Origin of the sequence: Streptomyces sp. SJL17-4, from assembly GCF_036826855.1 — a bacterium.
Taxonomy (GTDB): Bacteria; Actinomycetota; Actinomycetes; order Streptomycetales; family Streptomycetaceae; genus Streptomyces.
This window is the reverse complement of the sequence record NZ_CP104578.1, coordinates 519,044-576,714: the sequence shown is the minus strand read 5'-3', so window position 1 is coordinate 576,714 and position 57,671 is coordinate 519,044. Positions and strand designations below refer to the sequence as shown.

Annotated in this window: 35 protein-coding genes (2 of these 35 running past the window's edge); 13 read left to right on the top strand and 22 right to left on the bottom strand. The window is 72.8% G+C overall.

Going from position 1 to position 57,671, the window contains the following annotated elements; genetic code table 11:
- The 5 genes from N5875_RS02330 to N5875_RS02310 all read right to left on the bottom strand — a co-directional run.
- On the bottom strand, window positions 1-3,302 hold the 5' portion of the coding sequence (locus N5875_RS02330) for a DEAD/DEAH box helicase (RefSeq protein ID WP_338491528.1). 1,087 nt of this gene lie to the left of the window's left edge; only the first 3,302 of its 4,389 coding nucleotides appear in the window; the start codon lies at window positions 3,300-3,302; its stop codon lies beyond the left edge, outside the window.
- Between the two features lie 199 nt (window positions 3,303-3,501).
- Window positions 3,502-4,602, bottom strand: coding sequence for an iron chelate uptake ABC transporter family permease subunit (locus tag N5875_RS02325; protein ID WP_338491527.1), 1,101 nt, complete (start codon window positions 4,600-4,602; stop codon window positions 3,502-3,504).
- Entirely contained in the window at window positions 4,599-5,567 is a 969-nt protein-coding gene (locus N5875_RS02320; protein ID WP_318210535.1) for an iron ABC transporter permease, read from the bottom strand. The genes N5875_RS02325 and N5875_RS02320 overlap by 4 nt, the downstream gene beginning before the upstream one ends.
- 81 nt (window positions 5,568-5,648) lie before the next feature.
- On the bottom strand, window positions 5,649-6,701 hold the full coding sequence (locus tag N5875_RS02315; protein ID WP_318210534.1) for an iron-siderophore ABC transporter substrate-binding protein: 1,053 nt from the start codon (window positions 6,699-6,701) through the stop codon (window positions 5,649-5,651).
- A gap of 225 nt (window positions 6,702-6,926) precedes the next feature.
- On the bottom strand, window positions 6,927-7,517 hold the full coding sequence (locus tag N5875_RS02310; RefSeq protein ID WP_318210533.1) for a TetR/AcrR family transcriptional regulator: 591 nt from the start codon (window positions 7,515-7,517) through the stop codon (window positions 6,927-6,929).
- A gap of 74 nt (window positions 7,518-7,591) precedes the next feature.
- Here N5875_RS02310 and N5875_RS02305 point away from each other — a divergent pair, with 74 nt between their 5' ends.
- On the top strand, window positions 7,592-9,427 hold the full coding sequence (locus N5875_RS02305; RefSeq protein WP_338491524.1) for an ABC transporter ATP-binding protein: 1,836 nt from the start codon (window positions 7,592-7,594) through the stop codon (window positions 9,425-9,427).
- On the opposite strand, the gene N5875_RS02300 is transcribed toward N5875_RS02305, so the two are convergent.
- The gene (locus tag N5875_RS02300; protein ID WP_338491523.1) at window positions 9,367-10,137 is read right to left on the bottom strand and encodes a MarR family winged helix-turn-helix transcriptional regulator; all 771 of its coding nucleotides are present in this window, start codon (window positions 10,135-10,137) and stop codon (window positions 9,367-9,369) included. The genes N5875_RS02305 and N5875_RS02300 overlap by 61 nt on opposite strands.
- A gap of 151 nt (window positions 10,138-10,288) precedes the next feature.
- Complete coding sequence (locus N5875_RS02295) at window positions 10,289-11,236, bottom strand: methionyl-tRNA formyltransferase (RefSeq protein WP_338491521.1); 948 nt, start codon at window positions 11,234-11,236, stop codon at window positions 10,289-10,291.
- Window positions 11,237-11,478: 242 nt separating this feature from the next.
- Between N5875_RS02295 and N5875_RS02290 the strand changes: the two genes are divergently transcribed.
- The 4 genes from N5875_RS02290 (at window position 11,479) to N5875_RS02275 (ending at window position 28,791) form a co-directional block, all read left to right on the top strand.
- A complete protein-coding gene (locus N5875_RS02290; RefSeq protein WP_338491519.1) occupies window positions 11,479-12,873 on the top strand; it encodes a lysine N(6)-hydroxylase/L-ornithine N(5)-oxygenase family protein in 1,395 nt (464 codons plus the stop codon).
- A gap of 107 nt (window positions 12,874-12,980) precedes the next feature.
- Window positions 12,981-14,039, top strand: a complete 1,059-nt coding sequence (locus N5875_RS02285) for an iron-siderophore ABC transporter substrate-binding protein (RefSeq protein ID WP_318210528.1) — start codon at window positions 12,981-12,983, stop codon at window positions 14,037-14,039.
- A 134-nt stretch (window positions 14,040-14,173) separates the two neighbouring features.
- Complete coding sequence (locus tag N5875_RS02280) at window positions 14,174-28,582, top strand: amino acid adenylation domain-containing protein (protein ID WP_338491518.1); 14,409 nt, start codon at window positions 14,174-14,176, stop codon at window positions 28,580-28,582.
- Entirely contained in the window at window positions 28,579-28,791 is a 213-nt protein-coding gene (locus N5875_RS02275) for an MbtH family protein (RefSeq protein WP_318210526.1), read from the top strand. The genes N5875_RS02280 and N5875_RS02275 overlap by 4 nt, the downstream gene beginning before the upstream one ends.
- A 99-nt stretch (window positions 28,792-28,890) precedes the next feature.
- On the opposite strand, the gene N5875_RS02270 is transcribed toward N5875_RS02275, so the two are convergent.
- Both N5875_RS02270 and N5875_RS02265 read right to left on the bottom strand, forming a co-directional pair.
- Entirely contained in the window at window positions 28,891-30,741 is a 1,851-nt protein-coding gene (locus N5875_RS02270; protein ID WP_318210525.1) for an ABC transporter ATP-binding protein, read from the bottom strand.
- 56 nt (window positions 30,742-30,797) lie between these two features.
- Window positions 30,798-32,507, bottom strand: coding sequence for an ABC transporter ATP-binding protein (locus N5875_RS02265; protein WP_318210524.1), 1,710 nt, complete (start codon window positions 32,505-32,507; stop codon window positions 30,798-30,800).
- Between the two features lie 228 nt (window positions 32,508-32,735).
- Here N5875_RS02265 and N5875_RS02260 point away from each other — a divergent pair, with 228 nt between their 5' ends.
- Genes N5875_RS02260 through N5875_RS02245 form a run of 4 tightly spaced genes read left to right on the top strand, consistent with a single transcriptional unit; the run spans window position 32,736 to window position 37,426 of the window.
- A complete protein-coding gene (locus tag N5875_RS02260) occupies window positions 32,736-33,845 on the top strand; it encodes an iron chelate uptake ABC transporter family permease subunit (RefSeq protein ID WP_338491517.1) in 1,110 nt (369 codons plus the stop codon).
- The gene (locus N5875_RS02255; RefSeq protein ID WP_318210522.1) at window positions 33,842-34,972 is read left to right on the top strand and encodes an iron chelate uptake ABC transporter family permease subunit; all 1,131 of its coding nucleotides are present in this window, start codon (window positions 33,842-33,844) and stop codon (window positions 34,970-34,972) included. The genes N5875_RS02260 and N5875_RS02255 overlap by 4 nt, the downstream gene beginning before the upstream one ends.
- Window positions 34,969-35,835 carry an ABC transporter ATP-binding protein gene (locus N5875_RS02250; protein ID WP_318210521.1) on the top strand — a complete coding sequence of 289 codons (867 nt, stop codon included), beginning with the start codon at window positions 34,969-34,971 and terminating at the stop codon, window positions 35,833-35,835. Before N5875_RS02255 ends, N5875_RS02250 begins: the two co-directional genes overlap by 4 nt.
- 19 nt (window positions 35,836-35,854) lie before the next feature.
- Window positions 35,855-37,426 carry an amidohydrolase gene (locus N5875_RS02245; protein ID WP_318210520.1) on the top strand — a complete coding sequence of 524 codons (1,572 nt, stop codon included), beginning with the start codon at window positions 35,855-35,857 and terminating at the stop codon, window positions 37,424-37,426.
- Window positions 37,427-37,533: 107 nt separating this feature from the next.
- Here N5875_RS02245 and N5875_RS02240 read toward each other — a convergent pair whose 3' ends face one another.
- From N5875_RS02240 to N5875_RS02220, 5 genes are all read right to left on the bottom strand, one after another.
- Window positions 37,534-38,712, bottom strand: coding sequence for an acetylornithine transaminase (locus tag N5875_RS02240; RefSeq protein WP_318210519.1), 1,179 nt, complete (start codon window positions 38,710-38,712; stop codon window positions 37,534-37,536).
- Entirely contained in the window at window positions 38,709-39,656 is a 948-nt protein-coding gene (argB, locus tag N5875_RS02235; RefSeq protein ID WP_338491516.1) for an acetylglutamate kinase, read from the bottom strand. The genes N5875_RS02240 and argB overlap by 4 nt, the downstream gene beginning before the upstream one ends.
- Window positions 39,657-39,673: 17 nt before the next feature.
- Window positions 39,674-40,825 carry a bifunctional glutamate N-acetyltransferase/amino-acid acetyltransferase ArgJ gene (argJ, locus tag N5875_RS02230; protein WP_318210517.1) on the bottom strand — a complete coding sequence of 384 codons (1,152 nt, stop codon included), beginning with the start codon at window positions 40,823-40,825 and terminating at the stop codon, window positions 39,674-39,676.
- Window positions 40,822-41,862 (bottom strand): N-acetyl-gamma-glutamyl-phosphate reductase, encoded by a 1,041-nt coding sequence (argC, locus tag N5875_RS02225; protein WP_338491514.1) that lies wholly within the window; start codon window positions 41,860-41,862, stop codon window positions 40,822-40,824. The genes argJ and argC overlap by 4 nt, the downstream gene beginning before the upstream one ends.
- Before the next feature lie 225 nt (window positions 41,863-42,087).
- Window positions 42,088-42,864 carry a hypothetical protein gene (locus N5875_RS02220; RefSeq protein ID WP_338491513.1) on the bottom strand — a complete coding sequence of 259 codons (777 nt, stop codon included), beginning with the start codon at window positions 42,862-42,864 and terminating at the stop codon, window positions 42,088-42,090.
- A gap of 205 nt (window positions 42,865-43,069) precedes the next feature.
- Here N5875_RS02220 and N5875_RS02215 point away from each other — a divergent pair, with 205 nt between their 5' ends.
- On the top strand, window positions 43,070-43,885 hold the full coding sequence (locus tag N5875_RS02215) for an FAD-dependent monooxygenase (protein WP_318210514.1): 816 nt from the start codon (window positions 43,070-43,072) through the stop codon (window positions 43,883-43,885).
- Here N5875_RS02215 and N5875_RS02210 read toward each other — a convergent pair.
- Window positions 43,818-45,389, bottom strand: a complete 1,572-nt coding sequence (locus N5875_RS02210; protein WP_338491511.1) for a pectate lyase — start codon at window positions 45,387-45,389, stop codon at window positions 43,818-43,820. The two genes, N5875_RS02215 and N5875_RS02210, sit on opposite strands and share 68 nt — an antisense overlap.
- A gap of 479 nt (window positions 45,390-45,868) precedes the next feature.
- Here N5875_RS02210 and N5875_RS02205 point away from each other — a divergent pair, with 479 nt between their 5' ends.
- A complete protein-coding gene (locus N5875_RS02205) occupies window positions 45,869-46,243 on the top strand; it encodes a VOC family protein (RefSeq protein WP_318210512.1) in 375 nt (124 codons plus the stop codon).
- A 72-nt stretch (window positions 46,244-46,315) separates the two neighbouring features.
- Here N5875_RS02205 and N5875_RS02200 read toward each other — a convergent pair whose 3' ends face one another.
- From N5875_RS02200 to N5875_RS02190, 3 genes are all read right to left on the bottom strand, one after another.
- Complete coding sequence (locus N5875_RS02200; RefSeq protein WP_338491509.1) at window positions 46,316-47,689, bottom strand: amidohydrolase family protein; 1,374 nt, start codon at window positions 47,687-47,689, stop codon at window positions 46,316-46,318.
- 211 nt (window positions 47,690-47,900) lie between these two features.
- Window positions 47,901-49,196 carry an amidohydrolase family protein gene (locus tag N5875_RS02195; RefSeq protein WP_338491507.1) on the bottom strand — a complete coding sequence of 432 codons (1,296 nt, stop codon included), beginning with the start codon at window positions 49,194-49,196 and terminating at the stop codon, window positions 47,901-47,903.
- 192 nt (window positions 49,197-49,388) lie between these two features.
- A complete protein-coding gene (locus N5875_RS02190; protein ID WP_318210602.1) occupies window positions 49,389-50,018 on the bottom strand; it encodes a GntR family transcriptional regulator in 630 nt (209 codons plus the stop codon).
- Window positions 50,019-50,379: 361 nt separating this feature from the next.
- On the opposite strand from N5875_RS02190, the gene N5875_RS02185 reads away from it, so the two are divergent.
- On the top strand, window positions 50,380-52,047 hold the full coding sequence (locus tag N5875_RS02185) for a BCCT family transporter (protein WP_318210601.1): 1,668 nt from the start codon (window positions 50,380-50,382) through the stop codon (window positions 52,045-52,047).
- A gap of 15 nt (window positions 52,048-52,062) precedes the next feature.
- On the opposite strand, the gene N5875_RS02180 is transcribed toward N5875_RS02185, so the two are convergent.
- The 3 genes from N5875_RS02180 to N5875_RS02170 form a co-directional block, all read right to left on the bottom strand.
- Entirely contained in the window at window positions 52,063-53,355 is a 1,293-nt protein-coding gene (locus N5875_RS02180) for a sugar ABC transporter permease (RefSeq protein ID WP_318210509.1), read from the bottom strand.
- Window positions 53,352-54,137, bottom strand: coding sequence for an ATP-binding cassette domain-containing protein (locus tag N5875_RS02175; protein ID WP_318210508.1), 786 nt, complete (start codon window positions 54,135-54,137; stop codon window positions 53,352-53,354). The genes N5875_RS02180 and N5875_RS02175 overlap by 4 nt, the downstream gene beginning before the upstream one ends.
- Before the next feature lie 210 nt (window positions 54,138-54,347).
- Window positions 54,348-55,439, bottom strand: a complete 1,092-nt coding sequence (locus N5875_RS02170) for a substrate-binding domain-containing protein (protein WP_318210507.1) — start codon at window positions 55,437-55,439, stop codon at window positions 54,348-54,350.
- Window positions 55,440-55,640: 201 nt separating this feature from the next.
- Between N5875_RS02170 and N5875_RS02165 the strand changes: the two genes are divergently transcribed.
- On the top strand, window positions 55,641-56,408 hold the full coding sequence (locus N5875_RS02165) for an ankyrin repeat domain-containing protein (RefSeq protein ID WP_338491503.1): 768 nt from the start codon (window positions 55,641-55,643) through the stop codon (window positions 56,406-56,408).
- 79 nt (window positions 56,409-56,487) lie between these two features.
- On the opposite strand, the gene N5875_RS02160 is transcribed toward N5875_RS02165, so the two are convergent.
- On the bottom strand, window positions 56,488-57,671 hold the 3' end of the coding sequence (locus N5875_RS02160) for a bifunctional nitrate reductase/sulfite reductase flavoprotein subunit alpha (RefSeq protein ID WP_338491502.1). It continues 3,070 nt past the right edge of the window; the window shows 1,184 of its 4,254 coding nt (coding positions 3,071-4,254); its start codon lies beyond the right edge, outside the window; it ends in the stop codon at window positions 56,488-56,490.

Here is a 57,671-nt window from a genome sequence, read left to right as displayed (position 1 = left end):
AGTTCGTCGTCGCGGCGCAGGACGCCGTACGTGGTCAGGACGACGGTCCGCTCCCCGGCGACGTCCAGATTGCGCCGGACGCCGTGGTGGACCGTCACGTCGAGCTGCGGGGCGAACCGGCGGAACTCCCGCTCCCAGTTGGTCACGAGCGAGGACGGGCACACCACCAGGACCGGGCCGCGGTGCCCGTTCTCGTACCGGTGCAGGGTGTACGCGATGGCCGTCAGGGTCTTGCCGAGTCCCATGTCGTCGGCGAGGACCGCGCCGAACCCGATGCCGCCGGTGTGCGCGAGCCAGGCCAGCGCCCGCTCCTGGTAGGCACGGAGGGTGGCGGCGAGCCCGGCGGGCGCGGGCACCGGGGGCGCGTGCTCGCCGCGACGCAGGATGTCGACGACGGCGGCGAGGCTCCCGCCCGCCCGGCACGGTACCGTCCGGCCGTCGACGCTCACGGTGCCGGTGAGGGCCGCGGTGAGCGCGTCGATACCGGCGAGCGGGCCGATCTCCCGGCGGCGTACGCGCGCCACCGTGAGGGGATCGAGCAGCACCCACCGGTCCCGGACCCGGACGAGGGGCCGGGCGGCCTCCGCGAGCGCGTCCATCTCGGCCTCGCTCAGTACGTCGCCACCGAGGGCGAACTGCCAGCGGAAGTCGAGCAGCGCCTGGAGGCTGAAGCGGGGCGCGCCGCCGGTGGGGTGGGAGCCGAGGGCGTCGCCCGCGGTCACGACGTTCTCCGACCCGACCACCGTGTGGGCGGAGAGCGGATCGCGCAGTCCGGGTGGCCGGCGCAGCACGAGACCCTCGGCCGCCAGATCCGCCTCCGCGTCGAGGAGCCGCGCGATCCCCGTGGCGTCCGCCACAAGCCGTTCGGGTGACGTGAGCAGCCCGGCGAGGAGCCCGCACCGCCGGGCCGCGCGCTCGATCCGGAGGCGTACGCGCTCCCACAGGTGGTACGGCTCGACCCCTGCCACCGGCTCCCGCGCCGTCCGGAGCCGAGCCGCGGGGACCTCCTTGTCCGGCTCGCCGGGGTCGACGGCGACGAGCAGGCGACCGGTCAGCCGCCCGGCGGCGGCCTCCTCCTCGGACGGTTCGGCGAACTCGACGACGAGACCGGGCGGCGGCGCGGCGTACAGCCGGTCCTCGACGGCGTCCAGCCAGGGCCGGACGAGCCCGGCCTCCGCCTCGGGGAGCGGCCGGCCGGCCGGTGCGAGGAACGGGCCGGTGCCGAAGAGGACCGCCGCCGGGGGGCGCAGCATCGTGTCGGCCAGAGCATCGAGGAACGCGGGCAGGGCGTCGCGCGCGGCCGGGAAGCGTCCCCCGTCGGCGTCGGCGTCGGCGTCGGCGTCGGCGTCGGCGGTGGCGGCGGGGGAGTCGGCATGGGCGGCGGCGTGGGCCTGGGGCGACATGCGGCGGGCGAGCTCCTCCACGGCCCGTGCGAGGGCGCCCGGCAGCGGGCCCACCCGCCACCGGTCCGTCCCGTCCGGCGTGAGCGCCGGACGGACCAGCCCGGCGGCGACCGCCCGGAGCCCGAGCCGAGTCGCCTGCTCCCACTCCACCGCCGTCGGATGCCATCCGGCCTCCCGGTCCCGGCGCAGCAGTACGGGAACGGCCTGGGCGAGCGGAACCCGCCACCCGATCACGGGCACGGGGGCGGTCGACGGGGGAACCACGAGCGAACGGCGCGCCGCCGAGAGTGGCGCCGGAAGGGCGACGTCCGGCATGGGTGCCCCGTCGGCCCGGTGGAGCAGCAGCGCGGCGGGAGTTCCGGCAGCGGGCAGGAAGGCGACGGCACACCCGGCCGCGAGGGCTTCCGTGATGACGGCACCGACCGCGATCCGTAAGGCGGGGGCCGGGGCGGGGGCGGGGGCCGGGGCCGGGGCAGAGGCCTGAGCCGGGGCCGAACCAGGCTCCGGGGCCGCGCCGGACACCGGATCCCCGCTCCGCCCCGGATCCCCGCTCCGACCCGGAACGGGCGGCCGGCCCTCCGCGTTCCGCGGACCCGGCACGGACGGTCGCTCCGCCCCCCGCGCCGGGGGAGTGGGCGTGGCGTCGTGTGCGACCAGTTCCTCCATCAGCGCCGACGCGGCCGCGCGGCGCGCGTCCGCACGCGTCTTCGCCCGGCGGGTGACGGACACCTCCGCCCCCGTACGGACGAGGGTGCAGGTGTATGTGCAGGCGGCGCTCTTCGGCGCGGCCGTGAACGTGGACTCCGGCTTGGAGATGACCTCCAACTGGGTGTACTTGTTCAGGTACTTCACCGGGTCCTGGCCCGCCGGCACCGGCTGGATCCGCACCGAACGGGACGTGCCGCCGCCGTCGGAGGCCCGTTCCTCCTCCGGTTCCGGAAGCCCGGTGAGCTCCGCCAGGAGGGCGACCGCGCCGAGGTGGACGGCCTGCCGCCGATCGCGTGCGGTGCGTTCGGCGCCGTCGATGGTGCGGCCGTCGCGGGCGTCCCGGCTCCAGTGGCAGGAGAACCCTCCGTCGGACGCGACGACCGTGTGCCGGAGTTCGGCACCCTCCTCGTCCGCGTGCCAGCGCAGCAGCGTGGCCGCCGAGTTCTGCATCCGCGCCGCGAGCCGCAGGGCACGTACGCGCGACTCCCGCCACCCCGGTCCCCGCGCGGCGAACAGCAGCAGATGGATGTCACGGTGCCGCAGCCGCGCCGAGCCCGCCCTGCGGTCGACCTCGGCCGCCAGCTCCTCGCCCGGCTCGTCCGCCGTCGTCGCGCGGGTGTGGACGAGTGACTCGAAGGCCTCCGTCCCCATGCCCGGCAGCGTCAGCCGCTCGTCGCTGCCTTCCCCCGTCGTCTCCCCGACCCCGGCGAGCCGGCGCAGCATCGCCTCGGCGGCGGACCGACGGGCGAGGGCCGCGGTCCGGGCGCTGCGTGCCGGGCCCGTCACCTGGGCGTCGGCCGGGCCGAGTCGTACCGCCGCCGTGTGCAGGACATATCCGTCGGGAAGGTGCTCGGCGGACTCGTCGTACGTCAGCGGTGGCCAGAACTCGAGCTGCGCGTGCGCGGTGAGGATCTGCTGCGGGACCTCCGGGGTGTCGCGCAGCCCCTCGACCGCGAGGCGGCGGGCGGTCAGCCACGCCGGGTCGTCGTCGGTGACCAGGAGGAGCATCCGCAGGTCTCGCCGGGTGAGTTGCCGCGACCGCGCCAGGCGCTCGGCCTCGGCCACGATGAGGGGGTCCGACCGGCCCTCCACGACAGCCCGTTTGGCCCGCTCGTGCCACGCGGGTAGCACCCCGGCCTCTGCGGGCGCCGGCTGCCGGACGTCCTCGGCCGGCTGAGAACGACCAACCACGAGGGGATCCTCCGTACACATAACGTGATGAGACGTGCGCGTTCAGTATACGGAGATGTGGGGTCCGTGATCTTCCAACGGTCATCGGACCGACCGCAGTTGTCCGGGAACGCGGAACCGCCCCGGACGCCGGGGGCGTACGGGGCGGTCGGTGAGCGCTCCGCGAGGGCGCTGGAACCGGTGGCGTGGTCCCTGTCGGTCAGGCGGCGGGACGCCTCCACTCGCGCAGCAGCAGATAGCCCAGGTACCCGCCGCCGACGGCCATCGTGTACAGGCCGACGGGCAGGTTGTCGAAGAGCGGCAACTGCTGCGCGGTCAGGTCGGCAAGCACCAGCAACAGGGCTCCGAGCAGGGTCGACATGACCAGGTGCGGGCCGCCGCTGCGGCTGACCCGCTTGGCGATCTGCGGCGCGGTCAGGGAGATGAAGGCGATCGGTCCCGCCACGCTGACGGCTCCGGCGGAGAGGACGATCGACAGCGCGACGGCCCAGGTCGCGGTCCGGCCCGGTCGGGCCCCGAGGCCGGTGGAGAGGTCGTCGCCCATCTCACCGATGCTCAGGGGCCGGGCGAGGAGCGCCGCGAACGGCAGGGAGACGAGCAGCACCGTCCAGATGGTCGCCGCGTCGTCCCAGGAGCGGGCGGAGAGGCTGCCGTTGATGTAGGCGGTCAGGGCGCTGGCCTTGTCGCGCTCGACGGCGTACACCACGTACTGGGTCAGCGCGGTCGCCATCGCGGCCACGCCGATACCGGCCACCACGAGCCGTCCCGGGCTGCGGAACCCGGTGCCGGTGGCGAGGAACACGACCGTCATCGCGAGGATCGCGCCGAGCAGGGAGCCGACGGCCACCGGCATGACGTCGGGCAGGAACAGGGCGGCGGCCGCCGCTCCCGCTCCGGCTCCGGCGCCGAGCCCGATGACGTCGGGACTGCCCAGCGGGTTGCGGGTGACGGACTGGAACAGGGCCCCGGAGAGACCGAAGGCCGCGCCGGTCGCGATGGCCACCACGAGCCGGGGGCCGCGCAGCCGGTTCAGGACGAAGGCGTTCTTGCCGGTGGCGTCGCCCGCGAGGGCCGACGGCAGATCGGGCAGGTCGATGCCGAGCCTGCCCATCGACAGCGTGGCCACGGCGGCGGCGCAGAGCAGCAGCAGCGAGACCACGGCGGCGATCACGGTGGTGCGGCGCACGGGTACGGCGACCCAGGGGCCGATCCGCAGCACACCGCGGCCGGCGGGCCGCGCCGCGCGGGGCTTGCTCACCTCCGCGCTGTCCGGAGCGTCGGTCCGGTCGGCGGTCTTCATCCCGCTCCCCTCATACGGCGAACGGCGAAGAGCAGGGCGGGAGCGCCGACGAAGGCGGTGACGACCCCGACCATGAGTTCCTGCGGGCGCAGCACGATCCGGCCGAGGACATCGGCGAAGAGCAGCAGCGTCGGCCCCGCGAGGGAGGTGAAGAGGATCTGCGCCCGGAAGTCGGCGCCCACCAGCGCCCGGACGACGTGCGGGACGGCGAGGCCGACGAAGGCGATGGGCCCGACGGCCGCCGTCGCGGCGGCGGCGAGCAGCGTCGCCGCGAGCAGTCCGCCGCCCTTGACGCGGGCGGGGCTGATGCCGAGGGAGGCGGCCTTGTCGTCGCCCATGGCCATGGCGTTGAGTCCCGGCGCCAGCAGCAGGGCCAGCAGGAAGCCGGCCGCGGCGAACGGCAGGACCGCCCAGAAGGCGTCGAAGCCGCGTCCACCGAGCGCGCCCACCACCCAGTAGCGGTACGTGTCGAAGACCTGCGGCTTGGACAGGGCGACGGCCTGGATGAAGGCGGCGAGGACGGCGGAGAGCACCGCGCCGGCGAGCACCAGCCGGACCGGCCCACCGCCGCCGCCGGCGGTGCCGACGACATGGACGACGACACCGGTCAGGAGGGCGCCGACGAGGGCCCACCAGATCGTCTCCCGCTGCCCGGAGGCACCGAGGAAGGCGGTCGCGGCGACGATGCTCGCGGACGCGCCCGCGTTGATGCCGAGAAGTCCCGGCTCGGCGAGCGGATTGCGCGTGATGCCCTGCATCAGGGTGCCGGCGACGGCGAGGCAGAGACCCGCGAGCACACCGAGGACGGTGCGGGGGTAGCGGCTCTCGATGACGGTACGGGTGTACTCGTCGCCGCCTCCGGTGATGACCCGCAGGACGTCACCGGCGGACGTCGGCCTGCTGCCGAACATCACGCTGGCGAGCAGCGCCAGAGCGAGCAGGACCAGGCACAGGACGGCGGCCATGACATGCCGGCCAAGGCCCCGCCGTACAACGGCGGGGCCTTGGCCGGTCCGGGAAAGAGTGGTCACGCTGAGGACCCGTTGTTACTTCCCGGCCTTGGCGACGGCCTTGTCGATCATCGGGAGGTAGCGCTCGATGCTGTACGGCACCGTCAGCGGGTTGATCATCGAGGAGGCGGTGACGAAGGGGGTGTCGTGGCTGTACACGAGCGCGTTCTTCTTCACGGCGGGGATGGCCGCGTACAGCGGCTGGCCCTCGACGGCCTTGCGGGACTTCTCGTCCATGTAGAAGGTGAAGGCGATGTCGCTCTTCGCCAGCTTGTTGGCGTTCTCCAGGCCGATGAGGGCGGAGTCGGTGCCCTCGGTCTCCTTGAAGGTGTTCACGATCGGGTCGACCTTGAGACCGAGCTTGGAGACCATCGCCACGCGCTGCTCCTCGGGCTTGAAGATGCCGAGGGTGCCGGGGCCGGTGTTGTAGATGTACGAGAACGTGACGTTCTTGTAGTTGGGGCGGGAGGCGGCCGCGTCGGCGAGCTGCTTGTCGATCTTCGACTCCAGCTCCTTGGCCTTCTCCGGCTGACCGAGCGCCTTGGCGATGATCTCGATCTGCTGGTCCCAGTTCGTGCTCCACGCCTTCTCGGGGTAGGCGACGGTGGGCGCGATGTCCTTGAGGATGTCGTACTGCTTCTGCGTCAGACCGGACCACGGGGCGAGGATGACGTCGGGCTCGAGCTCGGTGATGGCCTCGATGTCGAGCTCCTCGCCACCCTTGAACTGCTTGGGCAGCGTGGCGCCGGACTTCGTCACGGCCTCGTGGATCCAGGGGAGGTAGCCGCTCTTGTCGCTGCCCCAGGCGTACTCCTCGATACCGACCGGGACGTTGCCGAGGGCGATGGCGGTCTCCGCCGAGCCCTGACCGAGGGTCACCACGCGCTTCGGCTTGTCCTTGATGACGGCGTCACCGAGGGCGCTCTTGATGGTCACGGGGAAGGCGCCCGCCGGGGCCTTGCTCGCCGGCCCTGCCGCGTCGTCTTTCTTGTCGTCCGAGCCGCACCCGGTCACCAGCAGGCCGAGCGAGACCGCGGCGGCACCCGCCACGAGAGCGCGACGGCGAAGGGGGGTGAACACAGAAGGCATGGTGGATCCTTGTCTCCGGGCAGGGCGATGTACGAGGCCCGACTGACGGCCCCACGGACGGATGTCTGCGGGGCAGCGGCAACTCGGTGCTTGTTAGGTGAGCCTAACCTATTCCTGCTTGGGGTCGAGCGCCAGGGGGTTCGATCTCGATGTGATCAACACGGCACCCGGCCGGAGCCCGTAGGGCGCGACGTCGGAGTCCCATGCGGTGCGACGCCGGAGTCCCTACGGTGCGACGGCCTTGCGGAGGGTTCGCAGGCACAGGGAGAGGGCCGTGTGCTTGGGGGTGCCCTGGTCGCGCGCCTGGATCCAGGCGGCGTACAGCAGGGCCCACATGACGTCCTGGAGCCAGCCGGCGTCGACCTCGGGGTCGAGTGTTCCGTCCTCCTGTCCGCGCCGGACGAGAGTCAGCAGGGCCTGGTCGGACGCGGTCTCCTCCTCGATGCCGGACCAGGTCACGAACTGCGGTACGTCGTACAGCAGGAGCAGCCCGTCGCCGAGTTCGAAGAACTCCAGGCAGAGCCGCTCCATCGCCTCGGGCGCCGACCCGTCGTCGAGCCGCGCCCGGTCGGCCGCGGCGGCGACCCGTTCGCGGATGTCCGCGCCGATCGCGGCGAGCAGGTCGGAGCGCTCGGGGAAGTACCGGTGGACGGTGGTCCGCCCCACCCCGGCCGCCTCGGCGACATCGCCGAGCGAGGCGCCGTGGTCGGCGGTGAGCACGGAGACGGCGGCGTCGAGGATCGCGCGCCGAGTGCGGGCGCGCGTGGCGCTCTCGCGGGTGGCCGCGCCGTGCGCGGGAGTGTCGTCGGACCCCATGCGCCCACGGTATCGCCTCATGCCGTTTGGGAAATCCTTTGACCTTTCTGGAACAGAGATGTTCCATTGTGGATATGGTCACCTCCGCCACGCCACGCCTCGGCATCCTGTGGTCCTTCGCCCGCCCGCACCGGCGCACCCTGATCCAGGGCCTCGGCCTCGCCCTGGTCGCCGCCGCCCTGGGCCTCGCCTCGCCCATGGTCACCAAGCACGTGCTCGACGCCCTGGGCAGCTCGTCCTCCCTCACCGGACCCGTGGCGGCGCTCCTCGTGCTGCTCGTCGTCGGCAGCGCGGTGTCCTACCGGCAGTGGATTCTGCTCGGGGCGCTGGGGGAGCGGGTGGTCCTCGACGCCCGCGAGTCGATGGTGCGGCGCTTCCTGCGCGCCACCGTGCCCGGCATCACCCGCAGCCCCACCGGCGAACTCGTCACCCGCGTCACCTCCGACACCGTGCTGCTCCGCGAGGCCACCGCCGCCTCCTTCGTCGGCCTGGTCAACGGGGCGGTCAAACTGGTGGGCAGCCTCGTCCTCATGGCCTTCCTCGACCCGGTGCTGCTGGCCACCACGGTGGCCGCCGTCGTCCTCGTCGGCGCGGCCTTCGCGCTCCTCATGCCCGGCATCGCCCAGTCGCAGCAGCAGGCCCAGGAGTACGTCGGACGGCTCGGCGGTGTCCTCGAAGGCACACTGCGAGCGATCCGTACCGTCAAGGTCAACCGCGCCGAGGAGCGCATGACCGAGCGGATCCTCGCCGACGCGCGCGCGTCGGCCGAGCACGGGATCCGGGCCGTCCGCCGCGAGGCGCTGGCCTGGACGACCGCCTGGTCCGGCGTCAACCTGGCCATCATCGCGATCCTCGCCGTCGGCGCCTGGCGCGTCGGCGAGGGCCGGCTCGAGGTGTCCGGCCTGATCGCCTTCCTCCTCTACGCCTTCGCCCTCATGGACCCGATCACCGAACTCAGCCAGAACGTGACCACCCTGCAGTCCGGCATCGCCGCCGCCGAACGCATCCGGCAGGCAGACGCCCTGCCGTCCGAGGAGGAGGGGACGGCACCGTCCGCGGGCGCATCCGCCCTTGACCCCGAGAAGCTCAGGGACCCGGAGAAGCTCAGGGACCCCGAGAGGCTCAGGGACCCCCGGGAACACCCCGAACCGCGCGACGACGTGCCCGTCCTGGAGCTGCGGAACGTCACCGCCGCCTACGGACCGGACACCGAGGCGGCCGTACGGGACATCGACCTCGTCATACCCCGGCGCGGCCACACGGCCGTCGTCGGTCCGTCGGGTGCGGGCAAGACGACCTTGTTCTCCCTGGTGCTGCGGTTCCTGGAGCCCACCGGCGGCGAACTGCTCCTCGACGGACGGCCGTACCGCGACCACGCCCACGCCGACATCCGGGCCCGCCTCGCCTACGTCGAGCAGGACACCCCGGTCGTCCCCGGTACGATCCGCGACAACCTGCTGCTCGCCCGGCCCGACGCCACCCCGGAGGAACTGCGGCGCGTCCTCCACGAAGTACGGCTCGTGGAGAAGGTCGACGCCCTGGACGAGGGTCTGGACACGCCCCTCGCCACCGCGAACGTGTCGGGGGGTGAGCGACAGCGCATCGCGCTGGCCCGGGCCCTCCTGGCCACCCCCGACGTCCTGCTCCTCGACGAGGCCACCGCTCAGCTCGACGGCCTGACGGAGGCGGCCGTGCAGGAGTGCGTCCGCTCCCGTGCGGACACCGGCGCCGTGGTGACCATCGCCCACCGCCTGTCGACGGTGATCGACGCGGACACCATCGTCGTCATGGAGGCCGGCCGGGTCAGGGCCCGGGGGCGGCACGAGGAACTGATGGCCTCGGACACCCTCTACCGCGAACTGGTGGAGTCCCTGCGCATCTCCGTGCCCACCGGCGCCGGCGCGAACTGAGGGCTCGCGCCGGGCGGAGCGGGTTCGAGATGACTGTGCACCCGGCGCAGCAGAGAACCGAGTTGTGCGCGTTCGCTTGCGTCGAGGGGGGCCAGGATCTCGTCGTCCGTGGACGCGATCTCGGCGCTGAGGTCCGCGAGGTACGACCTGCCGTCCGTGGTGAGCCGCACCACGACACGGCGCCGGTCCGTCTGGTCCCGGTCGCAGTCCACCAGCCCGATGCGGTCGAGGTCGTTGACGATCTTCACCAGGTCGCTGGCGTTCATGTCGAGTCGTGACGCGAGGGCCGTCTTCATCTGGGGTCCCAGGTCGGCGAGCAGCGTCATCACGGTGAGGTGCCACAGACGGAGTCCACGGCCCTCCAGCTTGTCCGTGAGCCGCCGGCGTGCGGCCTTGCCGAGCGCGTACATGAGGTACGCGTTGAGGTTCAGCACGCTGGGAGGCGTCATGCTCATGGAGGGCGCGGCCGTGACGACGGCGGTACGTTCCCCGGTGCCGGTGTCCGTGCTCGCGCCCGCGCCCGCGCCCGCGCCCGCGCCCGCGCCCGCGCCCGCGCCCGCGCCCGCACCCGCGCCCGCACCCGCGCCCACCGCCTCGGCGAGGGAGCTGAAGACCTTCGCCCAGTCGGTCGGCATGTTCGCTATGCCGACGATGGCGAAGGTCGCGCCGGAGGTGTCGCACGCCATGCCGTTGACGATCGGCTGTTCCATCGTCGTGCCTCACTGTCCGTTCGGGCCGTGGGGCTTCAACTGCCGCACCACACAGTTGGGTTGGGTTAACCTACCCAATGCTCGCAGTGGGGCCGTCACGCGGCTCGCGCGCGCCCGGCGGCCCCCTTCGACGTGTTCCGGTCGCATGCGCTCAGGGTCGGGCGGTGAGGTAGCCGCCCATGGACGTGAAGTACTCGGTCGCGGGCAGCTCGCGGCCGTCCTCCGTCCGTACGCGGGTGATGGCCAGGCCGTGGTTGCGGCCCGTGCGGGCGTCGGCGCCGGCGACGATCACGACACCCTCGCCCTCGCGGTAGAAGATGCGGCCGGGGGTGCCGCCGTACCGTCCCTCGGAGACGAACGCGGAGAGGACCTCGAGTCGCTTGCCCCGGTGGAAGGTGAAGGCGCTCGGGTAGGGCGCGGACTGGGCGCGGACGAGCCGCTCCAGGGCGTCGGCCGGCCAGTTCCAGTCGATCCGGATGTCCTCCTCGGCCCGCTTGTGGAAGAAGCTGGCCTGGGAGCGGTCCTGCTTCGTGAACTCGGCCTGTCCGGAGGCGATCTGGTCGAGCGCGCCGATCGTGACCGGGGCGATGAGGTCGACCGTCTTGTGGAAGAGGTCGGTCGTCGTGTCCTTCGGCCCGACGGGGACCGCGTGCTGCTGGACGATGTCGCCGGCGTCGAGCACCTCGTCCATCATGTGGGCGGTGACGCCGACTTCGGGCTCGCCGTTGATGAGGGCCCAGATGAGCGGCGAGAAGCCGGCGTACTTGGGCAGCAGCGAGTCGTGGATGTTCAGCGTGCCGTGGCGAGGCAGGTTGTAGATGTGCGGCGGGATCCACGTACGCCAGTTGTTGGCGACGATGATGTCCGGGTCCGCCTCCTTGAGGCGCGCGAACAGCTCGTCGTCGTCGGGCCTGTTGCGGATCACGACCGGGACGCCGTGCTCCTCCGCCAGGTCGGCGACCGAGTCGCTCCAGATCTTCTCGTAGGCGTGCTCGCTCTTGGGGTGCGTCACGACGAGCACCACGTCGTGTTCGGAGTCCAGGAGCGCTTGGAGGGTGCGATGGCCCCAGGTCTGATAACCGAACATGACGACCCGCATCGGGTTCCTCCTCGGAAAGAGCGATTGACCGTCAGCAAGTAAAGCAAGGCTTACCTAACAGTGCAACTGGCTTGATTTATTCGGTCGTTGAGATCGACCGGCCGCGCATTGCCCGTTTTGACCCATCGACAGCTTCGCTAGATCAGGTTAGCTTTACCTAAGTTCTGCTCGGCCGCCGGTGCCACCGGTGCGCCCGATGCCCCCTGTTCCCCTCAGCCTTCTTCCCGCACGATGGGAGTGACATGTCGCAGGTTCCTCCTGGTGACGCACCTCTGGTCCACGACCTCATCGGTATCGGCTTCGGGCCGTCCAATGTGGCCATGGCGATAGCGCTCAGCGAGCACAACGCACGCGTCGGAAGGCAGGAAGCGGTCACCGCCCACTTCTTCGAGCGCCAGCCACGTTTCGGCTGGCACCGCGGCATGCTGATCGACGACGCGACCATGCAGGTGTCCTTCCTCAAGGACCTGGTGACGCTGCGCAATCCGACCAGCGAATACAGCTTCCTCTGCTACCTGCAGAGCAAGGGCCGGCTGATCGACTTCGTCAACCACAAGAACCTCTTCCCGCTGCGCGTCGAGTTCCACGACTACTTCGAGTGGGCCGCGTCCAAGGTCGACGACATGGTGTCGTACGGCCACGAGATCGTCTCCGTGGAACCGGTCGAGCGTGACGGCGTCGTCGAGTACCTCGACGTGACCGCCCGCTCGGGCTCGGAGCTCGTCGTGCACCGCGCCCGAAACCTCGTCCTCGGTACGGGACTTCGTCCGCGCATGCCGGAAGGCGTCGAGCGCAGCGACCGTGTCTGGCACAACTCCGACCTGCTCGCCAAGGTGGAGAGCCTGGAAGGCACCGACCCCCGGCGCATCGTCGTCGTCGGCGCCGGACAGAGTGCCGCCGAGAACGTGGCCTATCTGCACCGTCGTTTCCCCGAGGCCGAGATCTGCGCCGTCTTCTCCCGCTACGGCTACAGCCCCGCCGACGACAGCGCCTTCGCCAACCGGATCTTCGACCCCGACGCCGTCGACGAGTACTTCACGGCTCCCGACGACATCAAGCGCAAGCTGATGGACTACCACGGGAACACCAACTACTCCGTGGTGGACATCGACCTCATCGACGACCTCTACCGCCAGGCGTACCAGGAGAAGGTCCTCGGCACCGAGCGGCTGCGCTTCATCAACATCTCCCGGCTCACCGGCGTCGAGGACGGCCCGGACAAGGTCCGCGCCTTCGTCACCTCCCTCGTCACGGGCGAGGAGACGGTCCTCGACGCCGACGTCGTCGTCTACGCCACCGGATACAGCCCCGCCGAACCCCTCGGCCTCCTCGGCCCGGTCGCCGACCGCTGCCACCGCGACGACCAGGGACGGGTCCGCGTCGAGCGGGACTACCGGCTCGCCACCGATCCCGAACTGAGCTGCGGCATCTACCTCCAGGGCGGCACGGAGCACACCCACGGCATCACGTCGTCGCTGCTCTCCAACACCGCGATCAGGGTCGGCGAGATCCTCGCCTCGGTCCTCGACCGGAACCCGGCCACCGCGGTCACCTCGCTCGACGCCTCCGTCGACGCCCCCGTCCCCACCGCCGACGAGGCCCGGCCCATGGCCGACGGCGTCGGCACGGCGCGCTAGCGCCACCCCCGCTCCACCCCCCACGCAACAAAGGCCACACCCCGCCGGGCGGCACCTTCGCACCCGAGGGGCGTGGCACGCACTGTGAATCCCCGAAAGGAACGTCCGTGTCCGCTGGTGCACGTCCCGCTCTGGCCCGGTTCGCCAGATCCGCCCCCCGTGTGGCTGTCCTCGCGGTGGCGGCCCTCGCCCTCGCCGCCTGCGGCGGAGGGACCGAGAAGACCGAGTCGCCGTCCGCCACCACCTCCGCCTCGGCCGACGGGGGCGGCAAGCCCGCCGCGTTCCCCGTCACGGTGGCGCACAAGTACGGCTCCACGACGATCGACAAGGAGCCGAAGACGATCGTCACCCTCGGTCTCTCCGACCAGGACGCCGTCCTCGCCCTCGGCGTCAAGCCGGCCGGCGCCGTCGACTGGTTCAAGGAGAAGCCGTACGGCAAGTGGCCCTGGACCAAGGACAAGTGGGGTTCGACCCAGCCGGAGATCGTCGGTGAGCGCGACGAGTACAACATCGAGAAGATCGCGGCGCTCAAGCCGGACCTGGTCATCGCCCAGTACTCGGGGATGAAGAAGGAGCAGTACGACACGCTCTCCAAGTTCACCAAGGTCGTCGCCCAGCCCAAGGACCACCCGGACTACGGCGCTCCCTGGCAGACGATGACCCAGCAGATCGGCAAGGCGCTCGGCAAGGACGCCGAAGCCACCAAGCTGATCTCGGACATCGACGCCCGGTTCAAGGCCGTCCGCGCCAAGCACCCCGAGTGGGCCACCAAGACGCTCGCCGTCGCCGACAGCTTCGAGGCCGGCAAGTACTCGGCGTTCACGAAGACCGACCCCAAGTCGATCTTCTTCCAGGAGCTGGGCTTCAAGCTCAAGCCGGAGATCGACACCCTGGCCAAGCCGGGCTTCAACGTCGCCGACCTCAGCGCGGAGAAGCTGAACGTCCTCGATGTCGACCGGCTCGTCTGGGTCACCTCCAGCACCGAGGCCAACGACCGCATCAAGGCCGAGCCGCTCTACAAGAAGCTCAAGGTCAACCAGGAGAAGCGCGACCTGTTCGTGCCGTACCAGGGCCCGGACATCGGTGCCGCGTTCTCCTTCAACACCGTGCTGTCGATCCCGTACGCCATCGAAGAGATCGAGCCGCTCCTCACGGCCGTCAAGTGATGCCCACCGGCTGACGCGCCACCGAGCCACCAGCTGACCCGACCGACGGCGTGGCGGAACCTCTCGCCACGCCGTCGGCGGCTTCCGTCGCCACCCGCCTGCCACGCACCTCCAGGGAAAGGCCACTTCGTACGATGTTTGACGTCGAGTCGTCGGACCGGAACACCCCCTCCGGCCTCCCCGTCACCGGCGGGCAATCCGGCATCTGGCTGGCCCAGCAGATCGAACCGGACAGCTCCGCCTACAACATCGTGTTCGCGCTGCACCTCCGCGGCGCCATCGACCTCGACCGCCTCACCGTCGGCGTCCGCCAGGCCGTCGAAGAGGCCGAGTGCCTGCACGTACGGGTCACACCCGGCGACGACGGGCCGCGCCAGACGCCCCGTACCCTCACCCTCCCCGTCGACGTCACGGTCGTGGACCTGCGCGATGCCGCCGACCCCGACGAGGCCGCCGCCGCGTGGATGGCCGCCGACCGCGACCGCCCCGTCAACCTCGCGCTCGACCCGCTGTTCGCCCACGCCCTGCTGCGGCTCGCCGACGACCGCGTCCTGTGGTGCCAGCGCTACCACCACATCGTGATGGACGGGATGGGCGTCGCGCTCATCACCCGGCGGGCCGGCGAGCTGTACACCGCGGGGGCCGAGGCGTCCGAGCCCCGTGACTGGTCGCTCTCCCGGCTCGTCGCCGCCGACCGCGCGTACCGCGCCTCCGAGCGGCACGCCGCCGACCGCGCCTGGTGGCTGGAACGGATGGCCGGGCGGACCGAGCCCGTACGGCTCGTCGACCGGGCCGCCACCCCCATGACCCGACGGCTGCGGCGGACCGCCGCGCTGTCCCCCGAAACCGTCGAACGGCTGGACGCCGCCGCCCGGACCGCGGGCGTGCGTCCGTCCCGGCTCCTGCTCGCGGCCGTCGCCGCCTATCTGCACCGCGCCGGCGGCGAACAGGACCTCGTCCTCGGACTGCCGGTCGCCGCCCGCGAGGCCGAGGTCTCCGCGACCGTCCCCGGCATGGTGTCCAACATCGTCCCGCTGCGCCTCGCCGTGCACCCCGGCACCACCGGCGCCGCCCTCGTCGCCCAGGTGCGCGAGGCCGTCGCCGACGCCGTCGCCCACGGGCGCTACCGCGCCGAGGACCTGGCCAGGGAACTCGGCCTCGTCGACGGCGTCCCGGAACTCGTCGGGCCGACCGTCAACATCCTGCCCCGCTCGGAGGACCTGCGCTTCGCCGACCACCGGGCAGAGCTCCGCCCGGAATGGCTCGGCCCGGTCAGCGACCTGGCGTTCAGCTTCGCCGAGGGCACGGACGGCCGCGGACACACCGTCCACCTCGACGTGGACGCCGACGTCTGCGACGCGGCCACCCTCGCCGACCACGAGCGCCGCTTCCTCGCCCTCCTCGACGCCCTCACCGGTGACCTGGACCGCCCCGTCGGCCGTATCGAACTCACCTCCGACGCCGAACGCTCCCGTCTCCTCGACGATTTCGGCGTCGCGCCCCGCGAGGCGCCCGAACTGTCCTGGCCCGCCGCGTTCGAGCGACAGGTCCGCCGCAGCCCCGAGGCCGTCGCGCTCGTCTGCGAGGACCGGGAGCTCACGTACGCCGCACTCGACGACGCCGCCGACCGGCTCGCCCGTCTCCTCCGCTCCCGGGGCGTCGGCGCCGAGGACGTGGTGGGCGTGGCCCTGCCCCGCTCACCGGAGCTCGTGGTGGCCCTGCTCGCCGTGATGAAGGCCGGCGCCGCCTATCTGCCGCTGGACGCGGACCACCCGCAGGACCGCATCGCCTACATGCTGTCCGACGCCGGGGCCCGCACCGTCGTCACCGTCCGCGACCTCGCGGGCGACCTCCCGGAGACAGCGGGAATCAGTCATCTGCTGCTCGACGACCCGGCCACCGAGGCCGCCCTCGCCGCCGCCACCGACCCCGCACCGGGACCGGTGGTCGCCCTCGGCCAGGCCGCGTACGTCATCTACACCTCCGGCTCGACGGGCCGCCCCAAGGGAGTCGTCGTTTCGCACGACGGCGTCGGCAGCCTCATCGCCACCGCCACCGACCGGATCGGCGTCACCGCCGAGAGCCGGGTCGTCCAGTTCGCCTCCGTCGGCTTCGACGTGACGGTCTGGGACCTGATCATGTCCCTCTGCGTCGGCGGCCGGATCATCCTCGTCCCCGCCGAGCGCCGGGTCGCGGGCCCCGCGCTCACCGAGTACATCGCGCGCCACCGCGCCACCCACATGATCCTGCCGCCCTCGCTCGTCTCCGCGCTGCCGCAGGAGTGCGAACTCCCGCAGGGCGCCGTCCTCGTCGTCGGCACCGAGGCGGTCCCCAGCGAACTGATCGCCCGCTGGGACGGCCGGCTCCGGGTCGTCGTCGCGTACGGACTCACCGAGGCGACCGTCAACTCCACGCTCTGGCTCGCCGACCCCGACCGCCCGGGACCCGCGCCCATCGGCCGCCCCGACCCCAACACGCGCGCGTACGTCCTCGACACGGCGCTCCGGCCCGTCCCCGTCGGCGCGGAGGGCGAGCTGTACGTCTCCGGGCGCGGCCTCGCACGCGGCTACCTGGGCCGCCACGCGCTGACCTCCGAGCGGTTCGTCGCCGACCCGTACGGGCCTCCCGGCACCCGCATGTACCGCACGGGCGACCGGGTCCGCTGGGGCGCCGACGGCAACCTGGAGTTCCTCGGCCGCGCCGACGGCCAGATCAAGATCCGCGGCCACCGCGTGGAGCCGGGCGAGATCGAGAGCGCCTTCATGGCCTGCGAGGGCATCGCCCAGGCCGCCGTCCTGGCCCGCGAGGACCACCGTGGGGTGAAGCGGCTGGTCGCGTACCTGGTCCCGGAGGGCGCGACGGCCGACACGGGGACGGAGGCCGGGACCGCCGAAGCGGAGACCGAAGTCGCGACCACCGAGGCCGGGACCACCGAAGCCGCGACCGGCGTGGCCGGCACCGTCGCCGGCACGGACCCCGGCTCCGGCTCCGCAGTGGCCGCCGCACGCGCCCGCGTGACCGACGCCCTGCCCGAGCACATGGTGCCGACCGCCGTCGTCGTCCTCGACGGCCCGCTGCCGCTCACCCCCAACGGCAAGCTCGACGCCAAGGCCCTGCCCGAGCCCCGCTGGACCTCCCTGACCGGCACCGACACCCCCAGCACCCCCGCTGAGACCGCGCTCGCCGCACTGTTCGCCGACGTCCTCGGCCTGCCGTCCGTCGGCGTCCACGACAGCTTCTTCGAACTCGGCGGCGACAGCATCGTCGCCATCCAGCTGGTGAACCGCGCCCGCGAGGCCGGGCTCGCGATCACCCCGCGCGACGTGTTCCGGAGTCGGACCGTGGCCGCCCTCGCCCGGACCGCCGGCGAGACAGCCCCCGCCCCGGCCCGGCCGCGGGTGGAGCTCGACCCGGACGCGCTGCCGGTCTCCCCACTCCAGGAAGGTTTCTTCTTCCACGCCGAGTTCGACCACCAGACCGCCGACCTCTACTTCGTCCAGGAACTCCTCGACCTCGCCGGGACCGTCGACCCCGACCGCCTCCGCCGCGCGCTCCAGCTGCTCCTCGACCGGCACCCGCTGCTGCGCGCCTCGTTCCGGCAGCTCCCCGGCGGCGAGGTCGTCCAGCGGCTCGCCGACCACGTGACCCTCCCCTGGCGCGAGGCCGACACCGCCGAGACCGGCCTGGACGACATCCTCCGCGCCGACCGCGCCGAGCGGTTCGCCCTCGACCGCCCCCCGCTCCTGCGCGCCACCCTCATCAAGGACGGCCGGCACCACCGGCTCCTCCTGACCCTCCACCACATCGTCGCCGACGGCTGGTCGGTCGCCGTCCTGCTGCGGGAACTGACCGACGCCTACCGGGGCGCCGCACTGCCGGAACCCGTGGCCCCGGAGCCGTACCTCTCCTGGCTCGCCGGCCGTGACCGCGACACCGCACGCGACGCATGGCGACAGGCCCTCGCCGGCCTCGACGGCCCGACACGGCTCCCCGCGCTCACCACCCCGGGTGACGACACGGCCGAAGCGCCCGCCCGCCCCGAGCACGTCGACACCCGCCTGCCGAACGACCTCAGCGACGCGCTGACCACGTACGCCAGGACCCACGGCCTCACCCTGAGCAGCGTCTTCCACGGCGTGTGGGGGCTGCTGCTCGGCGCGCTCACCGGCGGCCGGGACGTCGTCTTCGGCACCACCGTCTCCGGGCGGACCACCGAGGTCGCGGGCCTGGACTCCGCCGTCGGCCTCTTCATCAACACCGTCCCCGCCCGGGTGACCCTCCGCCCCGAGGAGACGCTGACCGAGCTGCTCCGCCGCGTCCAGGACGAGCACGCGGCCCTCCTCGACCACCAGCACCTCGGGCTCGCCGACATCCAGCGGATCGCGGGCGGCGGCGAACTCTTCGACACCCTCGTGGTGTTCGAGAACTACCCGGGCGGAGACGGACAGGACGCGGGGGAGGCGCTGGTCACCGGCGCCGAGGTGCTCGACGCCGTCCACTACCCGCTCGCGCTCGTCGTCGAGCCCGCCGCCGAAGGCCTGCTGCTGCGGTTCAAGCACCACGCCGCCCGGCTCGACCAGGTGGCCGTGGCCGTCCTCGCCAACCGGTTCACCGCCCTGCTGCGGACCGTGGTCGCCGAGCCCGACCGGCTCGTCGCCCGGACCGACCTGCTGTCCGACCGCGAGCGCGCGCACCTCACCGAGCTCAACGCCACCGCCCACCCCGTCCCCGAAGCGACGCTCACCTCGCTCTTCGCCGACCGGGTGGCCCGTACCCCGCACGCCCCGGCCGTCGTCTTCGACGACACCACCCTCAGCTACGCCGAACTCGACCGGCGGGCCGAGGCCCTGGCGCGGCGACTGCGGGAACGCGGCGCGGGACCCGAGGAGTACGTGGCCGTCGCCGTCCCGCGCTCGGCCGAGCTGATGGTCGCACTGCTCGGCGTCCTCAAGGCGGGCGCCGCCTATCTGCCCGTCGATCTCGACTACCCCGCCGACCGGGTGGCGTTCATGCTCACCGACTCGGGCGCGCGGCTCGTCGTGACGACGGCCGAGGCGGCGGGGCGGCTGCCCGCCGTGGCGGACCTCGAACAGGTCGTCGTGGGCGAGGAGGCCCCGGAGAGCACCGCACCCGGCACTCCGGTACGGGCCGCCGGCCCCGACCACCCCGCCTACCTCATCTACACCTCTGGCTCCACCGGCCGCCCCAAGGGCGTCGCCGTCACCCACCGCGCCATCGTCAACCGGCTCGCCTGGATGCAGGGCGCGTACGGGCTCACCGCCGACGACCGGGTCCTCCAGAAGACCCCGTCCAGTTTCGACGTGTCGGTGTGGGAGTTCTTCTGGGCGCTGACCGAGGGCGCGACCGTCGTCCTCGCCCGCCCGGACGGCCACCGCGACCCGGCGTACCTGGCCCGTCTCATCGCCGAACGAGGCATCACCACCACGCACTTCGTACCGTCGATGCTGGCCGCGTTCGTCCAGGCCATGGAGTCGACCCCGGACGCCCCCGACTGGGCGGCGAGCTTGCGCCGGGTGTTCTGCAGCGGCGAGGCCCTCGGCGGAGCCGACGCCCGCCGCTGGTGGGAGCTGACCTCACGCTCCGGGCGCACCCCCGTACCCCTGCACAACCTGTACGGCCCCACCGAGGCGGCCGTCGACGTCACCTTCTTCCCGTACGAGGGAGGCGCCGAGCCGGCGGTTCCGATCGGCCGGCCCGTCTGGAACACCCGGCTGCACGTCCTGGACCCGTTCCTGCGCCCGGTGCCCGACGGGGTGCCCGGGGAGCTGTACCTCGCCGGCGTCCAGCTGGCCCGCGCCTACCACGACCGCCCCGCCCTCACCGCCGAACGGTTCGTCGCCGACCCGTCCGGGGCGCCGGGGGAGCGGATGTACCGCACCGGCGACCTGGTGCGCCGCCGCGCCGACGGCGCCGTCGAGTACCTCGGCCGCACCGACCGCCAGGTCAAGATCCGCGGCAACCGCGTCGAACTCGGCGAGATCGAGACCGCCCTCGCCGCGCTGACCGGCGTGGCCCGCGCGGCCGTGATCGTCCGCGACGGCGCCCTCCTCGGCTACGCCGTCCCCGCCCCCGGCGCCACTCCCACCTCCGAGGCCCTCCACACGGCCCTCACCGAGGCGCTGCCCGCCGCCATGGTGCCGAGCGCCGTCGTCGTCCTCGCCGAACTGCCGCTGACGCCCAGCGGCAAGCTCGACCAGAACGCCCTGCCCGCACCCGAGATCGCGCCCCGGGCCGCCGGCCGCGCGCCGCGCGACGACCGCGAGCGCGCCCTCTGCGAGATCTTCGAGGCGGTCCTCGGCGTCCCCGGAACCGGCGTCGACGACGACTTCTTCGTCCTCGGCGGCGACAGCCTCAGCTCCATCGCCGTCGCCACGCGCGCGCGTGAGAAGGGCCTGACCCTCAGCCCCCGCGATGTGTTCGAGCACCGCACCCCCGCCGCCCTCGCCGCGGCCGCCGCCACCCACGGGGACGCCGAGGCGCCCCCGACCACCGACTCCACCGAGGTACCCGTGCACTCCGACGGCGTGACCGTCTCCGCGTCCGACGCCGGGCAGGCAGCCGCCGCGCTCCAGGCCGTCCTCGCCCTCCAGCAGCAGTCCGGCGCCGCCGTCGACCCCGCACTGCGGGCCCTCCTCGACCAGCTGACCGCCGCCGCGCCGCCGATGGCGCCCCCGGCCCCGGAGCCCCCGGCCCCCGCGCCGCTCGGCGGACCGGAGCTCACCCCGGACGAGACCGCCCGCGTCCACGCCGCCGCAGGGCTGCCCGTCGCGGACATCTGGCCGCTCTCCCCGCTCCAGGAGGGCATGTACTTCCACGCCACCTACGACGCGGGCGACGCGCTCGACGTCTACCAGTCCCAGGAGACCCTGGACCTCGACCGCCGGATCGACGCCGACCGGCTGCGCGCCGCCTGCCGCACCCTCCTCGACCGCAACACCGGCCTCCGCGCCGGATTCACCAGCGACGGCCTGCCCGGCCCCGTCCAGTTCATCGTGGACGGCGCCGAGATCCCGCTCGTCGAAGCGGACCTCTCCGGGCTGCCCGCCGAGGAACAGCGCACCCGCACCGAGGAACTCCTCGCCGCCGACCGCAGGCAGCGCTTCGACCTCTCCGCCGCGCCCCTCTGCCGACTGCTCCTCATCCGCCTCGGCGACGGCCGGGACAAGCTCGTCGTCACCCATCACCTCATCCTCTGGGACGGCTGGTCCGCCTGGCTGTTCCTGGAAGAGCTGTTCACGCTGTACGAGCGCGCCGGTGACCCCACGGGCCTCCCGCTGCCCGGCTCGTACCGCGACCACCTCGCCTGGCTGGACGCCCAGGACACCTCGGTCGCCCTCGACGCCTGGCGCGGGGCCCTCGCCGGTTTCGACGAGCCGACGCTGCTCGCCCCGTCCGGACGTGACACCGGCCCGGTCATCCCGGTGGACTTCGACGCGCTCCTCACCCAGGAGGCCGGTGACCGGCTCCGTACCGTCGCCCGCAGGCACGGACTCACCCTGAACACCGTCCTCAACGCGGCCTGGGCCCTGGTGCTCTCGGCCATGACGGGCCGCGCCGACGTCGCCTTCGGCACGGCCGTCGCCGGACGGCCGGCGGACGTCCCGAACGTGGCCGGCATCATCGGCATGTTCCTCAACACGGTCCCCGCCCGGGTCGCCTTCACCCCGGACGAGCCCCTGCTCGCCCTGCTGCGCCGCATGCAGTCCGAGCGCGCCGCCGTCATGCCGTACGAGTACGTGGGCCTGGGCACCCTCCAGCAGGAGTCCGGTCACCGCCGCCTCTTCGACACCCTCTTCGTGCTCCGCTCGGCCGACGGCGAGGACCGCGCCGCCGCCCTCCGCGAACGCCACGGCATCACCGACGTGTCGAACGTGGACGGTACCCACTTCCCGCTCACCCTGATCGTCACCCCGGGCGCCCGCCTGAAGGTCACCCTGGCCGCCCGCCCCGACCTCTTCGACGCGGACGCCGCCGGCACGATCCTCGCCCGGTTCACCACCGTCCTCGACCGTCTCGGCGAGGCCCTCGCGGGGCCCACCGCCGAAGCCGCGCGCACCGTCGGCGTGGACCTGCTGCTCCCGGAGGAGAGCGCGGCGCTGGCCATCGCCCGGGAGTCGGGCCGCGAGCCGGTGCCGGACGAGACCGTCGCCGACATGCTCACCGCCCAGGTCGCCCGGACCCCGGACGCCGTCGCGCTGGTCTTCGGCGAGCGCGCCCTCACGTACGCCGAACTCGACGCGCAGGTCAACCGGCTCGCCCGGCTGCTGCTCGCCCGAGGCGCCGGCCCCGAGAAGGTCGTGGCGCTCGCGCTGCCCCGGTCCATCGAGATGGTCGCCGCGCTCTTCGCCGTCCTGCGGACCGGCGCCGCGTACCTGCCGCTCGACCTCGACCACCCCGCCGACCGGCTGCGGCTGATGGCCGAGGACACCGGACCCCTCTGCCTGCTGTCCACCACCGCCGTCGCCCCGACGCTGCGGCGCGAGGACGGCCCCGTCGCCCTCGAAGTCCTCCTCGACGACGAGGCCGTGCTCGCCGAGCTCGCCGCGCTGTCCGGGGACGGGATCACCGACGCCGAGCGGCCCGCGTTCGCCCACGGGGTGCCCGGCCGCCTGGAGTTCCCGGCGTACGTCATCTACACCTCCGGTTCCACCGGCCGCCCCAAGGGCGTCGTCACCCCCTACCGGGGCCTGACGAACATGCAGCTCAACCACCAGAAGGAGATCTTCGACCCGGCCATCGCCTCCGCCGGCGGCCGACGCCTCCGCATCGCGCACACCGTGTCCTTCGCCTTCGACATGTCGTGGGAGGAGCTGCTCTGGCTCGTCGAGGGCCATGAGGTGCACGTCTGCGACGAGGAACTCCGACGCGACGCCGAAGCACTGGTCGCCTACTGCGACGAGCACCGCGTCGACGTCGTCAACGTGACGCCCACCTACGCCCAGCTCCTCATCGAGGAGGGCCTCCTCGACCGGGACGAGGCCGCGGGCACGCACCGCCCGGCGCTCGTCCTGCTCGGCGGCGAGGCCGTCTCCGACACCGTCTGGACGCAGCTGCGGCGCACCGAGGGCACGTACGGGTACAACCTCTACGGCCCCACCGAGTACACGATCAACACCCTCGGCGGCTCCACCACCGAGAGCGCCACCCCGACCGTCGGCAGGCCCATCCGCAACACCCGCGCCCATGTCCTCGACACGATGCTGCGGCCCGTCCCCCCGGGCTGCCCCGGCGAGCTGTACATCGCCGGCACCGGCCTCGCCCGCGGCTACCACGACCGGGCCGCGCTGAACGCCGAGCGGTTCGTGGCCGACCCCTACGGGGAGCCCGGCGAGCGCATGTACCGCACGGGCGACCTCGTCCGGCAGCGCCCCGACGGCCTGCTCGACTTCCTCGGCCGCACCGACGACCAGGTCAAGATCCGCGGCTACCGCATCGAACTCGGCGAGATCTCCTCGGCCCTGTCCGCCCACCCCGAGGTCGCCCACGCGGCCGTCGTCGTCCACGAGACCGCCGGCACCAAGCGCCTCGTCGGCTACTTCGTACGCGAGGACTCCACGTCCGGTGAGGACGCGGACCTCGTCCAGCGGCTCCGCGACCACCTCAAGTCCCGCCTCCCCGACTACATGGTGCCCACGGCCCTGGTCCCCGTCGCCACCCTGCCGCTGACCGTCAACGGCAAGCTCGACGTCAAGGCCCTGCCCGCGCCCGACCTCACCGGCACGGGCACCAGCCGCGCACCCCGCACCCCGCGGGAGGAGACCCTGTGCGGGCTCTTCGCGGAGGTGCTCGGCATGCCGGCCGGCAGCGTCGGCATCGACAGCGACTTCTTCGACCTCGGCGGACACTCGCTCCTCGCCACCAGGCTCGTCAGCCGGGCCCGTACCGCCCTCGACGCCGAGCTGGCGATCCGAGACCTGTTCGAGGCGCCGACCGTCGCCGAACTCGTCGAGCGCGCAGCCGCCTCGCGGGGTGCCGCCCGCCCGGCGCTCGTCGCGGCCGAGCGCCCCGACGAACTGCCGCTCTCGCACGCCCAGCAGCGCCTGTGGGTCATCCAGCAGATCGAGTGCACCTCCGCCGCGTACAACTTCCCGCTGGTCATGCGGCTGCGCGGCACCTTCGACCGTACGGCGTGGAGCGCAGCCCTCGCCGACGTGACCGACCGGCACGAGGCTCTGCGGACGCTCTTCGCCGAGCGCGAGAGCGACGGCCAGGCGTACCAGCGGATCCTGCCCGCCGGTGCGGCCACCCCGGCCGTCGAGCACCTGCGCGCCACCGAGGACGAGCTCCCCGGCCTCGTCGACGCGGCCGTCCGGCGGCCCTTCGACCTCGCCTCCGAACTCCCCATCCGCGCCACGGTCGTGGAGATGGCGCCCGACGAGCACGTCGTCGTCCTGCTGCTCCACCACATCACCACCGACGAGTGGTCCGACCGCCCCTTCCTGCGGGACCTGACCACCGCCTACACCGCCCGCCTCGCGGGCGCCGCGCCCGACTGGGAGCCGCTGCCCGTCCAGTACGCCGACTACGCCCTCTGGCAGCAGAAGCTCCTGGGCGACCCGGCCGACCCCGACAGCCTCGCCGCCCGGCAGCTGGAGCACTGGCGCACGGCCCTGGCCGGCGCCCCCGAGGAACTGGAACTCCCCACCGACCGGCCGCGGCCCGCCCGCCCGGCCTTCACCGGCGCCGAACTCGACATCACCTTCGACCGCACCGTCCACGAGGGCCTGCGGCGACTCGCCCGCGACACCGGCGCCAGCATGTTCATGGTCGCGCACGCGGCCGTGGCCGCCCTGCTCCACCGCCTCGGCGCCGGGACGGACATCCCGCTCGGCGCGCCCATCGCGGGCCGCGGCGACGAGGCCCTGGACGAGCTCGTCGGCTTCTTCGTCAACACCCTGGTGCTCCGCACCGACCTCGGCGGAGACCCGTCCTTCACCGAACTCCTCGGCCGTGTCCGGGAGACCGACCTCGCCGCGTTCTCCCATGCCGACGTGCCCTTCGAGTCGGTCGTGGAGAAGCTCAACCCGACCCGCTCCCTCGCCCGGAACCCGCTGTTCCAGGTGATGGTCGGCTACCACGCCCGTACGGACGAGGCCCTGCGGCTGCCCGGACTCGAAGCCGGCCATCTGCCGCACCGGATCGGCACCGCCAAGTTCGACCTCGTGTTCAGCTTCACCGAGCACACCTCGGCCGACGGCGCCGGCGACTCCCTCGGCTGCCGCCTGGAGTTCGCCACCGAGCTCTTCGACCAGGAGACCGCCGAGCGCATCGGCGACCGCCTCGGCAGGCTGGTCGCGACCCTGGTCGCCGCCCCCGACCGGCCGCTGTCCGAGGCCGGGATCCTCACCGACGAGGAGCACCGCCTCGTCCTGGAGGGCTTCAACGGGCTGCCCCGCGAGGTCGACGAGAAGACCCTCCCGGCGCTCTTCGCCCGGTGGGTGGCCGAGCGTCCCGACGCCGTCGCCGTCGTCGAGCGCTCCCGCTCGGTGACGTACGCCCAGCTAGACGCCCGCGCCAACCGGCTCGCCCGGCTGCTCGCCGCCCGCGGTGTCGGTGCCGAGAGCGTCGTCGGCGTGGCCGTGCCGCGCTCGGTCGACATGATCGCCACGGTCGTCGCCGCCCTGAAGCTCGGGGCCGCGTTCCTGCCGCTGGACCTCGTCCACCCCGGCGACCGCCTCAGCTACATGATCGAGAACTCCGGCGCCGCCGTCGTGGTCGGCACCGAGCCCGTCGCCGGGAAGATCCCCGACGTCGACGGCGTCCCGGTGCTGCTGCTCGACGCCCCGGACGTCGCCGCCGAGCTCGACGCCCTGCCCTGGACCCCGCCGGCCGGCGGCCCGGCGGGCCTCGACCAGGCCGCGTACGTGATCTACACCTCCGGTTCGACCGGCCGCCCCAAGGGCGTCGTCGTCCCGCACGAGGGCATCGCCAGCCTGGTCGCCACGGCGGTCGACCGGATGGGTCTGGAACACGACAGCCGGGTCCTCCAGTTCGCCTCCATCGGCTTCGACGTCTTCGCCTTCGAACTGGCCATGGCCCTCTGTAACGGCGGACGGCTCGTCCTCATCACCGACGAGGCCCGGGTCGCCGGACCCGCCCTCACCGACTTCCTCGAAGACCAGCGGATCACCCATATGATCCTGCCGCCCTCGCTGGTGTCGGCCCTGCCGCCCGGCTGCCGACTGCCCGAGGGGTCGACCGTCCTGGTCGGCACCGAGACCGTGCCGCCGGACCTCTTCGAACGCTTCGGCGCCACCGCGAACCTGATCTGCGCGTACGGGCTCACCGAGGCGACCGTCAACTCCACCCTGTGGCCCGCCCGCGAGCACGGCGGCCGCGCCACCGGCCGGGTGCCCATCGGCCGCCCGGACCCCAACACCCGCTGCTACGTCCTCGACGAGCACCTCCGGCCCGTCCCGCCGGGCGTGATCGGCGAGCTGTACGTGGCAGGGCGCGGCCTCGCCCGGGGCTACCTCGGGCAGGCCGGGCTCAGCTCGGAACGGTTCGTCGCCGACCCGTACGGCGCCCCCGGCAGCCGGATGTACCGCACCGGCGACCGGGCCCGCTGGCGCGCCGACGGCAACCTGGACTTCCTCGGCCGGGTCGACACCCAGGTCAAGATCCGCGGCTTCCGCATCGAACTGGGCGAGATCGAGGCCGCCCTCGCCGGGCACCCCTCGGTCGCCCAGGCCGCCGTCCTGCCCGACCGCGACGGCGACATCGTCCGCCTCGTCGGCTACGCCGTACCCGAGCCCGGCGCGGACCTCGCCCTCGACCCCCAGGAACTGCGCGCCCACGTCGCCGCCGTCCTGCCCGAGTACATGGTCCCCGCCCTCGTCGTCCCGCTCGACGGCCCGCTGCCGCTCACCCCGAACGGCAAGCTCGACCAGAAGGCGCTGCCCGCGCCGGACTGGTCGGCGATGACCGGAGACGCCGTCCCCGCGACCGAGACGCAGGCGCGCATCGCCGACCTGTTCTGCGAGATCCTCAAGCTCGACGGCGTCGGCGTGCACGACAGCTTCTTCGCGCTCGGCGGTCACTCCATGGCCTCCATGCGGCTCCTGGGCCGCATCCGTGCCGAGTTCGGCGTCGAGCTGAGCATCCGCGACGTCTTCGACGCCCTCACCGTCGCCGGCATCGCGGGCAAGCTGGAGGGCGCGAGCGCGGCACGTCCCGCCCTGCGCCCGGCCGCGCCCGGGACCGCCGACGGCACGGAGCCGCCGGTGGCACCCGTACAGCGGTGGCAGTGGCAGGCGTACCGGCGCGATCCCGGCTTCGACCACGCACTCGTGCTGCGCTCGCCCGGCGGCCTGGACGCCGACGCACTCGCCTCGGCGCTCGCCGACGTGACCGCCCGCCACGAACCGCTCCGCACCGCCTTCGCCGACCACGAAGGAACCCTGGTCCGCCGGGCCGTCGAGGCGCCGGACCTGGCCGTCGAGCAGTGCGCGGACCTCGACGCACGGCTCGCCGAACTGGCCGCCTCCGCACCGGACCTGGAGCGGGAGGCCCCGCTGCGAGCCCGGCTGCTCACCGACACCGACGGAGCCCAGGCGGTGCTGCTGACCCTGCACTACCTGGCCGTCGACGAGTGGTCGGTGGTCCCGCTGTTCCGCGACCTCACCACCGCGTACGGGGCGCGGACGGCCGGGCGGTCACCCGACTGGGCGCCACTTCCCGTGAGTTACGGCGACTACGCCCGCTGGGCCCGCGAGGTCCTCGGAGACCCGGCCGACCCCGACAGCCGCGCCGGCCGCCAACTGGCGTACTGGCGGCGGACGCTCGCCGACGCACCCCGGGAACTGGGACTGCCCACGGAGGCACGGACCTCCGTCCCCGCCCAACGGGGGAGCCGGGCCGCCGGAGTCGTCGAGTTCATGCTCGACGAGCGGCTGCACGCGGATGTGGACCGGCTCGCGCAGGCCACCGGCACCAGCATGTTCATGGTGCTGCACGCGGCCCTCGCCGCCCTGCTCACCAGCCACGGGGCGGGCACCGACCTGCCCATCGGCACGATGGTCGCCGGGCGCGGCGACGACCAGCTCGCCGACCTCGTGGGCTGCTTCTTCAACACGGTCGTGCTGCGCACCGACACGGCGGGCGACCCGACGTTCGCCGAACTCCTGACCCGGGTACGGGAGACCACGCTGAGCGCCCTCGACCGGCAGGACGTCCCCTTCGACGAGGTCGTCCGCACGGCCGGTCTGCGGCCGGAGGGCCCCCAGGTGATGGTGATCCACCACGAGCAGGCCGACCTGGAACGACTGGAGGGCGGCGTCGGTGACCTGGTCGCCGTGCCGACCGGATCCACCCGCGCGGAGCTGACCCTCAGCTTCTACGAGCCCCGCGGCGAAGGGCCCGTGCACTGCGGCCTGATCCACGCGACGGACCGGCTCGGCGCCGAGAAGACGCGTCGGCTCGCCGAGGAACTGCGGGCCCTGCTGCGCGCCGTGACGGACGACTCCGAACAGCCCCTGTCCCAGCTGTTCGGTGTGACACACAAGAGGAGTGAGAACGCATGAGCACCAACCCGTTCGAGGACCCGCAGGGCCGCTTCCTGGTTCTGGTCAACGACGAGAACCAGCACTCGCTGTGGCCCTCCTTCGCCGAGGTCCCCGCCGGGTGGCGGACCGTCTTCGGCGAGGACACCCGTGAGGAATGCCTGGCCTACGTGGAGACCCACTGGACCGACCTGCGCCCGGCGAGCCTCATCGCCGCCCTCCAGGACTGACCAGGGGTCACGACGAGAAGGGGCGGTACGACGCATCGTCGTACCGCCCCTTTCCCCGTGGTCGCGAGGCCGCCGGCCCGCGCGCCCCGGGGGGAGACCTCAGCGGCCCGGCGCGACCGGGACCTCCGCCGAGGCGCCGCCGGTGTCCGCGTCCTTCGCCGGGTGCGGCACCTTCTCCCCGGGCTTCCGGCGGCTGTCGGACCACGCGGCCCACAGATCCGCGTACCGGCCACCGGCCGCCACGAGTTCCTCATGGGTGCCGGTCTCGACGACACGTCCCTGGTCGAGCACGACCACCCGGTCGGCGGCCGCGGCCTGCGGCAGCCGGTGCGCGACGAGCAGTCCCGTACGGCCCTCCAGGGCCCGCGCCGCCGCGTCCTCCAGGACCCGCGCGCCGGCACTGCCCGCGTCCGCGGTGGCCTCGTCGAGGATCGCGATCGGCGGATCCGCCAGCACCAGCCGCGCCAGGGCGAGATGCTGGGCCTGCGTGACCGTCAGCCGGTGCCCGCCCTCGCCGACGACGGTCTCCAGGCCCTCGGGCAGGCCCCGCGCCCACTCCAGCGCCCCGACCCGGTCCAGCGCCGCGTGCAGCTCCTCCTCGGACGCCTCGGGCCGGGCCAGGCGCAGGTCGTCGGCGAGGGTCCCGGCGAAGACGTGCACCTCCTGGCTGATGAGGGCCACCGCCCGCCGGACCCCGGCCGGGCCCAGCTCCCGGGCGTCGACCCCGCCGAGCGCGATCGAGCCCTCGGTGGGGCTGTGGACGCCCGCGATGAGCTTGGCCAGGGTCGTCTTGCCCGCGCCGCTGGCTCCCACGAGCGCCACCCGCTCCCCGGCACGCACCCGGAGGTCCACCGTGTGCAGGACCGGGGCCCCGGAGCCGTACGCGTGGCTGAGCCCGGACACCTCGACCGACCCGTCCGCGAGGGCGCGCCGCTCCTGGGGCTCCCGCTCGGCCGGGAGGTTCGAGACACCGACCAGGCGGGCGAAGCTCGCCCCCGCCGACTGGGCGTCGTCCAGGAGGAACAGGGTCGCGTTGATCGGGTTGAAGAGGCTGTGGAAGTACAGCGCGGCGGCCGTGGCCGTACCGATGCTGACCGCGCCCCGGTCGACCAGGACGAATCCGGTGCCGAGCATCGCGGCGAGCCCGATGAACTCGGCGAGGTTGAGCCGGGAGAAGAACCCGGTGACGATGTGGATGCCTCGCAGACCCAGATCGCGCGCCGCCTCCGACCGCTGCTCCAGGAGTCCCGTATGGGTCTTGTTCAGCCGGAAGGCGCGGACGGTCCGGACGCCGCCGACGCTGTCAAGCAGCTGGTGCTGCAACGCGCCGGTGGCGATGCGGTGTTCGCCGTACACCGGGGCTGCCCGGCGCAGGTACCAGCGCACCGAGAGCACCTGGACCGGCGCGGCGAGCAGCGCCGCGATCAGGAACCGCCAGTCGAGGACGGCGAGTCCGGCGAAGGTGAGCAGGATGGTCAGGGCTGAGCGGCTGAACTCCGGCAGCGCCTGCCGCACCGACTTGCCGATCATCGACACGTCACTGGTGACCCGGGAGACCAGGTCGCCCGAGCCGGCCGCCTCGACCCGGTCGAGCGGCAGTCGCAGCGCCCGCTCGATGAACTGCTCGCGCAGGGCGGCCAGTACGGTCTCGCCCAGCCGGGCGACGAGCGTGCTGCCGACGGCCGCCGCCGCGCCCCGGGCCACGGCGACGACGACGAGCAGGACCAGGGGGAGGGTGAGGGCGGACGCGCCCCGGTGTTCCACCACGAGGTCGACGATGTGTCCGAGCAGCGGAGCGGTCAGCAGGCCGATGGCGGTGCCGGCGACCAGGACGACGATCGCGGCGATGCCGAGGAGCCGGTGACCGTGCAGCATGGCGCGGAGCGCGGTGAGCGACTCGGCGCCGGTGGCGGTCGGCAGGAGCACGCGGTCCGGGCTGGTTCCGCTCATGGTCTGGTCCGTCTCTCTCTCGCGTCCTTCGTCCGCCTTCGTGCCGTCGGTGAGCGTCATGCCAGCACCGCCGCTCGGTAGGTCGCGTCGGCGGCGAGGAGTTCGGTGTGGTGACCGGCGGCCCGTACGGCACCGTCCTCCAGGACCACCACGCGGTCGGTCACCGCGAGGAGCGCGGGGCTCGTGGTGACGAGGATCGTGGTGCGGTCCCGTCGGACCTCGCGCAGCCTGGCGGCGATCCGCGACTCGGTGACGGTGTCGACCGCCGTGGTCGGGTCGTGGAGGACGAGCACCGGCCGGTCGGCGGCGAGCGCTCGGGCGAGCGCGACACGCTGGCGCTGGCCGCCCGAGAGCGAACGGCCCCGTTCGGCGAGGAGCGTGTCCCCGCCGTCGGGGAGGAGCCGGGCGACGTCGTCGGCCGCCGACGCCTGGAGCGCGCGCTCGACGGGGGCCGGGCCGTCGCCTGTCGCGGCCCCGGCACCTGCCCGTACGTTGTCGAGCAGGGTGCTCTCGAACAGGTCGGCGTCGTGGTGGGCGACCAGGACCACGCGGCGCAGCGCGTCGGGGTCGAGCGAGGTCAGCGGGGTGCCGTCGAGCTCGATCGCCCCCTCGGCGGGGTCCGCCTCGCGGGCCAGGCAGACGAGCAGGTCGTTGGCGGCGGCCGGGTCCCGGGCGACGACTCCGGTCAGGCTGCCGGCCGGGAGGTCGAGGTCCACACCGCGGAGCGCGCCGAGCGACACCCCGCGCAGGGCGACGTGTCCGGCGGCCGGGTCGGCGGGCGCGTCGTGCCCGGCCTCGACGGTGACGGGCGAGGCGAGGACCTCGGCGATCCGCTTGGCCGACGCCCGGCCCTGGGCGAGTTCGGCGTTCACGTAGGTGAGCAGCTGGAACGGGCCGAGGAGGAACTGCGCCAGACCCACGGCGGCGACCAGGTCGCCGACGCTGATGCTGCCGTCCATGGCGAGATACGCGCCCACCACACCGATCACGGCGATGAAGACGCCGGTCAGCGCGAGGATCGCGCCCTCGTGGCCTGCCCGGCTGCGGGCGGCGCGCAGCGCGGCGGACAGCGAGTCCTGGCTCGTGGTGCGGTAGCGGGCCACCGCGGCCGACTCGGCGCCCATCCCCTTGAGGACGCGCAGTCCCGTGACGAGGTCGGCGGCGACGCCCGAGGCGTGGGCGGCGTGCTCCTGCTCGGTCTCGCTGCGCCGTTCGAGCGGCCGGCTGATGCGGTGCCCGAGCCACAGGAGCGGCGGGATGCCGAGCAGGACGAGCAGACCGAGCGGGACGGAGATGTTGATCAGCGCCACGGCGCTGATCACGAGGGCCGCCACCGCGGACACCCCGTACGAGATCACGGTGGCCACCGAGCCGACGCGACGGGCGTCGTTGGTGGCGATGCTGGTCAGCGCGCCCGGGAGCCGGTTGGCGTCGGCGCCGCCCCGGGGGTCGAGCACCCGGGCCGCCAGATCGAGCCGCAGCTTGTGCGCGGCGAGCTCGCCGGTGCCCTCGCCGATCCGGGCGCTGGTGCGGTAGCAGGTCGACAGGACCAGGAACAGCACGGCGAGGACGATCAGCAGGCGCAGCAGCGCCGAGGAGGAGCCGGTGGCGACGGCCGTGTCGATGGTGACGCCGATGACCACCGGCACCAGGGCCTCACAGCCCTGGTGGGTCATGCCGAGCAGGGATGCCGCGATGACTCGGCGGCGTTGTCCTCTGATCGCTTGGCGGAGGACAAGTCCCCCCGTCGGTCCGCCCGTTGGCATGTGACTCCTTCACGGAGGGGTGGGATGGTTAGGTAAGCCTACTCTGACCGGAGGGCCGGGTGGTGCGGTCCGGCGGAGTGCGGTGGAGGTTTGTCCCGGGTGGCGCGGAACGGGTCCTGTTCGGCGCGTTGACCACTCGGAACAGTTCGGTTAGCCTCACCTAAGTCGTGGCCTGTCGGTCTGTCGCGCCGCGGGCTCGCCGTACATCTGAACCGCCGCCAGGGGGAGTTGTCGTTGTCCGTCGAATCCCGGGTGGTGTCGGGACAGCAGGCCGAGGGGCGCCCCGAGGGCAAGGCCGGTGATCCCTCCGATCCCGTCGGCCCGCCGCGCATCGGCCGCGCCGGGACCGCGGCCCGTGGCTTAGGCCTGCTCCTCGCCCTCGCCGCGCTCGTCCTCGTCGGACTCCTGAGCGTCTGGGTCGGCACCCGAGGCATCCCCTTCACCGCCACGTGGGACGCCCTGTGGAACCCCGACGGCTCCGAGACCTCGGTGATCATCCACGACTACCGGATCCCCCGTACCCTCCTCGGCATCCTCGTCGGCACCGCCCTCGGCCTGGCCGGCGCCCTGATGCAGGCCCTGACACGGAATCCGCTCGCCGACCCCGGCATGCTCGGAGTGAACCTCGGCGCCTCCGCGGGCGTCGTGGTGGCCATCGCCTTCGTCGGCATCTCGGCCCCGCTCGGCTATGTGTGGTTCGCCCTCGCCGGCGCCGCCGCCGCGTCCGTCGGCGTCCACCTGCTCGGCTCCTCGGGACGGAAACTCGCCTCTCCCGAGCGGCTCGTCGTCGCCGGCGCCGCCGTGACCGCCGTGCTCTACGCCTTCAACTGGGCGATCCTGCTGCTCAATCCGCGGGCCTTCGACCAGTTCCGGTTCTGGACCGTCGGTTCCCTCGCGGGCCGCTACTACGACATCGTCGTGATGGCCCTGCCGTTCATCGGCATCGGCTTCATCGTCGCCCTCGTCCTCGCCCCGTCACTCAACGCCCTGGCCATGGGCGACCAGGTCGGCCGGGCCCTCGGGGTGAACATCGGCCTGACCCGCGCCCTCGGCGCCGTCGCCGTGATGCTGCTGTGCGGGGCCGCCACCGCCGCCGCCGGACCGATCGGCTTCATCGGCCTCGCCGTGCCGCACATCGCCCGCTTCGTCGTCGGCCCCGACCAGCGATGGGTCTTCGCGTACTCGATGCTGATCGCCCCCGTCCTCCTCGTCGGCGCGGACGTCATCGGCCGGGTCCTCGGCGCCCCCGGCGAGGTGCAGGTCGGCATCGTCACCGCGTTCATCGGCGCCCCCCTGTTCATCGCCCTGTGCCGTCGCCGAAAGCTGGTGATGCTGTGACCGCCGTACGGGAGACGAAGACCTCCGCACCCGACCCGACGCCCCGTGCAGGGCCGGGCGGGGCGACCGCGCCGGACCTGCCCCGTGTCATCACCGGCCGGGTCGTCCGTACCCGCTCCGGGAGCATCTCCCTGCGCGTCCAGGGCCGCACCGCCGCCGTCACCGCGGCCCTCCTCGTCGCCCTCCTCGTCGTCGCCGGCATCACCCTGACCACCGGCGACTTCGACCTCTCCGTCGGCGAGGTCGTCCAGGCGCTGACCGGAAACGGGACCGGCATCGCCGACTTCGTCGTCAACACCCTCCGGATGCCACGCCTCGTGACCGCCCTGTGCGTCGGCGCGGCCCTCGCCGTCAGCGGGGCCATCCTCCAGAGCATCACGGGCAACCCGCTGGGCAGCCCCGACATCATCGGCTTCACCAACGGCTCCGCCGTCGGCGCGCTCGTCGTCATCGTCATGCTGCACGGCAGCATGACCGAGATCGCGCTCGGCGCCCTCGTCGGCGGCCTCGGCACCGCCCTCGCCGTCCATCTCCTCATGATCGGCCGCGGCATCCAGGGATTCCGCCTCGTCGTCGTCGGCATCGGAGTCAGCGCCCTGCTCCTCGCCGTCAACTCGTACCTGATCACCAGGGCCACCTTCCAGGAGGCCCTGGAGGCCCAGGCCTGGCTCATCGGCAGCCTGGGCAACCGGCTCTGGACGCACGCCCAGGCCATCGGCATCGCCGTCGCCGTCCTCCTGCCCCTCGCCTTCTTCCTCTCCCGCCGACTCTCCATGGTCGAGATGGGCGACACCACCGCCATGGCCCTCGGCGTCAACGTCTCCCGCACCCGCACCGTCCTGCTCGTGATCAGCGTCGCCCTCGCCGCGTTCGCCACCGCGGTGACCGGCCCCATCTGGTTCGTCGCCCTGGCCGCGCCCCAGGTGGCCCGCAAGATCACCGGCTCGTCCGGCCCCGCCCTGCTGCCGTCCGCCCTCATGGGCGCCGTCATGCTCGCCCTGAGCGACCTCGCCGTGCAGCGCGTCTTCGCCCCCGCGCTCCTCCCGGTGGGCACGGCGACCGGCTGCGTCGGCGGGCTCTACCTCATCTGGCTACTGGTCACCGAGTCGCGAAAGAGCCGCGCATGACAGCAACGAACCGTCCGGCCTCCCGCCTGCGTGCCGAGAACCTGACCCTCTCCTACGACCAGCGGACGGTGGCGACCGACCTCGACGTCGCGATCCCGGACCGCTCCTTCACGGTCATCATCGGACCCAACGCCTGCGGCAAGTCCACCCTGCTCACCGCCCTCGCCCGGATGCTCAAGCCGCGCGCCGGACAGGTCTACCTGGACGGCGCCGCCATCGCCTCGTACCGCTCCCGCGAGGTCGCCCGCCGGCTCGGACTGCTCCCGCAGTCCTCCACCGCGCCCGGCGGCATCACCGTGGGCGACCTGGTGGCCCGGGGCCGCTACCCCCACCAGGGCCTCCTGAGGCAGTGGTCCGCCGACGACGAGACGGCCGTGGTCGAGGCGATGCGGCAGACCGGCGTGCTCGAACTCGCCGACCGCCCCGTCGACGACCTGTCCGGCGGCCAGCGCCAGCGCGTCTGGCTCTCGATGGTCCTGGCCCAGCAGACCGAGATCCTGCTCCTCGACGAGCCGACCACCTTCCTCGACATCGCCCACCAGGTCGAGGTCCTCGACCTGTGCGCCCAGCTCCACGCCCAGCAGGGCCACACGGTCGTCGCGGTCCTGCACGACCTCAACCAGGCCTGCCGCTACGCCACCCACCTCATCGTGATGCGACCCGGCGGCATCATCGCGGCCGAGGGCGACCCGAAGACGGTCATGACCGCGGAACTCGTCGAGGACGTCTTCGGCCTGCCGTGCCGGATCATCCCCGACCCCGAGACCGGCACACCGCTCATGGTGCCCGCCGCACCCAAGGGGTACGCCGCCGCGGCCGCGACCACCGCACACCTCGACACCGCGATGGCCAAGACCACCTGACGACGGGAACGGACCACCCATGCTCTGTACGAGGCTGACGAATGCGCGCATTCTCACCATGGACCCGGACCACCCCGTCGCCCACGACCTCGGCATCTGGCGGGGACGCATCGTGGGCCTGGACGAGGCCGTGACCTCGCTGCCCGCCCGCGAGGTCGTCGACCTCCAGGGCGCCACCGTGCTGCCCGGCTTCATCGACAGCCACGTCCACCTGGCATGGGCCGGACTGAAGGCGAACACCCCCACCATCGCCCCCTGCGAGCGCGTCGACGACGTCCTCGCCGTCATCGCCGAAGCGGCCGACCGCGCCGCCGAGGGCGCCTGGGTGGACGTCGCCGGATACGACCAGCGGGCCCTGGGCCGCCACCTCACCGCCACCGAGATCGACCGCGTCGCCCAGGGCCGCAGGATCTTCCTGATGCACGACTCCGGACACGCCTGCGTCGTCAACAGCGCCGTCCTCGGCCTCCTCCCGGCCGAAGTGCCGCACCAGGACGGCTTCCTCGCCGAGAGCGCCATGACCGCCGTACGGCGACTCCGGCTGCCGTACTCCCAGGAGGAACTCGCCGACGCGATCGAGCGCGCCGGCCGCACCTGCCTCGCCGAGGGAATCACCGCCTGCGCCGAGGCCGGCATCGGAGGCGGCCTGCTCGGACACAGCCCCGTCGAACTCGGCGCGTACCAACTCCTCAGGGACCAGGGCCGACTGCCCCTCCGCGTCCAGCTGATGGCCGCGGGCGACACCCTCCGCCCGCGCGCCGCGCACCGGAACGACGGCATCCCGCGCGCCCTCGACCTCGGGCTGCGCACGGGCTTCGGCGACGACTGGCTCTCCCTCGGAGCCCTCAAGATCTACACCGACGGCGGCATGATGGCCCGTACGGCGGCGCTCACCGAACCGTACGAGGGCATGTCCCACACCGGACAGTTCCAGGACGCCCCCGACCGGATCGCGGACCTCATCGTCGACGGCCACCTCGCCGGATGGCAGCTCGCCGTCCACGCCATCGGCGACCGCGCCGCCGACCTCGCCCTGGACGCCCTGGAGCGCGCGCAGCAGCTCCGGCCCCGCCCGGCAGCCCGGCACCGCGTGGAACACGCGGGGCTGATCCGCCCGGACCAGCTGCCCCGCTTCGCCCGGCTCGGCGTCAGCGCCGTGATCCAGCCCCACTTCCTCCGCTCCTTCGGCGACGACTACGCGGACGTCATGGGGGAGCGGCGGGCGCCCTGGATGTACCGGGGCCGGGGCTTCCTCGACCACGGCGTCACCCTCGTCGGCAGTTCCGACCGGCCGGTCACGGACGGCTCGCCGCTGCGCGCGATCCAGTTCATGGTGGAACGCACCTCCTCCTCCGGCCGGCCGATGGGCCCGGACGAGGCCATCACCGTCGACGAGGCCCTGCACGCCTACACGGTGGCCGGTGCGTACGCCTGCCACTGGGACGACAGCGCGGGCAGCCTCACGCCCGGCAAGCGCGCCGACCTGGTGGTCCTCGGGGACGATCCCCGGGCCGTCGAGACCTCGCGGATCGGGGAGATCGAGGTCGTGGCGACGTACGTCGACGGGCGGACCGAGCCGGCGAAGGGCTGACGCCCCGCACCTGGACGAGGCCGACCGCGTGGCCCCATGGTCGGGGGCCACGCGCTCGGGGCCCCACGGTGGGGGCGATGCGCTCGGGGGCCGCGCGAGCGGGCCGGCTAGCGCGCGTCCAGGATTCCCGGCAGCGCCTCCACCAGCCGCTCGACCTCCCGCGCCGACACCGTCAGCGCCGGAGCCAGCCGTACGGTTCCGGGGCCGGCGGCGTTGACGAGGAACCCGGCCCGCTGCGCCGCCCCCTGGACCCGGGCGGCGACCGGCTCGGTCAGGACGACGCCGAGCAGCAGCCCCGCGCCCCGGACCTCGGCCACCAGGGGGTGCTTCAGCGCCTCCACCCCCGCCCGCAGCAGCTCACCCATCCGTACGGTGTGCTCCAGGAGGCCCTCCGCCACGATGGTCTCCAGGACGGCCGAACCCGCCGCGCAGGCCACCGGATTGCCACCGAAGGTCGACCCGTGCTGCCCAGGGCCCAACAGCTCGCCGGCCGCCCCGAACGCCACCGTGGCACCGATCGGCAGACCGCCTCCCAGCCCCTTGGCCAGCGTCACCACGTCCGGGTCCAGGCCCGGCTCGGCCTGGTGCGCGAACCAGTGACCGGTCCGGCCGATCCCGGTCTGCACCTCGTCGAGGACGAGCAGGCTGCCCGTGGCACGGGTGATCGCACGGGCGGCCCGCAGATAGCCGTCGGGCGCGGGGATCACGCCCGCCTCGCCCTGCACGGGCTCGACGAAGACCGCCGCCGTGTCCTCCGAGACCGCGGCCCGCAGCGCGTCGACGTCGCCGAACGGCACGTGCGTCACGTCACCGGGCAGCGGCAGGAACGGTTCGCGCTTCGCCCGCTGGCCCGTGACCGCCAGGGCGCCCATGGTGCGGCCGTGGAAGCCGCCCTCCATCGCGACGAGCCGCGGGCGCCCGGTCCGCCGGGCGGCCTTGAAGGCCGCCTCGACGGCCTCCGCGCCGGAGTTGGAGAAGAAGACCCGGCCGCCAGGCCTGCCGAACAGCCCGAGGAGTCGTTCCGCGAGCGCCACCGGCGGCTCGGCGACGAACAGGTTCGACACATGACCGAGCCGTGCGACCTGGTCGGTGACGGCCGCCACCACGGCGGGGTGGGCGTGCCCGAGGGTGTTGACCGCGATCCCGCCGGTGAAGTCCGTGTACGCACGGCCGGACTCGTCCCAGACGGTGCGGCCCTCGCCACGGACAAGGGCCAGCGGGGGAGTGCCGTAGGTGTCCATCATCACGGCACGCCAGCGGTCCCTGAGGGGAACGGTGACGGTCATGCGGGGGTCTCCTCCTCGTGCGGCGCGGCGGCCGGGACGTCTGCTGGGACGGCGTCGGGCAGGACCGTGGTGCCGGGGTTCTCCTCCGTGAGGACGCCCCGGAGGACGGCGTGCGGGGTACGCCCGTCGAGGACGTGGACCCGTCCGACTCCCGACCGGACCGCCCGCAGGCAGCCCTCCATCTTCGGCAGCATCCCGCCCGCGAGCCCGGGGAGCAGCGTCTCCAGCTCGTCGGCCGTCAGCCGGGAGACCACCTCGGTGCTGCGCGGCCAGTCCGCGTACAGGCCGGGGACGTCGGTGAGCATCACCAGCCGGTCGGCGCCGAGGGCGACGGCGAGGGCCGAGGCCGCGAGATCGGCGTTCACGTTGTAGATCTGCCCGTCGGCACCGCGTGCGACGGGGGACACCACCGGGATGCGGCCGCCGGCGAGGAGGTTCCGTACGGTGTCCGGGGCCACGTCCACGATGTCGCCGACGAGACCGATGTCGACGGCCCGGCCGTCCACCCACGCCGGGCGGCGTACGGCGGTCAGGGTGTGGGCGTCCTCGCCCGACATGCCGACGGCGAAGGGCCCGTGGGCGTTGATGGCGCCGACCAGGTCCCGCTGGACCTGCCCGGTCAGCACCATACGGACGACGTCCATGGCCTCCGGCGTGGTCACCCGCATGCCCGCCTCGAACCGGACCTCCAGGGCGAGGCGGTCGAGCATCGAGCTGATCTGGGGACCACCCCCGTGCACCACGACCGGGTGCAGGCCCGCCTGCCACAGCTCGACGACGTCCTGGGCGAACGACCGCCGGAGCGCCGGGTCCTCCAGGGTGCTGCCACCGCATTTGACGACGACGGTCCGGCCCTGGAGCTCCTCGGACCAGGGGACGTCCGTGGACGGGAGGCCGACGGCCTCCACACGTCGTACGGCAGGCTGCTCGCCGAGCGTCCTCATTCTCGTACCCCCTCGGCTCATGAGCTGTAGGCGCTGTTCTCGTGCACGTACTCGGCCGTCAGGTCGTTGGTCCAGATCTCCGCGGACGCCTCCCCGGCGCGCAGGTCGACCGTGATCGTGATCCGGCGGCCGGACATGTCGACCTTCTCCCTGGGCTCTCCTGCCGCGCCGTCCCGGCAGACCCACACGCCGTTGATGGCCACGTCGAGGCGGTCGGGGTCGAACTCGGCGTCGGTGGTGCCGATAGCCGAGAGCACCCGGCCCCAGTTCGGGTCCTCGCCGTGCAGGGCGCACTTGAGGAGGTTGTTCCTGGCGACCGAGCGGCCCACGGTGACGGCGTCGTCCTCGGACGCGGCGCCGACGACGGCCACCTCGATCTCCTTCGACGCGCCTTCGGCGTCGGCGATCAGCTGCCGGGCGAGGTCGAGGCAGACGGCGTGCACCGCTTCGGCGAGGTCCCCGTCCGCCGGGGTCACGCCGGAGGCGCCCGAGGCGAGCAGCAGCACGGTGTCGTTCGTGGACATGCAGCCGTCGGAGTCCACCCGGTCGAAGGTGGTCCGTACGGCGGCGCGCAGCGCGGCGTCGAGCGACGGATCGGCCGCCACGGCGTCGGTGGTGAGGACGACGAGCATGGTGGCGAGACCGGGGGCGAGCATGCCCGCGCCCTTCGCCATCCCGCCGACCGTCCAGCCGGAGCGGGAGACGACGGCCGTCTTGTGCACCGAGTCCGTCGTCTTGATCGCGACGGCCGCGTCCTCGCCGCCGTCGGAGGCGAGCCGCTGCGCCGCGAGGGCGATTCCGGCGGTGATCCGGTCCATGGGCAGCGGGACGCCGATGAGCCCGGTGGAGCAGACGGCCACGTCGTCCGGGGTGACGCCGACGGCGAGGGCCGTCTGCTCGGCCATCGTCCGGGCGTCGCCGGCGCCGGCCGGGCCGGTGCACGCGTTGGCGCCGCCGGAGTTCAGGACGACCGCGGAGACCCGGCCTTCGGCGAGGACCCGCCGCGACCAGTGGACCGGTGCGGCCTGGATCCGGTTGGAGGTGAAGACCCCCGCGGCGGCCGGTGCGGGGCCCTGGTTCACCACCAGGGCGAGATCGGGATCGCCGGACGTCTTGATGCCGGCGGCCACCCCGCTGGCGAGGAATCCTCGGGCGGCGGTCACGGTCACGGAGCCACTCCATTCATGGGCAGGCCGAGCCCTTCGGGCAGGCCGAGGGCGACGTTCATGCTCTGCACCGCGCCACCGGCGGTGCCCTTCGTCAGGTTGTCGATCGCGCTCACGCAGACGAGTCGGCGGGCGGCCGGGTCGAGGGCCACCTGCACGTGCACCGTGTTGGATCCGAGCACCGAGGCCGTGGACGGCCACTGGCCCTGCGGTAGCAGCCGGACGAACGGTTCGGTCGCGTACGCGGCCTCGAAGACCTCACGGACCTCGCCGAGACCGCCCTCGGCGGCCACGTGCGGGCGCAGCCGGGCGGAGCAGGTGGCGAGGATCCCGCGGGGCATCGGGGCGAGGGTGGGGGTGAAGGACACGGTCACCGGCTCGCCCGCCACGAGGGAGAGGTTCTGGGTGAGCTCGGGGGTGTGCCGGTGACCGCCGCCGACGCCGTACGGGGTCATCGACCCCATCACCTCGGAGCCGAGCAGACGGGGCTCGGCCACCCGGCCCGCCCCCGAGGTCCCGCCGGCCGCGACGACGACGACCTCGGGTTCCACGAGGCGGGCGGCGTGCGCGGGGTAGAGCGCGAGGGTGACGGCGGTCGGGTAGCACCCCGGGACGGCGATCCGGGTGGCCCCCTTCAGGTCGTCCCGGGCGCCGGGCATCTCGGGGAGCCCGTACGGCCAGGTGCCCGCGTGCTCGGAGCCGTAGAAACGTTTCCACTCGACCGGGTCGCGCAGCCGGAAGTCCGCCCCGCAGTCGACGACCAGGGTGTCACCCCCCAACTTCGCGGCGAGGGCGCCCGACTGCCCGTGCGGCAGGGCGAGGAACACGACGTCGTGTCCGCCGAGCGCCTCCGCCGACGTCTCCGTCAGCACCCGGTCGGCGAGCGAGGTCACCTGGGGCTGCACCTGGCCGAGTGTGAGGCCGGCGCTGCTGTGCGCGGCGAGGACGCCGATGTCGAGACCGGGATGTGAGGCGATCAGGCGGAGGATCTCCCCACCGGCATAGCCACTGGCTCCGGCCACCGCGACCCGTAAGGTCATGTTCTTCCGTCTCTCCTGATGAATGGGGACGTGGCGCACACCGGGGGTACACACCCCAAGTCGACGCACCGAAACTTAACTTAGCCTAACCTAAGTATTTCCGGTGGTGGAATCGCGAATGTGTGGTGCCACATCAGGTGAGAGGTCCTCAACGGCTCTGCGGTGGAGCCGAGTTGGGGGCGGGGGCTTCGAGGGCCCCCGCGGGCGGGCCCCGCCGCCCCGTCGTCAGGCCGGCGCCCCCCACGCCGTCGTCAGGCCGTCCAGCCAGGCCGGCGGGAGTTCGGCAGCGTCCCACTCCTCGTGCAGGGCCGACGGGGTCTCGGCCAGGCGCTCCAGTACGGCCACGCTGGTGGGGGAGTGGACGAGGGAGTAGCGGCCGTGGATCGCGATCGGGCTGCCCGGACCGTACTCCGCGTACAGCCGCTCCAGGTGCGCCTGGTGGGCGGAGGCGAACCGCGTCAGCCGCCCCGGATACCCGGCGCGTTGACGCGGGCTCATCGTGCGCAGGACCGCGCCGAGCACCTGTTCGGTGACCTCCGGGTCGAGGTCGGAGACATCGGCGAACGAGAGGTAGAGCGGCGTGACGGCCACCTTGGCCCGCTCCATCTCCGCCCGCCCGACGGGGGGTCGCTCGTCGGGGGAGTCGGCAGACGGGCCGGTGGTGACGGCGCGGACCAACGCCCGCTCGGCGATGGCGCCGAGTTCCTCGGTGACGGCCAGGGCGCCGTCGGCCCAGCCCGATGCGTAGAGCTCCTCTTGCTCGCCGTCGTCGCCCCTCTTCTCGTCCCCCTTCTCCCGCGGAGTGCTTCCCCGCGCTTCGGCGACCGCCGTGATCTCCGTGTGCGCCATGGCGAGCGCGCCCGCCTCGACGAGCCCGATGAGTTCCTCCGCGTCGCCGGTGTAGACCCCCGCCCGCGCGAGAAGCTGGAGGAGGGTGGTCTTCGCGTTGAGGACGCTGGCCGCGTCCAGCTGCTGCGGCCGTCCCTCGTCGGCGGTGTTCATGGGAGGGTCCTCCTCGTCGTACGGGCGGCGCGGTGCGGGTGCGCGGAACGCTCTGTTCGAGCCTACGCAACGCCCGTTGCCTCGGAGCCCGCATCCCCCCACGTGGCGCGCGTCGTGCGCCACGAATTTCGGTTTCGCTGTATCCGAAAAGGGGTGAGGTGCGCGCATCCGTTCGCGTGCCCGGGGACGGCGAGGAGCATCGGACATGCCGGAATCGAACGACACAGGGAAGGCGTCGCCGAGAGCGCTCGACGCCGCCGTCACCGTCATCGGCGCCGGGCCCGTGGGCCTCGCGCTCGACCTGCCCCGCCGAGGGGTCCCGGTACGCCTGGTCGAGCGCGACGAGAAGCGCTTCCAGGGCTCACGGGCCAAGGGCGTCCCGTCTCGCACCCTGGAGGTCCTCGACGATCTGGGCCTGGCCGAGGCCGCCCGGGCGGCAGGCGGCGCCTACCCGTCGATGGGCCTCCACGTCGGCCCCTTCACCAAGGCCTGGCAGATGCACGCCACCGCCCCGGACGGCATCGGCACCCCCTGCCCCGACGTCCTCCTGCTCCCGCAGTACGCCACCACCGCGCTCCTCCACGACGCCGTCGAACGCCTCGGCGTGCGCGACGACTTCGGGGCCCGCGCCGTGGAGATCGCCCAGGACGAAGAGGCGTGCACGGTACGCCTGGAGGACGGCCGAGTACGCGGAAGCCGGTACGCGGTCGGGGCCGACGGCGGTTCCAGCACCGTCCGCAAGGCCGCCGGGATCGCCTTCGAGGGCACCACCGACGAGACCGACCGGATGATGCTCGTCGACGCCACCGTCGACGGGCTGTCCCACGACCACTGGCACATCTGGCCCCGACGTGCGGCCGGTCCGGGCCCGGGGCTGCGATCGCCCCGAACCCGGACCGGTACCGACGCCGACGCTGACGCCGACGCGGTCGGTCGGCGCACCGAGCCGCTCCCTACCCGGCGTAGGTCTCGAACTCGGCGACGCGGGGGGTGCCGGTCGAGCCGACGATCTCGAAGGTGATCTTCTTGAGTGCGGTGCGGGGAACGGCGATGACCCCGGCCCCGCTGCCCGAGGTGAGGACGGCCCCGGTGTCGCCGTTGAGGACGCGCCAGGAGCCGATGGCACCGGCGGAACCGGCCGCCTCACGGATGGTGATCGCGGACACGGTGGTGGCGGAGCCCCACTTGATGGACACCGAGCCGGTCGATCCGGCCGGCGACCAGTACGTGCCGAGGTCGCCGTCCCGCACGTTGCCGTAGCTCGTGCCGTCGGCCTTGCTCGAACCGTCGGAGCCGGCCCCGATGCTGAGGTTGGTCCCACCGGGGTTGGTGGGCGTGGGGGTGGGAGTGGTCGGGGTCGGGGTCGGAGTGGGCGACGAGGACGTCGGCGTCGGCGTGGGTGTCGGGCTGGGGGTCTGCGGCGAGCAGCTGCCGTTCGACACGAGAAGCCCCTTGCCGGCACCGGCCGTTCGGCCGACGACGTCCGGCACGCAGGCGGCGGAGTCCAGGGTGTGGGCGTACGGGATGGCGACGGTGGTGTTGGACTGCGGGTCCGGTCCCGCCGGGTTGTTCTCGGCGCTGCGCGCGGACCAGGTCACGTTGTCGAAGATGTTGCCGCCGACCTGCCAGTACCCGGCCGCGTCGGTGTAGAAGGTGCCCAGGACGTCCTTGGAGTCCTCGAAGTAGTTGTTGTCGACCTTGGCGCGGGCCCCTGCGCGGGAGTTGATGCCGGACTCGTTGATCCGCAGGTAGTGGTTGTTGTACATGTGGGCGGTGCCGCCGCGCAGCAGGGGAGCGCGAGAGTCGATGTTCTCGTAGAGGTTGTGGTGGTACGTGATGAAGCTGTTCGACAGCTCGGTCTCGCTGGAGCCGACGAGGCCACCCCGCCCGGAGTTGCGCAGGATGCTGTACGACAGGGTCACGTACTGCGTGTTGTCCTTCATGTCGAAGAGCCCGTCGTAGCCCTCCGACTCGCCGCCCGACGCCTCCAGGGTGGTGTGGTCGACCCAGACGTTGCGGACGTCGCTCTCCATGCCGATGGCGTCGCCGCCGTTGGAGATCGGCGAGCCCGACTTCTTGACGTTCCGGACGGTCACGTTCTGGATGATGATGTTGCTGGACTCGCGGATGTGGATGCCGAGTTGGTCGAAGACGGCGCCGGCACCGACCCCGACGAGGGTGACGTTGCTGATCTGCTTGAGCTCGATCACGCCGTCCGCGGTGTTGCAACTGGTGCCGGACACCTTGGTGGTGTTGGCGTGGTTGATCGTCCCCTCGACCTCGATGGTGATCGGGGTGCTGCTGCTGGCACGCCCGCACAGGGCCGCGTGGATCGCGGTCCCCGTGGTGGCCCGCACGGTCTGACCGCCGGCGCCGCCGGTGGTCCCGCCGTTCTGGGTCGCGTATCCGGTGGCGCCACCGGTGGCCGCCGATGCCTGGGGCATCGACAACACCACGCCGGTCGCGGCCGCGAGGGCCAGGGTGGCCAGTGCCGCGTGGAGCCGAAGTGCGACTGGTCGTCTCATGCTTGCCGTCCTTCTCGTCTTCGAACGCTGGGGGTGGTTCCTGAATGCGGTGCAACGCAGAGCCGTGCCGTGCTTGCGGAACGTCGTTCGGTGCAGAGGCAACCGCCCATGGGCAGGCCTCGCCGTGGCCGCCACGGACAGGCCGAGGCGGCCACAGAGAGAAAGAAAGCGCTTTCCCGCCGGGAGAATAGGGTGACCCCAAGGGAGTGGCAAGGCTCCGCGCACGACCTCCTCGCTCAACTCGGCGGTGCGCGCCCGGCGTTCTGTCCGCTTGTCAGTACGAGTTCGATCACGTAACGTCCTGCGACGTGAACACCGGACCGGCGATTCGACGCCATACACAGACGGGCCATCCGGTGGACGACTGACCGCTCCGCGGGTGCGTCGAAAGCACCCCCACGGTTCGGCACGCGGACCCCCAGTGCTCAGGCACTGCGACGAGTCCTTTTTCGTGTCGAATCAACAGCGAGGTCATCCACATGGCAGTCACGTTCAACCACACCATCATCGCCGCCAAGGACCGCCACGAGTCGGCGCGGTTCTTCCGGGAGTTGCTGGAACTCCCCGAAGCGCCGTCCTGGGGCCCCTTCGTCAACGTCCAGCTCGCCGACGGCGTGCTCATCCAGTTCGCCGAGCCCCCGGTGGACATCCAGATGCAGCACTACGCCTTCCTCGTCGACGACGAGCTCTTCGAGCGGGCGTACGGGCGGCTCTGCGAGCAGGGCGTCGAGCACTGGGCCGACCCCCAGATGAAGCGGCCCGGCGAGACGAACAGCGAACACGGTGGCCGCGGGGTCTACTTCAAGGACCCCGGCGGTCACGCGTTCGAGCTGATCACCCGGCCGTACCTGTAGAAGGGCCGGTCAGGGCGAGTCCGGTCGGTCGGGCACCCGCGTGCGGTGCCCGACCACCCCCCCGGTCGTCCCTCAGGCCAGGAACTCGCCGTCCCGGGCCACCACGACACCGCCGTGCACCACCAGGTCGCGGCGAGGCATGTCCACGACCACCTGCGGCAGGCACTCACCCCGGACCAGGACGAAGTCGGCGGGGGCGCCGGCCTTGAAGTCCGCGTGCGCCAGCCCCATGACGTCCGCGCCGCCGTGTGCCGCTACGTCGTAACAGCCCGCCAGCTCGTCGTCCAGGCGTACATCCGTCACCCAGCCGAGGATGTGCGCCCGGTGCATCATGTCGGCGTTCCCGAACGGGCTCCACGAGTCACGCACACCGTCCGACCCGAGGCCGACCCGCACCCCGTGCTCCCGCAGGCGCGCGATCGGCAGGACCAGCGAGTCGGACGGCGCGACCGTGGTCAGAGCGATGTCCTGATCTCCCAAGTCGGCGGCGATCGAATCAAGTTCACGGTCCGTCAGGCCCGGCAGGCAGAACACGTGGCTGACCGTGACCTTCCCCGCGAGCGACAGCGCCCGCGTGCGGTCCACGATGCCGCGCATCGCCTTCATGCCCTTCTCCCCGCGATCGTGCAGGTGGATGTCCACGCCCACGCCATGGCGGTCCGCGATGCCGAACACGACGTCCAGCTGTTCGTCGAGGGCGTCGTCGAAGCCGATCGGGTCGATGCCGCCGATCATGTCGATGAGACCCTCGCGCGCCGCCTTCTCGAGGAGCGCGGCCGTCCCCGGCGTCCGGATCACCCCGTGCTGCGGAAAGGCCACGATCTGGACGTCGAGGGCGTGGCGCAACCGCTCTCGCGCCTCCGCCACGCCCTCCACCCCGGCCAGACCGTATGCAGGTGCCACGTCGGCGTGGGCGCGCATGCCGCGCGTGCCCCGGGACACGGCGTGCGACATCAGCCCGTACGCCCGCTCGACCACCGGGCGCCGCTGGCTGCGGAACAGTTCCACGTCCTGCGCCACGTAGTCGGCGATCGCGCTCGCCGGACGCCTCGACACCCACGAGCCGCCCCAGGTCGTCTTGTCGGGGTGGATGTGCGCATCCACGAGCGACGGCAGCGCGATCCGGCCGCCTCCGTCGACGACCTTCGCGCCGTGCGGCGCCGGACGGTCCGAGACACGGCCGTCGACGACCACCAGGTCCCTGGCCTTCGCCGCGCCGAACGGGCGCACGTCACGGAAGACGACCGTCCTGGCCCGACGCCCCGCGTCACCGGTCGCCGCTGCTTCGGCGGCGGCCGGGGGCACCGCCTGCGCGGGCCCGGCCGTGGCGGCCGCGGTGGCCGTCGCGCCTGCGAGAGCCGCGGCTCCCGCCAGCATCGTGCGACGGGACAGCGCGCCGGGGGAGGACGACGACGAAGGCGAGGGTGAGGACGAGGACGACTGCATGGGGACTCCTTCGGGGGACGGGGCCACGACGTTGTCGTGGTGAGGGCAGCGCGGAGCGGATCGAGCCGCGGGCAGGCGGGCAGGCGGGCCGATCGGCAGGCGGGCAGGCGGGCAGGCGGGCGGACGGGCAGGCGGACGGGCGGACGGGCGGACGGGCAGGCGGGCGGACGGGCAGGCGGGCGGACGGGCGTGCCGGCCCGGCTCGGACGTCTCAGGTCACGATCCCCGCCCGTACCACCGCGACCGGCCGCTTCAGCACCGTCAGGTCCGCCAGCGGGTCGCCCGACAGCAGGAGGGCGTCGCCCGCGCAGCCGCGGGTGAGGCGGCCCGCCGTGCGGGTGAGGCCCAGGAGGTGGGCCGCGCCCGTCGTCGCCGTGCGGATCGCGTCGAGGGGTGACAGGCCCGCGGAGTGCATCAGTTCGACCTCGCCGCCGATCGGGTCCACCACTCCGCCGGACGAGTCGGTGCCCGCGGCCAGCGGTACTCCGAGTTCGTGTGCGGCGAGCACCGCTCGCTTCAGGACCGGGAGGTACGTCCGTCCGCGCTCGGCGAGGACCGGGTCCGAGGACTCCGCCAGGCCGGCGATGGCGGTGAGGGTGGGCGTGAAGTACGTTCCCCGGCGCCGCATTTCGCGCAGCGTCCGCTCGCCGACGCACGCGCCGTGCTCCAGGGAGCGGATGCCCGCCATGACGGCGTCGTGGCAGCCCTGCTCGCTGTAGCTGTGGCAGAGGACGCCCTTTCCGCGCCGTCGGGCCGCCGCGACGATCTCGGCGAGCTGTGCGCGTGAGTAGACCTGGGCGAGCGGGTCCTGCTCCGGGAGCCCGGCGCGTTCGTTGACCCGGGTCTTGATCACGTCCGCGCCCCGGGCGAGGTTCACCTCCACCACCCGCCGCAGCGCCTCGGCCGAGCGCACTCCGTCCTTGAGGCGGGCGAGCGGGGTCAGATCGGGGTCGGCGAGCACGGTGTCGCCGAGGTTCGGGGTGACGAACACGCCGGCGGCCTTCAGCCGCGGCGCGAGCGCGGGGCTGTGCCGGGCGAGTTCGCGGACGGCGATGTCCTGGTAGAAGGAGGTCGATCCACTGCGCGCGCTCGTCGCGCCCTTGCGGACGGCGTCGCGCGCCTCGGCGGCGGTGCTGAGGTGGATGTGCGCGTCCACCAGGCCCGGCAGGATCCAGCGGCCGTGTGCGTCGAGCAGTTCGACGCCCTGCGGCACGGCGACGCTGCCCCGGCGGCCGGCGGCCCGGACGGTGCCGTCCTCGATGACGACGACGGCGTTCTCGGTGACCTCGCCGGTGGCCGGGTCCAGGAGCGTGCCGCCCTGGATCACGAGGTGTCCCACGCGCGCGGTGGGGCCGGGAACACGGCGACCGGAGGCGGCTCCCCGGTCACCGGCGGCGGCGGTCGCCTGTCCCGCCGCGGCCATGGTGCCGGCGAGGGCGGCCGCTCCGGCGAGGATGCCGCGGCGGGTCAGCCTGCTGGAGGGCGGCGGGGTGGCTTCGACGCACATGGGTGCTCCTTGGGGAGTGGGCCGACGGCTTCCCCGTTTTGTATACCAAGCTGAGGCGGCGGACAAGGGCGGTGATCCAGAGAACCGGAAACACCCGTTCCGGGAGGGTTGTGAGGCGCCTGGGTCCATTCGGGGGTGCGCGACGGGCCTTCTTGGTATACGAATACTCCGTGGCGGGCGGCGGCGAAGCCCTCAGGCGTCGCCGAAGAGGGACCGAAGGGCGACCGCCCTGCTGTCCCGCACGTGCAGCAGCGTGCTCGCCGCGGCCGCCTCCGCGTCCCCCGCGGCGATGTGCCGGTACATCTCGGCGTGCTGGGCCCGCATGTGCGCGGGCTCCTCGCGCAGGCCGAACACGAGCCGCAGCTGCCAGCTCAGCTGCTCCATCGTGCGGGCCAGCAGCGGGTTGCCCGACATGGCCACCATGCTCTCGTGGAAGGCCGTGTGCGCGGCCACCTCGCGTGTCGCCTCGTCCGCGGCGGCCGCCGACTCGGCCTGGTGCAGCGCCGCGTCGAGGGTGGCGAGTCCCGCGGTGTCGCCCGCCGCGCACGCCCGCGCCGCCAGCCGGGACGCCTGGATCGTGAGCGGCTCCCACACCTCGTACAGGTGCTCCACGTCGGCGCGTTCCAGACGCCGGACGCGTACGCCGCTGTGCGGGAGCAGCTCCAGGAGGCCCTCGGTGACCAGTGCGCGCAGGGCCTCGCGCACCGGTACGCGCGACATGCCGAGCTCCTCCGCGACCTCTCGCTCGACGAGGCGGGCGCCCTGCGCGTACCGCCGGTCCACGATCCGCTGAAGGACCGCCTCACGCGCGCGCGTGCTCAGCGGAGCCGGAGCCGTCCCGTCGCCCGGAGCCGTCCCGTTGCCCGTGGCCGTCGCGTCGGTCCGTCGTCCGTCCGTCACCCGTACCGACCTCTCCCTGCTCCGCCGTGCTCGTCCGTCCCCTGTTCGGGGTGCCCGGGGCGAGGATACGTCGGCCCGCCGTCGGCCACCCGCGGTCATCGGTCAAGCCGTCGGGGTCTGTTGGTCCGCACGGTACGGCCCCGGCTGTGGTACTGCCTTACAGAGACATCGTCAGGTTTATGATGAAATACCGCTTTGCCCGTGAAAGGTGGCATCTGTGTCGCAGGAAGATCAGGGGCCGGACGGCCGCCGACCAGGCGCCGAACGGGGCGGGAGGGAAGGGCTGTCGGTGACGGCGGACCTCCCGGGCCGCCCCGACCACCACCATCGCGCCCGTACCGACCGGATCGTGTTCGGTGTCACCGCGGTTCTCACCGTGGCGTTCGTCGTCTGGGGCGCCACGGCCACCGACAGCCTGGAGAGCGCGTCGAGCGACCTCCTCGACGGGCTGATCCGCAACGGCGGCTGGGCGTTCATGCTGGCCGCGTCCGGCTTCGTCGTCTTCGCGCTCTGGCTGGCCATCAGCCGCTACGGCCGGATCACGCTCGGCCAGGAGAGCGAGGGCCCGGAGTTCCGGACGGTGTCATGGATCGCCATGATGTTCAGCGCCGGTATGGGTATCGGCCTGATGTTCTACGGGGTGAGCGAGCCACTCGCCCACTACGGCACCCCGCCGCCCGGCACCCAGCCCGTCGACTCGGCCGAGCGCATGCAGACCGCCATGGCCACCACGCTCTTCCACTGGACCCTCCACCCGTGGGCGATCTACGCGGTCGTGGGACTCGCCATCGCGTACTCCACGTTCCGCAAGCGGCGCCGGCAGACCATCAGCGCCGTGTTCGTCCCGCTGATCGGAGAGAAGGCGGCATACGGCGGGCCCGGCCGGGTCATCGACATCCTGGCCATCTTCGCCACGCTGTTCGGCTCCGCCGCCTCGCTCGGTCTGGGCGCGCTCCAGATCGGCAGCGGTTTCGAGGAGCTGGGCTGGATGGAGAAGACCGGCACCGGGCTGCTCGTCGCCATCATCGGCGTACTGACCGTGGCCTTCGTCTTCTCCGCCGTGTCCGGTGTGGAGAAGGGCATCCAGTGGCTCTCCAACATCAACATGGTGCTCGCCGGGGTGCTCGCCCTGTTCGTGTTCATCGCGGGCCCCACCATCATCGTGCTCGACCTGCTGCCCACCTCGATCGCCGCCTACATCGACGACCTGCCGCAGCTCGCCGGCCGCACGGAGGCCACCAGCGGCGCGGAGATCCATGACTGGCTGGGCAGTTGGACCGTCTTCTACTGGGCCTGGTGGATCTCCTGGACGCCCTTCGTCGGCATGTTCATCGCCCGGATCAGCCGGGGCCGCACCATCCGCCAGTTCGTCGGCGGCGTCATCCTGGTGCCCAGCACCGTCAGCCTCGTGTGGTTCGCCATCTTCGGCGGTACGGCGATGAAGCTCAGCGAACAGGGCGACCTGGCGGGCGAGACGACCCCGGAGGGACAACTCTTCGGCGTGCTCCAGGAGTTCCCGATCACCGGCACGATGAGCCTGCTCGTGATGGTCCTCGTCGGCATCTTCTTCGTGTCGGGCGCGGACGCCGCCTCGATCGTCATGGGCACGCTCTCCCAGCGGGGCGCGTTCGAACCCACCCGCCCCGTGGTGGTGTTCTGGGGCGTGGTGACCGGCGCGGTCGCCGCCATCATGCTCCTCATCGGCGACGGCCAGGGCGACGCCCTCGCGGGCCTGCAGAACCTCACGATCCTGGTGGCGGCACCGTTCGTCCTGGTGATGATCGGCATGTGCGTGGCGCTGATGCGGGACCTCCGCAGGGACCCGCTGATCGTCCGGGGCGAGGTGGGTGTGGAGGTCGTCGAACTCGCCGTGATCGCCGGCCACGAGCAGTACGACGGTGACTTCGAGCTCCGTATCGGCCCCGGCACCCAGGACACCGACGGGCCCTGAACCGGGCCCGTACGATCACGCCCTGCCCGCCGCCTTCTGGGTGCGGCGGGACAGGGAGTCGACCACCACGGCGGCCAGCAGGACCGAGCCCGTGATCATGAACTGGACGGCGTTGCTCACGCCCATGATGTTCATGCCCGACTGGATGGAGCCGATCACCAGCGCACCGAGCAGCGCCGACCAGACGGTGCCGCGGCCGCCGAAGAGGCTCGTGCCGCCGATGACGGCCGCGGCGATCACGTTCATCAGGAGGTTGCCGCCGCCGGAGGTCTGGCTCGCGGACTGGATCTGCCCGGCGAGGAAGAGGCCGCCGATCGCCGCCATGGTGCCGGCGATCGAGAAGACCGTCATCCGGACGAACGGCACGCTGATGCCCGCCCTGCGCGCGCCCTCGATGTTGCCGCCGACCGCGAAGATCCGGCGGCCGTACGTGGTGCGCCGGAGCACGAAGTCCAGGAGCACCAGCAGGATCAGGAAGATCAGGAGCGCGAGCGGCAGTCCCTGGTACTGGTTGAGGATGTACGCCGTGGCGAAGGCGAGCGCGGCGATGACGACCGTACGCAGGACGATCTCGGCGATCGGCCGGAACGGCACCCGGGCCGCCCTCCGGCGCTGGGCGTCCAGGAGCGAGGCCGCCAGGAACAGTCCGACCCCGACCGCCGCCGTCACGTAGGCGGCCGCCGGGCTGTGGTAGATCGTCGAGTACAGCTTGGAGACGACGCTCTCGCTGGGGATGTTGACCGTGCCGCTGGTGCCGAGCACCTGGAGCATGAGCCCGTTCCAGGCGAGGTTTCCCGCCAGGGTCACCACGAACGCCGGTACGCCGACTTTCGCGAAGAAGAACCCCTGGATCAGCCCGACGGCGGCGCCGCCCGCGATGGCGACGAGCAGCGCGAGCCACTCGTTCATGCCGTTCAGGACGTTGAGCACGGCGAAGATCGCGGCGCACAGCCCGCTGACCGAGCCGACGGACAGATCGATCTCGCCGAGCAGCAGGACGAAGACGATCCCGACCGCGATCATGCCCGTGCCGACGATCTGCTGACTGAGGTCGGACAGGTTCTGGGCCGACAGGAAGGTGCTGTTCAGACTGCCGAACACCGTCCAGATGATGATCACGGCGAGCACGACGGGCAGCGACCCCAGCTCACCGCTGCGCATCTTGCGCCGGAACTCGCCCACGTACCCCTTGAGACCCTCCTCGCGGACGAGGAGACGGGCGTCGACGGCGGGCACGGCACCGGGTGCCGGTTCCTGGCTCGCGGAGTCGTCGGCGCCGGAGGGGCCGCGGCCTCGGTCGCGTCTCATCGGTCCTCCTCCTGCTCCCGCTTACGGGCCTGGCGGCGGGTGACGGCGCTGTCGGTGGCCCCCGTGATCGCCGAGATGATCTCCTCGGCGGTCGTCGAGCGCTTGTCGAAGAAGCCGTTGTTCCGGCCGAGGCGCATCACCGCGATCCGGTCGGCGACCGCCATCACGTCCACCATGTTGTGGCTGATCAGGATGGTGCCGAGGCCCTGCTCGCGGAGCCGCTCGACCAGGTCGAGGACCTCGGCCGTCTGCTCCACGCCCAGGGCGGCGGTGGGCTCGTCCAGGATGACGACCTTCGGCGCGCCGATCAGCGAGCGGGCGATCGCCACCGTCTGGCGCTGACCGCCGGAGAGGGAGGCGACGGGGATGCGGACGCTCGGGATGCGGATGGACAGGGTGTCCAGCAGCTCCCGCGCACGCCGGTCCATGCGGACCTCGTCGAGTACGCCGAAGCGCCGCAGCTCCCGGCCGAGGAACAGGTTGGCGACCACGTCGAGGTTGTCGCACAGCGCCAGGTCCTGGTAGACGGTGGCGATCCCGAGGTTCTGGGCGTCGTGCGGCCGTTGGATGGAGACCGGCCTCCCCTCCCACGTGATGACGCCCTCGTCGGGCGGGTTCACCCCGGCGATCGACTTCACGGCGGTGGACTTGCCGGCGCCGTTGTCGCCGACCAGGGCGACCACCTCGCCGGGGTGGACGTCCAGATCGAAGTCCTTCAGCGCCTGGACCGCGCCGAACCGCTTGGAGATCCCCCGTAGTGAGAGCACGGGTGGCTCCGGCAAAGGAACCGCCTCCTCCGCTCGCCCCGCGCGGGCCGCTCCGCCCCACGGGGGCGGAAGGCCGCGCGCCGGGATGGAACGCCCGGGCCGGAGCGCCCGGGACGGACCTGCCGTGCGCCCGGGCGGAATGATGCGCGCCGGGACGGAATCGCCGATGGTGCGCGCCGGGACGGAATCGTCGTCGTTGCGCGCCGGGACGGAATCGCCGCGCGGCTACTGGAGCCCGGCGTCCTTGCAGGCAGCGGCGTACGTCGGGGTGCAGATCTCCTGAACCGTGTACAGGCCGTCCTTCACGACGGTGTCCTTGATGTTGGTCTTGTCGACCACGACCGGCGTGAGCAGGTTGGCCGGGACCTTGTCGCCGCTTCCGCTGGTGACGGTGGTGGGCGTCAGGTCGGCCGGCAGCGGCTTGCCCTCGGCGAGGTTCACGGCCATCGTGGCCGCGATGTCCGCCTCCGGCTTGTACGGCTTCTCGACCGTGATCGTCTGGGTGCCGAGCAGGATCCGCTGGATCGCGTCGAGCTGGGCGTCCTGACCGGTCAGCGGCACGTTCATGCCCGCCGCCTTCAGCGCGGTGGCGATACCGGCCGCCAGTCCGTCGTTGGCCGAGTAGACACCGACGATCCTGTCCTTGCCCAGGGCGCTGATCGCGCCGGACATCTGCTGGTTGGCGTTGTTCGGGTCCCAGTTCGGCGTGTCGTACTCCTTGCCGATCTTCACCTTGCCGTCCAGGACCGAGTGCGCGCCGGCCTTGAACTCCGCCGCGTTCGGGTCGGTCGGCGACCCGTTGTGCATCACGATCTCGCCGCTCCCGGCCTTGTCGCCGAGCGCGTCGAGGAGCGCCTTGCCCTGCAGCTCACCCACCTTGCGGTTGTCGTACGAGACGTACGCGTCGACCGGACCCTGCGCGAGGCGGTCGTACGCGACGACCTTCACACCCGCGTCACGGGCCTTCTGCACGGATGACTGGATCGACTTCGCGTCCACGGCGTCCAGGATCAGGACCTTGTCGCCCTTGGCGAGCGCCGTGTTCACCTGCTGCTGCTGAGTGGTGGCGCTCTCGGCGGCGTTGTAGTAGTCGATCTGGGCGTCCGGCGCCAGTTCCTTGATCTTGGCCTCGATGTACGGCCGGTCGAACTTCTCGTACCGCGTGGTCTTGCTCTCCGGCAGCAGCAGGCCGATCCGCACGTCGCCCTGTGCCGCCGAGCCCGCGCCCGGCTGGGCCGCCCCGCTGGTCGCCACGGCGCCCAGACAGAGGGCGGTGACTCCGGCCAGAGCTATCGCGCCCCGCAATCTACGGGTCATGGGAGGCTCCTTCCGTACTCCGCCGCCCCACCGCCTGATGACCGCGGGACGGAGGATGCACATGTGGCCTATATATCGACATTAGCGTCAAGCTGGGGTCCGGCAAGCGGGTGAACCAGCTCCGGCCGGACCGCCCCGGGCGCGGGACCGCGGGTCGGGCCGGTCCGCGCGCCGTCGCCCCCACTGCGGCATCCTGGCGGCATGCCGACTCCGCGTACCCTCAGCTCCCAGGACCCGGTGGCCGTCGCCGTCAGCGAGGCCATCGCCACCGGCGACCTCGACGCCCTGCGGGGCCTGCTCGCCGAGCATCCCGGGCTCGCCGGCGCCCGGGTCGTCGAGGACCGGGAGGGCCGCGGCCCCGGCGGCCGGAGCCTGCTGCACCTCGCCACCGACTGGCCCGGCCATCGGCCGCGCGGCCCGGAGACCGTCGCCGTCCTGGTCGGGGCCGGCGCCGACCCGGACGCCCGCTTCACCGGAGCCCACCGGGAGACGCCGCTGCACTGGGCGGCGAGCAACGACGACGTCCCGATGATCGACGCGCTCGTCGCCGCCGGAGCCGACATCGAGGCCGACGGAGCGGTCATCGCCGGCGGTACGCCGCTGGCCGACGCCCGCGCCTTCGGGCAGTGGCGCGCGGCCCGCAGGCTGCTCGAACTCGGTGCCCGCCCCACCTTCCAGGACGCCGCGACCCTCGGCCTCCTCGACAGGGTCGAGTCCCGCCTCGCCGCCGACCCCGCCCCCTCGCCGGAGGAGATCACCCAGGCGTTCTGGGGCGCCTGCCAGGGCGGCCGGCTCGCCGTCGCCGTACGGCTCCTGGACGCCGGCGCGGACATCGACGGGATCGGCTGGAACGACCTCACCCCGCTCGACATCGCCCGCGCCGAGAAGGCGGAGGAGGTCGTCGGCCTGCTGATGGACCGAGGGGCGAGGACGGCCGCGGAGCGCCGGGCGGCGGCCGACGAAGGGTGACCGCGGCCGCCTTGTGCGCCGGTCGCCTCACTCGGCAGCCGCGGACCTCGGCAGCCGCGGACCTCAGTAGCCGCGGGCCTCAGTACACGTCCCGTACGTACCGCTTGTCGGCGGCCAGTTGCTTGACGTACACCCCCGCCGACTCCTCGTCGAGGCCCCCGTGGGTCACCGCGATGTCACGCAGCGCACGGTCGACGTCCTTCGCCATCCGGGCCGCGTCACCGCAGACGTAGAAGTGCGCTCCGGACTGGAGCCACGACCACAGCTGCGGCCCGTGCTCGCGCATCCGGTCCTGGACGTAGACCTTGGCGCGCTGGTCGCGGGAGAAGGCGGTGTCGAGCCGGTCGAGGGTGCCGTCGGCGAGGAGGGCGGTGAGCTCCTCCTCGTAGTAGAAGTCCGTGGCGCGGTGCTGCTCGCCGAAGAAGAGCCAGTTCGGGGCCCGGTGGCCGAGCGCCCGCCGCTCGTCCAGGAAGCCGAGGAACGGCGCCACGCCCGTACCCGGCCCCACCATCACCATCGGGGTCGAGGGGTCGGCGGGAGGCCGGAAGTGCGGGGCGCGCTGGACGTGTACGGGGACGGCGGTGCCGGATGCGGCGTCGGCCAGGAACGGCGAGCAGACGCCCTTGCGGGGGCGCCCGCGACGGTTCTCGTAGCGGACCACGGAGACGGTCAGGGACACCTGATGGGGGTCGGTGAGGGGACTCGAGGAGATCGAGTAGAGGCGTGGCCTGAGGCGGCCCAGCACCTCGGCCCACTCCTGCGCGGTGGCGCGGACCGGGTGTTCGGCGAGGACGTCCACGGCCTGCCGGCCCCATGTCCACTGGGCGAGCCCGTCCTTGTTGTCGGGCCGGAGGAGTCGCTTGAGGTCCCGGTCGCCGGTCCGTTCGGTGACGAAGCCGAGGAGGGCGGGCGTGGCACGGGTGATGTCGAGGTGGCGGTGGAGGGCCTCGCCGAAGGCGACGGGGCCGTCGCCGGGCAGGTCCACGGGGGAGTCCGCGTCGAGACCGGTGACGGCCAGCCATTCGGCCACGAGGTCGGGACAGTTGACGGGCCGCACGCCGAGCGCGTCGCCGCTCTCGTAGCCGAGCGGCGCTCCGTTATCCCTGGTGTCGAAGGTGAACCGCCGGACCTCCTTGCCCGCGCCCGGCAGGCTGAGCAGCCGGTTGCCGACGAGCCGGGCGGGAGTGGTGGCCGGGCCGGACCGACGGGCCGGGCCAGGTGCGGGTGCGGGTGCGGGTGCGGGTGCGGGTCCGGGGACGGCCC

Bases quoted from the DNA above. Each gene is read 5' to 3' on its own strand.
- N5875_RS02270 (WP_318210525.1), bottom strand. From the start codon at position 30,741: ATGAGCGGAACCAGCCCGGACCGCGTGCTCCTGCCGACCGCCACCGGC.
- N5875_RS02165 (WP_338491503.1), top strand. From the start codon at position 55,641: ATGCCGACTCCGCGTACCCTCAGCTCCCAGGACCCGGTGGCCGTCGCC.
- N5875_RS02210 (WP_338491511.1), bottom strand. From the start codon at position 45,389: ATGAGACGACCAGTCGCACTTCGGCTCCACGCGGCACTGGCCACCCTG.
- N5875_RS02290 (WP_338491519.1), top strand. From the start codon at position 11,479: ATGTCGCAGGTTCCTCCTGGTGACGCACCTCTGGTCCACGACCTCATC.
- N5875_RS02315 (WP_318210534.1), bottom strand. From the start codon at position 6,701: ATGCCTTCTGTGTTCACCCCCCTTCGCCGTCGCGCTCTCGTGGCGGGT.
- argC (WP_338491514.1), bottom strand. From the start codon at position 41,862: ATGACCTTACGGGTCGCGGTGGCCGGAGCCAGTGGCTATGCCGGTGGG.
- N5875_RS02310 (WP_318210533.1), bottom strand. From the start codon at position 7,517: ATGGGGTCCGACGACACTCCCGCGCACGGCGCGGCCACCCGCGAGAGC.
- N5875_RS02180 (WP_318210509.1), bottom strand. From the start codon at position 53,355: ATGAGACGCGACCGAGGCCGCGGCCCCTCCGGCGCCGACGACTCCGCG.
- N5875_RS02220 (WP_338491513.1), bottom strand. From the start codon at position 42,864: ATGAACACCGCCGACGAGGGACGGCCGCAGCAGCTGGACGCGGCCAGC.
- N5875_RS02205 (WP_318210512.1), top strand. From the start codon at position 45,869: ATGGCAGTCACGTTCAACCACACCATCATCGCCGCCAAGGACCGCCAC.
- N5875_RS02200 (WP_338491509.1), bottom strand. From the start codon at position 47,689: ATGCAGTCGTCCTCGTCCTCACCCTCGCCTTCGTCGTCGTCCTCCCCC.
- N5875_RS02215 (WP_318210514.1), top strand. From the start codon at position 43,070: ATGCCGGAATCGAACGACACAGGGAAGGCGTCGCCGAGAGCGCTCGAC.
- N5875_RS02245 (WP_318210520.1), top strand. From the start codon at position 35,855: ATGCTCTGTACGAGGCTGACGAATGCGCGCATTCTCACCATGGACCCG.
- argB (WP_338491516.1), bottom strand. From the start codon at position 39,656: ATGAGGACGCTCGGCGAGCAGCCTGCCGTACGACGTGTGGAGGCCGTC.
- N5875_RS02170 (WP_318210507.1), bottom strand. From the start codon at position 55,439: ATGACCCGTAGATTGCGGGGCGCGATAGCTCTGGCCGGAGTCACCGCC.
- N5875_RS02275 (WP_318210526.1), top strand. From the start codon at position 28,579: ATGAGCACCAACCCGTTCGAGGACCCGCAGGGCCGCTTCCTGGTTCTG.
- N5875_RS02195 (WP_338491507.1), bottom strand. From the start codon at position 49,196: ATGTGCGTCGAAGCCACCCCGCCGCCCTCCAGCAGGCTGACCCGCCGC.
- N5875_RS02325 (WP_338491527.1), bottom strand. From the start codon at position 4,602: ATGAAGACCGCCGACCGGACCGACGCTCCGGACAGCGCGGAGGTGAGC.
- N5875_RS02295 (WP_338491521.1), bottom strand. From the start codon at position 11,236: ATGCGGGTCGTCATGTTCGGTTATCAGACCTGGGGCCATCGCACCCTC.
- N5875_RS02305 (WP_338491524.1), top strand. From the start codon at position 7,592: ATGGTCACCTCCGCCACGCCACGCCTCGGCATCCTGTGGTCCTTCGCC.
- N5875_RS02240 (WP_318210519.1), bottom strand. From the start codon at position 38,712: ATGACCGTCACCGTTCCCCTCAGGGACCGCTGGCGTGCCGTGATGATG.
- N5875_RS02320 (WP_318210535.1), bottom strand. From the start codon at position 5,567: ATGGCCGCCGTCCTGTGCCTGGTCCTGCTCGCTCTGGCGCTGCTCGCC.
- N5875_RS02265 (WP_318210524.1), bottom strand. From the start codon at position 32,507: ATGCCAACGGGCGGACCGACGGGGGGACTTGTCCTCCGCCAAGCGATC.
- N5875_RS02280 (WP_338491518.1), top strand. From the start codon at position 14,174: ATGTTTGACGTCGAGTCGTCGGACCGGAACACCCCCTCCGGCCTCCCC.
- N5875_RS02250 (WP_318210521.1), top strand. From the start codon at position 34,969: ATGACAGCAACGAACCGTCCGGCCTCCCGCCTGCGTGCCGAGAACCTG.
- N5875_RS02300 (WP_338491523.1), bottom strand. From the start codon at position 10,137: ATGGAACAGCCGATCGTCAACGGCATGGCGTGCGACACCTCCGGCGCG.